The 57,226-nt window shown below is 72.7% G+C and carries 47 protein-coding genes, 1 tRNA gene, 1 pseudogene and 1 riboswitch (2 of these 50 cut by a window edge); of the genes and pseudogenes, 31 read left to right on the top strand and 18 right to left on the bottom strand.

The genetic code is table 11. From position 1 onward, the window contains the following. A protein-coding gene (locus ACZ42A_RS05865) for a thiamine pyrophosphate-binding protein (RefSeq protein WP_468525876.1) crosses the window boundary here: on the bottom strand, positions 1-1,660 show its 5' portion. The gene continues 38 nt to the left of window position 1, outside the view; only the first 1,660 of its 1,698 coding nucleotides appear in the window; it begins with the start codon at positions 1,658-1,660; its stop codon lies beyond the left edge, outside the window. Between the two features lie 189 nt (positions 1,661-1,849). Between ACZ42A_RS05865 and sucC the strand changes: the two genes are divergently transcribed. The 5 genes from sucC (at position 1,850) to ACZ42A_RS05840 (ending at position 7,157) form a co-directional block, all read left to right on the top strand. Continuing rightward, positions 1,850-2,980 (top strand): ADP-forming succinate--CoA ligase subunit beta, encoded by a 1,131-nt coding sequence (gene sucC / locus ACZ42A_RS05860; RefSeq protein ID WP_468525875.1) that lies wholly within the window; start codon positions 1,850-1,852, stop codon positions 2,978-2,980. Between the two features lie 14 nt (positions 2,981-2,994). After that, complete coding sequence (gene sucD / locus ACZ42A_RS05855) at positions 2,995-3,972, top strand: succinate--CoA ligase subunit alpha (RefSeq protein ID WP_468525874.1); 978 nt, start codon at positions 2,995-2,997, stop codon at positions 3,970-3,972. A gap of 206 nt (positions 3,973-4,178) precedes the next feature. Then, positions 4,179-5,729, top strand: a complete 1,551-nt coding sequence (locus ACZ42A_RS05850; RefSeq protein WP_468525873.1) for an aldehyde dehydrogenase family protein — start codon at positions 4,179-4,181, stop codon at positions 5,727-5,729. A 291-nt stretch (positions 5,730-6,020) separates the two neighbouring features. Further along, a tRNA-Leu gene (locus tag ACZ42A_RS05845) sits at positions 6,021-6,105 on the top strand. Between the two features lie 179 nt (positions 6,106-6,284). Continuing rightward, positions 6,285-7,157 (top strand): trypsin-like serine protease, encoded by an 873-nt coding sequence (locus ACZ42A_RS05840; RefSeq protein ID WP_468525872.1) that lies wholly within the window; start codon positions 6,285-6,287, stop codon positions 7,155-7,157. A gap of 230 nt (positions 7,158-7,387) precedes the next feature. Here the strand turns inward: ACZ42A_RS05840 and ACZ42A_RS05835 are convergent, their stop codons facing one another. The 4 genes from ACZ42A_RS05835 to ACZ42A_RS05820 all read right to left on the bottom strand — a co-directional run bounded on the left by ACZ42A_RS05835 (position 7,388) and on the right by ACZ42A_RS05820 (position 11,633). Then, a complete protein-coding gene (locus tag ACZ42A_RS05835) occupies positions 7,388-8,104 on the bottom strand; it encodes a potassium channel family protein (protein WP_468525871.1) in 717 nt (238 codons plus the stop codon). Next, positions 8,097-9,476 carry a TrkH family potassium uptake protein gene (locus tag ACZ42A_RS05830; protein WP_468525870.1) on the bottom strand — a complete coding sequence of 460 codons (1,380 nt, stop codon included), beginning with the start codon at positions 9,474-9,476 and terminating at the stop codon, positions 8,097-8,099. The genes ACZ42A_RS05835 and ACZ42A_RS05830 overlap by 8 nt, the downstream gene beginning before the upstream one ends. A gap of 306 nt (positions 9,477-9,782) precedes the next feature. Continuing rightward, positions 9,783-11,081, bottom strand: coding sequence for an ArsB/NhaD family transporter (locus ACZ42A_RS05825; protein ID WP_468525869.1), 1,299 nt, complete (start codon positions 11,079-11,081; stop codon positions 9,783-9,785). Between the two features lie 63 nt (positions 11,082-11,144). Then, complete coding sequence (locus ACZ42A_RS05820; RefSeq protein ID WP_468525868.1) at positions 11,145-11,633, bottom strand: CBS domain-containing protein; 489 nt, start codon at positions 11,631-11,633, stop codon at positions 11,145-11,147. A gap of 152 nt (positions 11,634-11,785) precedes the next feature. Between ACZ42A_RS05820 and ACZ42A_RS05815 the strand changes: the two genes are divergently transcribed. Beyond that, positions 11,786-13,657, top strand: a complete 1,872-nt coding sequence (locus tag ACZ42A_RS05815; protein ID WP_468525867.1) for an SIR2 family protein — start codon at positions 11,786-11,788, stop codon at positions 13,655-13,657. On the opposite strand, the gene ACZ42A_RS05810 is transcribed toward ACZ42A_RS05815, so the two are convergent. The 5 genes from ACZ42A_RS05810 to ACZ42A_RS05790 are packed head-to-tail and all read right to left on the bottom strand — an operon-like array spanning position 13,621 to position 22,152. Next, positions 13,621-16,383, bottom strand: a complete 2,763-nt coding sequence (locus tag ACZ42A_RS05810) for a hypothetical protein (RefSeq protein ID WP_468525866.1) — start codon at positions 16,381-16,383, stop codon at positions 13,621-13,623. The genes ACZ42A_RS05815 and ACZ42A_RS05810 overlap by 37 nt on opposite strands. Beyond that, positions 16,380-17,639, bottom strand: coding sequence for an FG-GAP repeat domain-containing protein (locus ACZ42A_RS05805; RefSeq protein ID WP_468525865.1), 1,260 nt, complete (start codon positions 17,637-17,639; stop codon positions 16,380-16,382). The genes ACZ42A_RS05810 and ACZ42A_RS05805 overlap by 4 nt, the downstream gene beginning before the upstream one ends. Positions 17,640-17,672: 33 nt before the next feature. Next, on the bottom strand, positions 17,673-18,614 hold the full coding sequence (iolE, locus tag ACZ42A_RS05800) for a myo-inosose-2 dehydratase (RefSeq protein ID WP_468525864.1): 942 nt from the start codon (positions 18,612-18,614) through the stop codon (positions 17,673-17,675). Positions 18,615-18,646: 32 nt separating this feature from the next. Continuing rightward, entirely contained in the window at positions 18,647-20,359 is a 1,713-nt protein-coding gene (locus ACZ42A_RS05795; RefSeq protein WP_468525863.1) for a pyranose oxidase, read from the bottom strand. Beyond that, positions 20,356-22,152 (bottom strand): glycoside hydrolase family 15 protein, encoded by a 1,797-nt coding sequence (locus tag ACZ42A_RS05790; protein WP_468525862.1) that lies wholly within the window; start codon positions 22,150-22,152, stop codon positions 20,356-20,358. Before ACZ42A_RS05790 ends, ACZ42A_RS05795 begins: the two co-directional genes overlap by 4 nt. 312 nt (positions 22,153-22,464) lie before the next feature. Here ACZ42A_RS05790 and ACZ42A_RS05785 point away from each other — a divergent pair, with 312 nt between their 5' ends. The 6 genes from ACZ42A_RS05785 to ACZ42A_RS05760 all read left to right on the top strand — a co-directional run bounded on the left by ACZ42A_RS05785 (position 22,465) and on the right by ACZ42A_RS05760 (position 27,647). Then, the gene (locus ACZ42A_RS05785; RefSeq protein ID WP_468525861.1) at positions 22,465-23,589 is read left to right on the top strand and encodes an amidinotransferase; all 1,125 of its coding nucleotides are present in this window, start codon (positions 22,465-22,467) and stop codon (positions 23,587-23,589) included. A 179-nt stretch (positions 23,590-23,768) separates the two neighbouring features. Then, positions 23,769-23,948 (top strand): hypothetical protein, encoded by a 180-nt coding sequence (locus tag ACZ42A_RS05780; RefSeq protein ID WP_468526145.1) that lies wholly within the window; start codon positions 23,769-23,771, stop codon positions 23,946-23,948. A gap of 21 nt (positions 23,949-23,969) precedes the next feature. Next, positions 23,970-24,680 (top strand): hypothetical protein, encoded by a 711-nt coding sequence (locus ACZ42A_RS05775; RefSeq protein WP_468525860.1) that lies wholly within the window; start codon positions 23,970-23,972, stop codon positions 24,678-24,680. After that, positions 24,677-25,657 carry a DUF6895 family protein gene (locus ACZ42A_RS05770; RefSeq protein WP_468525859.1) on the top strand — a complete coding sequence of 327 codons (981 nt, stop codon included), beginning with the start codon at positions 24,677-24,679 and terminating at the stop codon, positions 25,655-25,657. Before ACZ42A_RS05775 ends, ACZ42A_RS05770 begins: the two co-directional genes overlap by 4 nt. Beyond that, on the top strand, positions 25,654-26,574 hold the full coding sequence (locus tag ACZ42A_RS05765) for a DUF6895 family protein (RefSeq protein ID WP_468525858.1): 921 nt from the start codon (positions 25,654-25,656) through the stop codon (positions 26,572-26,574). Before ACZ42A_RS05770 ends, ACZ42A_RS05765 begins: the two co-directional genes overlap by 4 nt. Further along, positions 26,571-27,647, top strand: coding sequence for a serine hydrolase domain-containing protein (locus tag ACZ42A_RS05760; RefSeq protein ID WP_468525857.1), 1,077 nt, complete (start codon positions 26,571-26,573; stop codon positions 27,645-27,647). Before ACZ42A_RS05765 ends, ACZ42A_RS05760 begins: the two co-directional genes overlap by 4 nt. Before the next feature lie 23 nt (positions 27,648-27,670). Here the strand turns inward: ACZ42A_RS05760 and ACZ42A_RS05755 are convergent, their stop codons facing one another. Together ACZ42A_RS05755 and ACZ42A_RS05750 are read right to left on the bottom strand one after the other, a co-directional pair. Next, entirely contained in the window at positions 27,671-29,047 is a 1,377-nt protein-coding gene (locus ACZ42A_RS05755; RefSeq protein WP_468525856.1) for a trypsin-like serine protease, read from the bottom strand. A gap of 187 nt (positions 29,048-29,234) precedes the next feature. Next, the gene (locus ACZ42A_RS05750; protein ID WP_468525855.1) at positions 29,235-30,899 is read right to left on the bottom strand and encodes an alkaline phosphatase D family protein; all 1,665 of its coding nucleotides are present in this window, start codon (positions 30,897-30,899) and stop codon (positions 29,235-29,237) included. A gap of 198 nt (positions 30,900-31,097) precedes the next feature. Between ACZ42A_RS05750 and ACZ42A_RS05745 the strand changes: the two genes are divergently transcribed. The 7 genes from ACZ42A_RS05745 (at position 31,098) to ACZ42A_RS05715 (ending at position 39,837) form a co-directional block, all read left to right on the top strand. Further along, on the top strand, positions 31,098-32,684 hold the full coding sequence (locus tag ACZ42A_RS05745; RefSeq protein ID WP_468525854.1) for an ABC transporter substrate-binding protein: 1,587 nt from the start codon (positions 31,098-31,100) through the stop codon (positions 32,682-32,684). A gap of 20 nt (positions 32,685-32,704) precedes the next feature. After that, complete coding sequence (locus ACZ42A_RS05740) at positions 32,705-33,673, top strand: ABC transporter permease (protein WP_468525853.1); 969 nt, start codon at positions 32,705-32,707, stop codon at positions 33,671-33,673. Then, the gene (locus ACZ42A_RS05735) at positions 33,663-34,550 is read left to right on the top strand and encodes an ABC transporter permease (protein WP_468525852.1); all 888 of its coding nucleotides are present in this window, start codon (positions 33,663-33,665) and stop codon (positions 34,548-34,550) included. Before ACZ42A_RS05740 ends, ACZ42A_RS05735 begins: the two co-directional genes overlap by 11 nt. Next, on the top strand, positions 34,547-35,563 hold the full coding sequence (locus ACZ42A_RS05730; RefSeq protein ID WP_468525851.1) for an ABC transporter ATP-binding protein: 1,017 nt from the start codon (positions 34,547-34,549) through the stop codon (positions 35,561-35,563). Before ACZ42A_RS05735 ends, ACZ42A_RS05730 begins: the two co-directional genes overlap by 4 nt. A 110-nt stretch (positions 35,564-35,673) precedes the next feature. Then, entirely contained in the window at positions 35,674-36,375 is a 702-nt protein-coding gene (locus ACZ42A_RS05725; RefSeq protein ID WP_468525850.1) for an ABC transporter ATP-binding protein, read from the top strand. Positions 36,376-36,657: 282 nt separating this feature from the next. Then, positions 36,658-37,362, top strand: coding sequence for an outer membrane protein assembly factor BamB family protein (locus ACZ42A_RS05720; protein WP_468525849.1), 705 nt, complete (start codon positions 36,658-36,660; stop codon positions 37,360-37,362). Positions 37,363-37,398: 36 nt separating this feature from the next. Then, positions 37,399-39,837, top strand: a complete 2,439-nt coding sequence (locus ACZ42A_RS05715) for a WD40/YVTN/BNR-like repeat-containing protein (protein WP_468525848.1) — start codon at positions 37,399-37,401, stop codon at positions 39,835-39,837. A gap of 99 nt (positions 39,838-39,936) precedes the next feature. On the opposite strand, the gene ACZ42A_RS05710 is transcribed toward ACZ42A_RS05715, so the two are convergent. The 5 genes from ACZ42A_RS05710 to ACZ42A_RS05690 form a co-directional block, all read right to left on the bottom strand. Next, a complete protein-coding gene (locus ACZ42A_RS05710) occupies positions 39,937-40,791 on the bottom strand; it encodes an energy-coupling factor ABC transporter ATP-binding protein (RefSeq protein WP_468525847.1) in 855 nt (284 codons plus the stop codon). Next, positions 40,788-41,549 carry a cobalt ECF transporter T component CbiQ gene (cbiQ, locus tag ACZ42A_RS05705; protein WP_468525846.1) on the bottom strand — a complete coding sequence of 254 codons (762 nt, stop codon included), beginning with the start codon at positions 41,547-41,549 and terminating at the stop codon, positions 40,788-40,790. The genes ACZ42A_RS05710 and cbiQ overlap by 4 nt, the downstream gene beginning before the upstream one ends. 6 nt (positions 41,550-41,555) lie before the next feature. Further along, positions 41,556-41,927, bottom strand: a complete 372-nt coding sequence (locus ACZ42A_RS05700) for an energy-coupling factor ABC transporter substrate-binding protein (protein ID WP_468525845.1) — start codon at positions 41,925-41,927, stop codon at positions 41,556-41,558. Further along, complete coding sequence (locus ACZ42A_RS05695) at positions 41,927-42,634, bottom strand: energy-coupling factor ABC transporter permease (RefSeq protein WP_468525844.1); 708 nt, start codon at positions 42,632-42,634, stop codon at positions 41,927-41,929. Before ACZ42A_RS05695 ends, ACZ42A_RS05700 begins: the two co-directional genes overlap by 1 nt. A gap of 31 nt (positions 42,635-42,665) precedes the next feature. Next, a riboswitch (cobalamin riboswitch) is annotated at positions 42,666-42,850 on the bottom strand. A gap of 124 nt (positions 42,851-42,974) precedes the next feature. Continuing rightward, on the bottom strand, positions 42,975-44,090 hold the full coding sequence (locus ACZ42A_RS05690; protein ID WP_468525843.1) for a LacI family DNA-binding transcriptional regulator: 1,116 nt from the start codon (positions 44,088-44,090) through the stop codon (positions 42,975-42,977). A 134-nt stretch (positions 44,091-44,224) separates the two neighbouring features. Between ACZ42A_RS05690 and ACZ42A_RS05685 the strand changes: the two are divergent. Together ACZ42A_RS05685 and ACZ42A_RS05680 are read left to right on the top strand one after the other, a co-directional pair. Beyond that, positions 44,225-44,764, top strand: a pseudogene (locus tag ACZ42A_RS05685) (alpha/beta fold hydrolase); the annotation flags it as partial. Then, positions 44,757-44,996, top strand: a complete 240-nt coding sequence (locus ACZ42A_RS05680; protein ID WP_468525842.1) for an alpha/beta fold hydrolase — start codon at positions 44,757-44,759, stop codon at positions 44,994-44,996. The pseudogene ACZ42A_RS05685 and the gene ACZ42A_RS05680, both read left to right, overlap by 8 nt. Here the strand turns inward: ACZ42A_RS05680 and ACZ42A_RS05675 are convergent. Then, on the bottom strand, positions 44,981-46,078 hold the full coding sequence (locus ACZ42A_RS05675; protein WP_468525841.1) for a glycerophosphodiester phosphodiesterase family protein: 1,098 nt from the start codon (positions 46,076-46,078) through the stop codon (positions 44,981-44,983). The two genes, ACZ42A_RS05680 and ACZ42A_RS05675, sit on opposite strands and share 16 nt — an antisense overlap. A gap of 172 nt (positions 46,079-46,250) precedes the next feature. On the opposite strand from ACZ42A_RS05675, the gene ACZ42A_RS05670 reads away from it, so the two are divergent. From ACZ42A_RS05670 to ACZ42A_RS05625, 10 genes are all read left to right on the top strand, one after another. After that, the gene (locus tag ACZ42A_RS05670; RefSeq protein WP_468525840.1) at positions 46,251-46,952 is read left to right on the top strand and encodes a nucleotidyltransferase domain-containing protein; all 702 of its coding nucleotides are present in this window, start codon (positions 46,251-46,253) and stop codon (positions 46,950-46,952) included. Between the two features lie 434 nt (positions 46,953-47,386). Further along, a complete protein-coding gene (gene fusA / locus ACZ42A_RS05665; RefSeq protein WP_468525839.1) occupies positions 47,387-49,447 on the top strand; it encodes an elongation factor G in 2,061 nt (686 codons plus the stop codon). A 699-nt stretch (positions 49,448-50,146) separates the two neighbouring features. Beyond that, positions 50,147-51,103 (top strand): RNase A-like domain-containing protein, encoded by a 957-nt coding sequence (locus tag ACZ42A_RS05660; RefSeq protein WP_468525838.1) that lies wholly within the window; start codon positions 50,147-50,149, stop codon positions 51,101-51,103. Positions 51,104-51,130: 27 nt separating this feature from the next. Further along, positions 51,131-51,697, top strand: a complete 567-nt coding sequence (locus ACZ42A_RS05655) for a hypothetical protein (protein ID WP_468525837.1) — start codon at positions 51,131-51,133, stop codon at positions 51,695-51,697. Between the two features lie 59 nt (positions 51,698-51,756). Beyond that, complete coding sequence (locus ACZ42A_RS05650) at positions 51,757-52,056, top strand: RNase A-like domain-containing protein (protein WP_468525836.1); 300 nt, start codon at positions 51,757-51,759, stop codon at positions 52,054-52,056. 13 nt (positions 52,057-52,069) lie between these two features. Continuing rightward, positions 52,070-52,726, top strand: a complete 657-nt coding sequence (locus ACZ42A_RS05645; protein WP_468525835.1) for a contact-dependent growth inhibition system immunity protein — start codon at positions 52,070-52,072, stop codon at positions 52,724-52,726. Between the two features lie 181 nt (positions 52,727-52,907). Continuing rightward, the gene (locus tag ACZ42A_RS05640) at positions 52,908-53,384 is read left to right on the top strand and encodes a GNAT family N-acetyltransferase (protein WP_468526144.1); all 477 of its coding nucleotides are present in this window, start codon (positions 52,908-52,910) and stop codon (positions 53,382-53,384) included. Between the two features lie 4 nt (positions 53,385-53,388). Then, positions 53,389-54,897 (top strand): ABC transporter substrate-binding protein, encoded by a 1,509-nt coding sequence (locus tag ACZ42A_RS05635; protein ID WP_468525834.1) that lies wholly within the window; start codon positions 53,389-53,391, stop codon positions 54,895-54,897. A 3-nt stretch (positions 54,898-54,900) separates the two neighbouring features. Further along, positions 54,901-56,739, top strand: coding sequence for an ABC transporter permease subunit (locus ACZ42A_RS05630; RefSeq protein ID WP_468525833.1), 1,839 nt, complete (start codon positions 54,901-54,903; stop codon positions 56,737-56,739). Next, positions 56,736-57,226, top strand: partial view of an MDR family MFS transporter gene (locus tag ACZ42A_RS05625; protein ID WP_468525832.1) — the beginning only. Its footprint extends 745 nt past the window's final position; only the first 491 of its 1,236 coding nucleotides appear in the window; its start codon is at positions 56,736-56,738; the stop codon falls past the right edge of the window. Before ACZ42A_RS05630 ends, ACZ42A_RS05625 begins: the two co-directional genes overlap by 4 nt.

Raw genomic sequence — 57,226 nt, 5'->3', positions numbered from 1 at the left:
ACGCGTCCGGGTCGACCCAGACGTTGATCAGCGACGGCTTGCCCGACTCGCGGGCCCGCCGCAGCGCGGGGCCGATCTCGGCGGGGTCGCGGACCTCCTCGCCGTAACCGCCCAGCATCTGCGCGAACTTGTCGTAGTGGACGTCGCCGAGGGTGTTGCCGATCCGCTCGCGCTCCTTGCCGTACTTGGCGGCCTGGCCGTAGCGGATCTGGTTCATCGAGGAGTTGTTGCCGACGATGCCGACGAAGGGGAGGTCGTAGCGGACCAGCGTCTCGAAGTCCCAGCCGGTGAGGGAGAAGGCACCGTCGCCGAAGAGGGCGACGACCTCCTTGTCGGGCCGGGCCTGCTTGGCGGCGAGCACGAACGGGATGCCGACGCCGAGCGTGCCCAGCGGACCCGGGTCCATCCAGTGGCCGGGCGACTTGGGCTGCACCACCTGCCCGGAGAAGGTGACGATGTCGCCGCCGTCGCCGATGTAGATCGAGTCCTCGGTGAGGAAGTCGTTGATCTCGCTGACCAGCCGGTACGGGTGGATCGGCGAGGCGTCCGACCTCAGCTGCGGCAGCCGCTTGTCCAGCGCCGTCTGCTCGGCGGCCCGCAGCTCGTCCAGCCACTCCTTGCGCTTCGACGCGCCCCCGTTGCCGTATCCATGAAGAGCGTGCCCGGACGCCGCCTCGGTCACCGCCTTCAGCACCAGTCCCGCGTCGCCGACGATGCCGAGGTCGATGTCGCGGTTCTTGCCGACGGTGCGGTAGTCGAGGTCGATCTGGACGACGGTGGCGTCCGCCGACAGCCGCTTGCCGTAGCCCATGCGGAAGTCGAAGGGCGTGCCGACGATGACGATGACGTCGGCGTTGGAGAACGCGTACCGGCGCGACAGCTGGAAGTGGTGCGGGTCGCCGGGCGGGAGGGTGCCGCGCCCGGCGCCGTTCATGTAGGCCGGGATGTTCAGCGTGCGGACCAGCTCGATCGCCGCCTCGGTGCCGCGTGTCGTCCACACCTGACTGCCCAGCAGGATCGCCGGCTTCTCGGCGTGCACGAGCAGACCGGCCAGCCGCTCGATCGCCTCGGGGTCGCCGGCCGAGCGGGTGGAGGCCCGGTAGGCACCGGCCTGGGGCACCCGCGCCCTGCCCACCGGGACCTTGGCGTCGAGCACATCGCGCGGGATCTCCAGGAAGGACGGTCCAGGCGCGCCGTGGTAGCACTCGCGGAACGCCATGGACACCATGTCCGCCGCGCGCGCCGTGTCCGGCACGGTCGCCGCGAACTTGGTGATCGGCGTCATCATGTCCACGTGCGGCAGGTCCTGCAGGGACCCCATCTTGTGCTGGGTGAGAGCTCCCTGACCGCCGATCAGCAGCATCGGGGACTCGGCGCGGAAGGCGTTGGCCACACCGGTGACCGCGTCGGTCGTCCCGGGACCCGCGGTGACGACCGCGCAGCCGGGCCTGCCGGTGAGGCGGGCGTAACCGTCGGCGGCGTGCGCCGCGACCTGCTCGTGACGGACGTCGACGACCTCGATGCCCTCGTCGACGCAGCCGTCGTAGATGTCGATGATGTGGCCGCCGCACAGCGTGTAGATGCGGTCGACCCCCTCGGCCTTGAGGGCCTTGGCGACGAGATGACCGCCGGAGATCACGTCCTGGGTGTCGTCGGGCATGGCGAAGTCCTGTCCCTTCGGGAGGGGTTGGGGAAGCTCTCGCGGTACTCGCTCGTACATTGCATACAGTCGACGAATACTGTATGAAGCTTGTTATCCCGCATCCGGTGGGTGGTGTCCAGGGGGCGTGCGGCACATTTCGGGGGTCTGGGTCTCGGTCCCCGGATGACACGGCAGACAGGAGCCGAGATGGACCTGTACGAACACCAGGCAAGGGAACTCTTCGCGGAACACGGCATCTTGGTGCCGCGTGCCGAGGTCACCGACTCGCCCAAGGAGGCGCGCGAGATCGCCCGCCGGCTCGGCGGCCGGGTCGTCGTCAAGGCCCAGGTGAAGACCGGAGGCCGGGGCAAGGCGGGCGGCGTCAAGCTCGCGGCCGACCCCGCCGCTGCCGAACTGACGGCCCGCCAGATCCTCGGCATGAACATCAAGGGGCACACCGTCGGCACCGTCATGCTGGCCCAACCCGTCGACATCGAGCGCGAGTTCTACGTCTCCTACGTTCTCGACCGCGCCGCCGGGCGCTTCCTCGCCATCGCGTCCGCCGAGGGCGGTATGGACATCGAGGAGATCGCCGCCAGTCGACCGGAGGCAGTCGCCCGTATACACATCGACCCGGCCGAGGGGGTCACCTCGGCCAAGGCCGCTCAGATCGCCGACGCCGCCGGCCTGCCGCCGCAGACCGTCGACGTGCTCGTCCGGCTCTGGCAGGTGCTGGTCCGCGAGGACGCCCTCCTCGTCGAGGTCAACCCGCTCGTCCGCACCGCGCAGGGCGCGATCGTCGCCCTCGACGGCAAGGTCACCCTGGACGACAACGCGGCTTTCCGGCAGGCTCGTTGGGGCGCCGAAAGCGCCGCTCACGAGGATCCGCTGGAGGCCGCGGCCGCCGCCAAGGGCCTCAACTACGTCAAGCTCGACGGCTCGGTCGGTGTCATCGGCAACGGCGCCGGCCTCGTCATGTCGACCCTCGACGTGGTCGCCGGCTGCGGCGCCCGCCCCGCCAACTTCCTCGACATCGGCGGGGGCGCCTCCGCCCAGGTCATGGCCGACGGACTGTCCGTCGTCCTCTCCGACCCCGACGTCAGGTCCGTCTTCGTCAACGTCTTCGGCGGCATCACCGCCTGCGACGCGGTCGCCGACGGCATCGTGCGCGCCCTGGACACCGTACGGGTCACCAAGCCGCTGGTCGTCCGCCTCGACGGCAACAACGCCGCACGCGGCCGGGCCCTCCTCGACGAGCGCGCCCACCCCCTGGTCCAGCAGGTCCCCACCATGGACGGCGCCGCCCGCCGCGCCGCCGAACTCGCCACCACTGCCTGAGGAGACGGGACGACATGGCGATCTACCTCACCAAGGAGAGCAAGGTCCTCGTCCAGGGCATGACCGGCGGCGAGGGCATGAAGCACACCCGCCGCATGCTCGCCGCCGGCACGAACGTCGTCGGCGGAGTCAATCCGCGCAAGGCGGGCCGTACCGTCGACTTCGACGTCCCCCAGTGCCTGAACGGCCTGGGAGGTTCCCCCATCGCGGTGCCCGTCTTCGGGTCGGTCGCCGACGGTATGCAGTCGACCAGCGCCGATGTCACCGTCGTCTTCGTCCCGCCGGCCTTCGCCAAGGCGGCCGTCACCGAAGCCGCCGACGCCGGCATCGGCCTCGCCGTCGTCATCACCGAAGGCATCCCGGTCCACGACACCGTCGCCTTCACCGCGTACGCGCGGCAGCGCGGCACCCGCGTCCTCGGCCCCAACTGCCCCGGCCTGATCACGCCCGGCCAGTCCAACGCGGGCATCATCCCCGCCGACATCACCCCACCGGGCCGCATCGGGTTGGTCTCCAAGTCGGGCACGCTGACGTACCAACTCATGTACGAGCTGCGCGACCTCGGTTTCTCCACCTGCGTCGGCATCGGCGGCGACCCCGTCGTCGGCACCACCCACATCGACTGCCTGGCCGCCTTCCAGGACGACCCCGACACCGACCTCGTCGTCCTCATCGGGGAGATCGGCGGCGACGCCGAGGAACGCGCCGCGGCGTACATCCGCGATCACGTCACCAAGCCCGTCGTCGGCTACATCGCCGGATTCACCGCACCCGAGGGCAGGACCATGGGGCACGCCGGTGCGATCGTCTCCGGCTCCTCCGGCACGGCCCAAGCGAAGAAGGCAGCACTGGAGGCCGTGGGCGTCCGGGTGGGCGGCACCCCGACGGAGACCGCGCGCCTCGTCCAGGCCGCCCTGGACGCCTCCGAGGTCACCCCGACCGAGACCGCCCGGCGCGTCCAGGTCGCCCTCGACGCCCCCGAGGCGGAGTGACGCTGCTCATACCCGCCGCGGGGTGACGGCCGCACGCGGCCGCACTACCGTCCGCTGTACGGCGACCGCGCGCCGGCAGCCGCCTCCGGCTCCCCGCGCGCGGCGCCGTGCCATGCACCCTGCGCCCGTCTCGCACCCCCTTCCACGGAAGGCCATGGCCACGCCCCGGCCTTCCCTCTCGACCGTGCACCGAGAGCGGAGCTCCCATGGCACCCACCCTCCCCACCCTCACCCTCAAATCCGGCACCTCCTGGTCCGACGCCTGGCAGCGCTGCCTCGCGGTCGCCCCCGAGGCCTTCCGGGACGACCGCGTCCTCAACCTCTGGAACGCCGCCTGGCAGGCGGACGGCCGGGCGCTGCCCGCCACCACCCCCGTCGACGGCAGCCCGATCGCGGGCCCGCCCCGCCTGGACGGGGCCACCGCGCACCAGGCGGTACGGGCCTCGCTCGACCAGCACCGGGCCTGGCGGCATCTGCCGCTCGCCGAACGCCGGGCCCGCGTCGCCGCCACCCTCGACGCCCTCGCCGCGCACCGCGAACTGCTCGCCCTGCTGCTCGTCTGGGAGATCGGCAAGCCGTGGCGGCTCGCGCAGGCGGACGTCGACCGGGCCATCGACGGGGTGCGCTGGTACGTCGACGGCATCGAGCCGATGGTCGCCGGGCGGGCGCCGCTGGACGGTCCCGTGTCCAACATCGCCAGCTGGAACTATCCGATGAGCGTGCTCGTTCACGCGATGCTGGTCCAGACACTGGCGGGCAACGCGGTCATCGCCAAGACCCCGACCGACGGCGGCGTCGCCTGTCTCACCCTGGCCTCGGCACTCGCCGCGCGCGAGGGGCTGCCCGTCACCCTCGTCAGCGGCAGCGGAGGAGAGCTGTCCCCGGCGCTGGTGCGGGCGCCGGAGATCGGCTGCGTCTCCTTCGTCGGCGGTCGCGACACCGGCGCCACGGTGGCCACGGCCGTCGCCGACCTCGGCAAACGGCACATCCTCGAACAGGAGGGACTCAACACCTGGGGCATCTGGAACTTCACGGACTGGGACGCGCTCACCGCGGTCGTCCCCAAGCTCTTCGACTACGGCAAACAGCGCTGCACGGCCTACCCGCGCTTCGTCGTCCAGCGTGAGCTGTTCGACGCGTTCCTGGCGGCGTACCTCCCGGCGGTCCGCACGCTCAGGGTCGGCCATCCGCTCGCCGTGGAGCACCCCGACGACCCGTACCCCGCGCTGGACTTCGGTCCGGTGATCAACGCGGCCAAGGCCAAGGAGCTCCACGACCAGGTGGCCGAGGCGATCGACCGCGGCGCCGTCCCGCTGTACCGCGGCCGGCCGGCCGACGCCCGCTTCCTGCCCGGCCAGGACACCTCGGCGTACGTCCCGCCCGTCACCCTCCTCAACCCGCCCCCGTCCTCCCCGCTGCACCACGCGGAACCCTTCGGCCCGGTCGACACCATCGTCCTGGTCGACACGGAGGCGGAACTGCTGGCCGCCATGAACGCCTCCAACGGCGCCCTGGTCGCCACCCTGTCCACGGACGACCGGGCGACGTACGACCGGCTGGCGCCCCAGATCCGCGCGTTCAAGGTCGGCCACGGCACACCGCGCTCCCGCGGCGACCGCGACGAGCTGTTCGGCGGCTTCGGCGGGTCCTGGCGCGGCGCGTTCGTCGGCGGTGAACTGCTGGTCCGCGCCGTGACCCAGGGCCCGGCGGGGGAGCGGCTGCCCGGGAACTTCCCCGACTACCACCTGATGCCCTGAGGCGGCCGGGCGGCGGGGCCACCCAGCGCCAGGGTCCCGTCACAGTCGCCGCATGATCACCGACGGACATCTCCTGCCCAGGGCCGGGACTGCCTCCACCGTGCCACCGAGGCACACGACACCGCCGAGTGACCCTCTCGTCACCTGCCGTCACGCACTCCAAGCGGCTGCCTGTCCGACAGCCCCTGGCCCGTCGGGCCTGCGGATACGCAGGTGAAAGGCACTCCGAAACCTTGGTATTGTTGTCCATGTCGCCGCGGGGAACACCCCCGGCAAGGCGGCAGACACCTAGTCCGGGTGGCGGAATGGCAGACGCGCTAGCTTGAGGTGCTAGTGCCCTTTATCGGGCGTGGGGGTTCAAGTCCCCCCTCGGACACAGATCGCGCATGGTGATCGGGAGTGATCCCGGTCACCATTTCGCGTTTTCCGGGGTTCGGCCTTGGTGGCCAGTCCGTAGCCGGGCTCGTGGTCTTGCCGCAGACGATCACAGGCGCTTCAATGCACCCACCCCCCACAGGAGGAACACCCGATCCCTACCCAGCGAAGGGTTTCTTCTTGACCGCCATACGCGCCACCGCCGTCACCGCGGCCGCCTGCGCCACCCTGCTCGCCCTGGCGTCGCCCTCGTCCGCGATCAACTCCTACAACGCGACCCCCGCACCCGAACGCACCGAGGTCGGCGCGGTCGTGGCGACCTGGGACAACGACGGCGATCCGGCCACTCCGGATCGCGTCGACTGGGTCTGCTCCGGCACGATGATCGACGCGGACACCTTCCTGACGGCCGCTCACTGCACGACGGACTGGCCCGACAACGTACGGTTCTACGTCTCTCTCGACCAGGACGTCCAGGCCGGACTGGACGCCGCCGCGAAGAAGTACCCCGGTGACCCCGCCGCCCAGGCGAGAGCCGTCGCCGTCCAGGGCACGGCCCACAGCCACCCCGACTACCCGGGCCCGGCCGCCGACACGCACGACATCTCGGTCATCGAACTCCCCGCAGCGAAGATGAGCTCACGCTGGTCCTTCACCCCGGCCACGCTGCCGACCGCCAACCAGCTCGGGGCGCTCGGACCGCAGAAGCTCAACTCCACCGACTGGGTCGTCGCCGGATACGGCACCCAGGAGGCAGCGAACGGACCGGGCGGCCACACCCACCCGGGCGGCGGGGTCCGGATGAAGGCACCGGTCAGTTTCGACGCGCTCAACGACGCCTGGGTGCGCCTCGCCATGACCGCGCCGCAGGGCAACGGCGGTGCTTGCTACGGCGATTCGGGCGGACCCAACTTCGCCGTCATCGGCGGTCGGCGCATCCTCGCGGCGACGACCATCACCGGCGACAGCCCGTGCTACGCCACCAATGTCACGTACCGGCTGGACACTCCGGGAGCGCGCGCCTTCCTGTCGCCGTTCGTGCGACTGCCGTGATCCTCGGAGCCCGCCGGACTGCCTGATCGTGACGGGGATGCCGGGGGCGGGGAAGTCGACGGTGACCAGGCTGGTCGCCGAGCGCCTGCCACGCTCCGCCCGGCTCGACGGCGACTTCGTCGGCAGGCTGGTCGTCAGCGGGCGTGTCGGGCCCTGGGCGAGCCTGCTGACGAGGCGGCGCGGCAAGGGGAGCTGTGCCACCGCAATCTGTGCATTCCGGCGAAGAACTTTCAGCCCATCTCGGCGAACGTCTCCACCGCATGCGTCTTCCCGGTGACGACGATGACGTCGCCCCGCTGGACGACGGTCTCCGCGGTCGCGTAGGTGAAGTCCTCGCCGGAGCGCTTGATGCCGACCACGGTGACCCCGAACTTGCTGCGGACCTGGCTCTGGCCGAGGGTGATGCCCGTCACGATGTCGGGAGCCACCGTCTTGACGAGGGCGTAGTCGTCGTCGAACTCGATGAAGTCGAGCATGCGCCCGGTGACCAGGTGGGCGACGCGTTCCCCCATCTCGTGCTCGGGGAGGACGACATGGTGGACGCCGAGGCGTTCGAGGATCTGGCCGTGCTGGCGGCTGACACCCTTGGCCCAGATGTTGGGCACCTCGGCGTCCAGCAGATTGGAGCTGACCAGGATGCTGGCTTCCATGTCATGACCGATGGCGACCACGGCACTGCTGAACTCGTGGACGCCGAGCTGGCGCAGCGCCTCGTCGTCGGTGCAGTCGGCGACGGCCGTGTGGGTGAGGGCGTCGCTGTACTTCTGCACCCGGCGCTGGTCGGTGTCGATGCCGAGGACGTCCCAGCCGCGGCGCATCAGCTCACCGGCGAGGGACGAACCGAAACGGCCCAGACCGATCACGGCGACGCGCTGGTCGGCGCCGTGCGTTTCGGTCTCGGCCGGGCGCTTGCGGTGGCGGCGGCGCAGGCTGTGCAGCTTAACCAATGACGGGTCGCTCCTCTGGAAGTGCGTAACGGCGGGTGCGTACCCGCAGGGCGAGAGCCGAGACGAGGGTGATGGGGCCGAGTCGGCCGACGAACATCAGGCCGACCAGGAGCAGTTGCCCGGCCGTCGGCAGGTCGGGGGTGAGGCCGGTGGACAGACCGACCGTGGCGAAGGCGGACACCACCTCGAACAGCACCGCGTCCGTCCGCTCTTCGACCAGCGTGAGCATCACCAGCGTGGAACCCATGACCAGGCCGACGCCCAGCAGAGCGACGGCCAGCGCCTGACGCAGTGTGTGCGGGGAAAGACGTCTGCCGAACACCGTGGAATGGGGCTCGCCGCGGACCTCGGCGATGATCGCGACGAGCAGCACGGAGAAGGTGGTCACCTTGATGCCGCCGGCGGTTCCGGCGCTGCCGCCGCCGATGAACATCAGCACGCAGGTCGTCAACAGGGTCGAGGCGTGCAGCGCGCCGATGTCGACGGAGTTGAAGCCGGCCGTGCGTGCCACGGCGGAGTGGAAGAAGCCGTTGAGGACCTTGTCCGCCGGGGTGTGCGGGCCGAGGGTGCCGGGATTGGTCCACTCCAGCAGACAGGTCAGGACGGTGCCGATCACCAGCAGCACGGCGGACGTGATCAGGGTCAGCTTGGTGTGCAGGGTCCAGTTGCGGCGCCCGGTGGTCCGCTTGCGGTGGCGGTGACGCAGCAGCTCCAGCAGCACCGGGAAGCCGATGCCGCCCAGGATCACCGCGGCGGCGATCGGGAGCATGACCCAGGCGTCACCGGCGTAGCGGGTGATGTTGTCGGCGTGCAGGCCGAACCCGGCGTTGTTGAACGCGGACACGGCGTGGAAGTAGCCGAGGTAGAGGGCGCTGCCGGAGCTCTCGCCGTATCCGAACCGGATGCGCACGGCCAGCAGGGCGGTGACCGCGAGTTCCACGAGGAGCGTGGAGCCGGCGACGCCGAGCAGCACCCGTCGTACGTCGCCGATGCCGAGGCTCTTCGTCTCGGCCTGCGCGGTCAGCTGCAGCCGCAGCCGCAGCCGGCCCGAGATCAGCAGGGCCAGCAGCGACGCCATCGTCATGATGCCGAAGCCGCCGACCTGGATCAGCGCGAGGATGACGCCCTCGCCGAAGCCGCTCCAGTAGGTGCCGGTGTCCACGACGGCGAGTCCGGTCACGCACACCGCCGACGTGGAGGTGAACAGCGCGGTCATGAAGCCGGGCGCGGTGCTCTCCTCGGTGGCGAACGGCAGCGACAGCAGCACCGCACCCGCCAGCACCGTGAGGGCGAAGGCCGCGACGAGCGCGCGAGCGGGATGGGTGGTGAGCAGCGACGACCGCGACCGCACCCGCGCCGTCAGCCGTGCCACCTGCTGCCCCTTCCTCCCGATGCCGCAGGGCGCCGTCCTCGCCCGCCGATGTCAAGGGCTCCTCAAGATCCCGGGCGCCGCACACGCTACCCGCGACGGCGGCCGGTGAACGGGAGCCGTGCGGTCTCGACACGCGGGACCACCCGCCCCGCCCCACACCGCCGGCCGGTGCCGGACGCGCGTGGGCGATCTGCGTCGGAGAAAGGCTCCGCTTTCAGCCGACCGGCGGGCGGCGATCGGACCAGGGGTGTGCCGGCTACGGCGGCAAGGGCCCTGACGCCCCGGCCACCCACCGCGCCGGTCCGGTCAGGCGAGGGCGAAGTAGCGCAGCCACACGTAGACCAGGGCCAGTGAGACCGTGACGGCGGTGACCACCAGGCCGTAACGGGTGAACTCCCAGAAGGAGATGGGCCGGCGGCTGCGTTCGGCGATGCCGAGGACGACGACGTTGGCGGAGGCGCCGATGGCGGTGGCGTTGCCGCCGAGGTCGGCGCCGAGGGCGAGGGACCACCACAGGACGTGGTCCCTCCCGCCGCCCATGGTGTCGACGAGGTCGCTGGTGATGGGCGCCATGGTGGCGACGTAGGGGATGTTGTCGATGACGCCGGACAGGACGGCGGAGGCGCTCAGCAGGATCATGGCCCCGCCGAGTTCGTTGTCGCCGATCGCGTCGGCGAGGGACCGGGAGACCTCGCTGATGACACCGGTGCCGATCAGGCCGCCGATCATGACGAAGAGACCGGCGAAGAAGGTGAGCGTGGGCCACTCGACCTCGGCCAGCACCTCACCGGTCTCGGCGGAGGAGACGGCGATGAGCGCGCCGGCGCCCAGCAGGGCGACGACGCTGGGCTCGTAGTGCAGCACCGGGTGCAGCACGAAGCCGGCGATCACCAGCGCCAGGACGACCAGGCCCTGGATCAGCAGCCGCGGGTCGCGGATCGCCTCGTGCTCCTCCAGCTCCATGATCTCGGCGGCGCGGTCCTCGTCGTAGACGAAGGTCTTGCGGAACAGCACGCGGCACAGGCCGACGAGGACGACCACCAGCACCGCGATCAGCGGGGCGAGATGGACGAGGAAGTCGTTGAAGGTGAGGCCGGCCCGGCTGGCGATGATGATGTTGGGCGGATCGCCCACCAGGGTCGCGGTGCCGCCGATGTTCGAGGCCAGGACCTCGGCGATGAGGAACGGCGCGGCGGGCAGCCCGAGGCGCTCGCAGACCAGCAGGGTCACGGGGGCGATGAGCAGCACCGTGGTGACGTTGTCCAGGAGTGCGGAGGCGACGGCGGTGATGACGACGAGCATCACCATCACCCGGAAGGGCCTGGCCCGGGCCCGCTTCACCGCCCAGATGGCCAGGTACTCGAACATGCCGGTCTTCTTCAGCACGCCGACGATCATCATCATCCCCAGGAGCAGGAAGATGACGTTCCAGTCGATGCCGCTGTGCTCCGAGTAGAAGGCCGACCTGTCGTCGGTCGCCCCGATCGCGAGCATCAGGCCCGCGCCACCGAGGGCCGCGGCGACGCGGTGGATCTTCTCGCTGATGATCAGGATGTACGCGCCGACGAAGACGACGACGGCCGCCCAGCTGTGCCAGTCGTTCACGATCCTCCGATTGCGGTGGTCCGGCGGCTCGTCCGCGCGGCGCTCCCCGGTTCCGGCGGCGCCTCAGGACGCGGCGGCCAGCAACCGCTCCAGAAGGTGCGCGGCGGTGATGACGCCCAGCAGGCGCGGGCCGTCCTGGCCGTCCTTGCCGTGCTTTCCGTCCTTGTCGTCCGCCACGACCGCCACCAGCGGACTGCGGACCCGCGCCATGAGCGCCGCGACCTCCAGCGCCGTGTCGTCCGGCGCCGCGACCGGCGGGGCCGGGGTGTTCGGCGGCAGGCAGTCGCGCACCTTGCGGCCCTTGAGCACCTCGCAGAGCCGGTCGGCGTGGCGTTCGTCGACGACGGCGGCCAGGGTCGGGTCCTCGATGACGTACTCCGGCACCAGGACCTTGATCATCTGGGAGCCGGGGAGGATCGCCGCGGGCAGACCGGATCCGTCCAGGACCAGCAGGGCGGGCAGCCGGTGCTGTGCCATCAGCCGCGCCGCCTCTATGGCGTCGCTGTCGACGCCGACCCTCTCGTACTCCACCGCCAGATCTCGTGCGCGCACGATCGGCTCCCGTCTCGCTGTACGCCCCGTGCCTCTCATTGTGATCCCGCACCGGGGAGCGATACGGCGACCGCGCCGGTGCGGCGTGGGTGGAGTCACACGCATCGGCGGGCCAGGAGGCGAGTGCCCGGCCGGTGACGCAGAGTGAGGTCATGACCGACGACGACAGACCGACGGCGGCGGCCGCGGTGCGCGGACTCGACCCGCTCATCTCGCTCGCGATGGGCGTGCAGGCCGGGCCCGGCGTGTACGCGCTGCTGCTCGGCGCGGGCATGTCGCGGGACGCCGGGCTGCCCACCGGGTGGGAGATCGTCACGGACCTGGTGCGCCGGGCCGCCGTCGCGCGCGGCGCGGACGAGGAACTGGCCGTCGCCGATCCGGAAGCCTGGTGGGCCCGCCACGGGGACGGCGGACCGCTCGGCTACTCCGCCCTGCTGGAGGCGCTCGGCGACACCCCGGCCGCCCGGCACAAGCTGCTGCGCGGCTACTTCGAGCCGTCCCTCGAGCCGGGCGCCGACCGGCAGGACGGGCTCAAGCGGCCCGGGGCGGCGCACCACGCGGTGGCCCGGCTGGTGGAGCGGGGCTGGGTGCGCGTGGTGCTGACCACCAACTTCGACCGGCTCACCGAGCAGGCGCTGGAGGCGGCGGGGGTGCAGCCGCAGGTCGTCCACAGCCCCGACAGCCTCCGCGGGATGACGCCGCTGGCGCACGCCCGGGCCACGGTCGTCAAACTGCACGGCGACCTGACCGACCTGGAGGCCCGCAACACCGAGCAGGAGCTGGGGGAGTACCCGGCCGCCTGGGCCGGTCTGGTGGACCAGGTGCTGGACGAGTACGGGCTGATCGTCTGCGGCTGGTCCGCCCAGTGGGACCACGCGCTCGCCGCCTGTTTCGAGCGCCGCGCCACCCGCCGCTACCCCGTGTTCTGGTCCGCGCCGCACGACCCCCGGGGCAAGGCCGCCGAACTCGTCGCCCGGCACGGCGCCGTGGTGGTGAAGGGCCTGACGGCGAAGGAGTTCTTCCCCGGCCTGCTGGCCCGCGTCGAGGCCCTGGACCACCTCACCGAGCCCGCCCCGACCCGCGAACTGGCCGTCGCCCGCCTCAAACGCGCGCTGCCCGACCCGGTGCGCCGCATCGATCTGCACGAGCTGGTGGACGCCGAGGCCATGCGGGTGGTGGAACGCCTCTCGGACGGCGACCGGTATCCGCCCGGCGAGCGGCCCTCGGACCCGCAGGAGTACCGGAAGCTGCTGGAGCGCTACCGGAGCGACTGCGACACGCTGCTGCATCTGATGGCCGTCGGCGCGTTCCACGACGAGGCCGGGGCGCACGCGCGGGTGTGGGTGCGCGCCCTGCAACGGCTGCTGAACGTACGCGGGAACGGAGGCGGCGAACAGGAACCCCGGCCGCACCTCTACCCGGCCCTGCTCGCCCTGTCCGCCGCCGGCAGCGCCGCCGTCCTCGCCGGGCGCGACGACCTGCTCGGCCGGCTGCTGCTCGAACCCGTCCTGGCCCGGCCCTCCGCGGCCCCGCCCGGCTCCGGCCGCGCCGCCGGGGAGCCCGGACCCGCCGTGCTCGCCCTGCGCACGGGGGACGTCCTCGGCACCGGCGAGCTCCTCAACGCCCTCGTGACCGAGCCGCACCCACCGGCACTCGTCCAGACGGCGCACAGCACCTGGCTCCGGGAACGGCTGCGGGACGTGCTGGCCGAACCGGCCGCCGGCAGCGACCGCACGCTCTCCGACGCGTTCGACTGCTACGAGTACCTCACCGCGCTCCTTCAGGCCGACCTCGCGGAAACCCCGGAAACCCAGGGCGAGTTCACCCTTCCCGACCGCTGGGACGGCGACGGACGGCTCCGGGTCGCGGCGCGCGTGCAGGCCCGGTTCTCCGACACCTGGCCGATGCTGCGCAGCGGCGCGTTCGACGGCGAGATCCAGCGGGCCCACACGGCCGCGGCCGTGGTGGACGTGCTGTGCGCGCAGCGCTACATGGAGGCCGAGGGCCGGGAGCCGTTCCGGTGAGCGGCACCGGCCGCGGCCCGGGCCGGGTCACCCGTCGCGGTGACCCCGCCGACGAGGCGGACCCTGAACTCCGCGTGGCAGAACTGGTACACCGGCCCGACCCGGCGCAGAACGCTGAGCAGCCGGGCGTCCTCCATGAACGACAGCGGATGACGCGGCAGCCGTCCGGCCGCGGCGAGCCGTAGGCCGGTCTCCCGGTAGGCGAAGTAGGCGGTGCCCGACACGGCCAGCAGCCCGGCGGCGAGTCCGACCGACAGGCCCGCTTCCGGGGTCAGCAGCGCGGAACCGAAGAGTCCGAGGAGCGGGTTGTCACTCTCCGACAGGTCCGCCTGGATCGTGATGATCCATTTGATCAGGGGCGGCAGCATCGCGAAGACGACGAGCGCGGCGGCGACGGTGCGGTCGCCCTGGACCGTGGACCGTGGAGTCTCCTGTTCGAGATCGGCGGGAACCCGGGCCCAGCGCAGCACCGCCAGCCCGGCACCGAACAGGAGGCCGAAGTAGACCCCGACGACGCCGGTGGCCGCGCATCTCATCCACCAGGACAGATCGGTGTCCGGCGTCACGAAGGCGAGCGAGGCGCCGAGGGGGATGCCCAGCAGCAGCCCCCGGCCCAGACACGCGGGGAGCATCGCCGGCAACAGGTGCTTGCGCGCGCGGAAGTCCAGGCGGGTCGGGCGGGTGGCGCCGTCGGCGGGAGCGAGTCCCGCCATGATGCCGGCGATCATCAGGAAGACGCAGGCGTGGTACGTCGCGTTCTGGCTGACGACGGCCAGGTCCCCGTACGGGTCGATCAACGAGACGTCCCAGAAAGTCCCTCCGGTCATCTGGCGGACGGACATGTACAGCAGCGAGGCGGCGATCTCGCCGCCCAGCCAGAACAGGAGGGCGAAGGCGAGGAGTCTGCGCACCCGGGCCGTGCGACGTCCCGCGTCGCGCGGCCGCCACCCGGCCCGGCGGTGGAGCAGCGAGACGCCCAGCACGCCGAGGGCCAGCAGTGCCATGAACAGCAGCCAGACGACACCCGCTCGCACCCAGGTGTACGCGGCCACGCCCACCGCGATGTCCGCCGGGGCCACGGTCCGGGCGGCCCTCGCCCAGTGTTCGGTCACCGCCCCCACCCCCGCGGAGAGCGGAAGGGCGACGGCGCAGCCGATCGCCAGGCGGCGTGCGGCCTCCCCGACGGGGTGCCGTCGTCCTCGGCCGCGCGACGAGGACCGGGGCGGTGGCCCGGCCGGTCCCGTCCCGCCGGCCACCCAGGCGAGCCGGATCACCACCGTCGCCGCCACGGCGGTGGCCAGGGTGAGGGCCAGGTAACACGCGAGCCGCATCGGCGGCGAGAACGCCCAGTGGAAGTACTCCCCCGCCATGCACCCCGCTCCCAGCCCCACCACCGCTCCCGCCACCGGCCCGGACAGCGGCCCGGCGGGATCCGGTGGCAGGGCGTGGTGCAGCCGCCACCAGGCGATGTCGTCGCTGCGCTGGCAGTTGAGGTGCGAGGCGAGGAAGGCGAGCGCGGTGCGGGCGTCGTCGGGATGCCAGCGGGCGGCGGCGGTGCGGCGGGCGTCGGGCACGGACGGGTCCGCGGCGGCCGGCTGGGCCGTGAAGACCGCCGGGACCAGCGCGTCGAGCAGATGGTGCTGGAGGCTCGTCGCGTCGGGGCAGCGGGTCAGATCGGCGGGGTCGCTGCCGGGCGCGGCGTACACGGTGCGGGCGAGCCAGACGTTCAGCGGCACCGACAGGGCCTGGGCGACGGGGCTCGCGGGGTGGACGGTGAGGTCGTCGAGCACGGGCCGCCAGGCGGCGATGCGCCGGGGCGGCACCACGCTGCGCAGGTAGTCGGCCACGTCCGCCGCCTCCACCGGCTCCGCGACGACCACGGCCGCGGCGGTGATCACGTCCGTCTCCGCCACCGCCGCGTGGTACTCGGCCTGACGGGAGGTGAGGACGAGCGGGCCGTGCACGGCGATGGCGTGGTTGACCGCCACCAGCGCATCGGGCCGCAGTTCGGCGGGCAGCTCGTCCAGCCCGTCCAGCACCGGCAGGACCCGCCCCTCGGCCACCAGCTTGCGCGCCGCGTCGCGGCCGTACGTCTCGTGGTTGCGCAGCGCCGGATAGTCCTCGTGGATACGGCGCGCCAGCCAGTCCAGCAGCGGCTCCCTGCGCGGGTTCCACGCCGCCAGGTCGAGCAGAACGGGGACGGGTTCGCCGGGTTCGCCGGGCTCCGGGGTGCGCAGGAGTTCGCGTACGAGGAGGATCGCCAGGGCCGTCTTGCCGGCGCCGGGGTCGCCGAGGACCACGAGCCGCCGCCGCGGCAGGGCGCGGAACCCCGCCGCGAAGGCGCGGATGTCGTCGCTGCGCCCGGACAGGGTGCGGCCCACCATCCGCACATGGTCGCCCGCCTCCGCCTGCGCGCTGCGCCAGCGCACGGCCAGCGGATGCGGGTCCAGCAGGCCCTGGGCGGCGGCCTCCTCGGTCCACTGGCGGCGCACCATGGCGGCGAGCGCGTCCGCGGCCTGTTCGAGTTCGGTGCGGGTGGCGGGTGTGGCGGGGCGGGTGCGGTGCCAGGACCAGCTGACCAGACCGGCGCCGGCCGAGATCAGCAGGCTCAGGGAGGTCGCGGCGGCCTGGGCGTCCGCGCCGACCACGATGGCCACCACCGCGAGGAGCGCCGCGACACCGGTCGCCCCGATCACCCAGGGCCACCGCGCTCTGTGACGTGTCATGGCCGGACGGCGGCTTCCTCGATGTCGTTGCGGAACAGGCAGAGTTTCGCGTCCTCGGCGAGGAAGTACTTGTCGACCTTGTAGGCGATGGTGGCGAAGTCGAGGCGGCCGTCGCCGTTGAAGTCGCCGATGGCGATCCGCGCCGCGCTGTCCGAGGACACCCGCCACTTGGCGAACACGCCGGCGGCGATGTCCAGCGCCTTGTAGTAGAAGACGCCCTGCCAGGGGTAGGGCCCGCGCAGCGCGACGAGGAACTCGTCGTCGCCGTCGTTGTCGAAGTCCGCGCAGACGATCTGGTGGCTCGGGCCCTCGCCGAGCTCGTTGGGGTCGCCGAAGACGTCCAGCACGACCCGGCGCCAGGTCGCCTCGGCCACCGGGGTGCCGGGCCGTTCCTTGACGTACGCCGCCACGGTGTTGCCGTGGAAGGGCTCGGTGGCCACGACGTAGGCGTGCGGGTCGTCGCCGATCCGGCCGGCGCCGACGTCGCCGCTGCCCTTGAACCCGGTCCGGTCGAACCGCTCGTGTTCGCCGTCGCCGATGTGCGTGGTGGTGAACCGGTGCTCGCGCTCGTCGTAGTGCAGCCAGGTCACGCCCTCCTCGGAGGCGAGCAGGATCGAGTCGAGGTGCTCGCTGCCGGGCAGCGGGTTCTTCTGGATCTCCACGCCGTGGATCATCCGGAAGTGGGCGTCGTCCAGGACGCGCTTGTCCCAGGGCTGGCGTACGTCGTTGTTCGGGGAGAACAGCACGACGGGCACGAGGGCGTGGACGTGGTGGGCGCTCACGGTCGGCAGGGCCATCAGCTCCAGGTGCCGGGTCTGGGTGAAGTGGCCGAGGCGCAGCCGGTGCATGGAGGTCTCCCGGCCGATGTAGTGCCGCTTCCAGCGTGTCTCGGAGTCGAACTTGCCGGTGTTCTCGATCCAGTCGATCTTCCCGCCCTGCGGGTCGGGGTCGTCGATGCGGCCGCGCGCGCCGTACAGCTCGTAGCAGACCACGAGGTCGGGGAAGCCGTTGCCGGAGATGTCCCCGAAGTGGGCGCCGGTCGGCATGTGGAAGCCGTCGGCGACCAGGCGCTTTTGCCAGTCGGGGTTCTGGTACCAGTACAGCTCGCCGAGGTGCATGCCGTGGCCGACCAGGTCGGGCCGGGTGTCGCCGTCGATGTCCGGGGCCTCCAGCCAGTAGCCCTCGTTGAGGTCGTCCTCCAGGACCTCGCGGGTGAACCGGGGGACGCGGATGTTCAGGGGGGTGCTTGCGCCCATGGGGGTGCCTTCCAGTGAGGGGGTGCGGTCGGGTCAGCCGAGGGCCCGGGCCAGGTAGGCGTGGGCGGTCTGGGCGTAGTGGAGCGGCGGGTGTCCGCCGAGCGGGTCCTGCTCGGCCTCCACCACCAGCCAGCCCCGGTAGGACTCGCCCGGGCGGAGGACCTTGAGGACGGTGTCGAAGTCGACGTCGCCGTCGCTGTCGCCGGGCACGGTGAAGATGCCCGCCTCGACGTACTCGCGGAAGCTGCCGTCGGCCAGGGTGCGGTCCGCGCGGACGGCGCCGCGGACGTTCTTCAGGTGCACGTGCGCGATGCGGTCGCGGTGACGTTCCATGAGTTCCGTCACGTCGGCGCCCGCCCAGGTGAGATGGCCGGTGTCCAGCAGCAGGCCGACGTGGCGCGGGTCGGTGTCCCGCATGAGCCGGTCGACGTCCTGCTCGGTCTGGACGCCGGTGCCCATGTGGGGGTGGTAGGCGAGGGTGAAGCCCTGGCTCGCGACGATCTCGCCGAGCTTGTTCAGTCCGTCGGTGAGGTCGGCCCACTGCTCGTCGGTGAACTCCGGCTTGTTGCTGCGCAGGCTGAGGGCCTGGAGGTGGACCGACCGGCCGAACTCGGCGACGCCGATGACGCGCGTCCGCACCGGCGGGTCACCGGCGTTGAACTGCTTCAGGAACTCCAGCACCCTCAGCAGCTCGCGGGCGGTGCGCGCGGAACCGTCGGGCACGGTGAAGTACGTGCTCACCCACGGTTCGCTCACGCTGAGCCCGCGCAGGTGCATCGCGGCGGTCAGCGCGTCGACGTCGGTGGTGAAGGTGTGGCCGATGCTGCACCCCTCGAACCCGGCGAGCGCGATCTCGCTGAGGCACTGCTCCATGGGGATGTGATTGCCGATCAGCGGGAAGTCGTCGTTGGTCCAGCAGGTGGGGGTGATGCCCAGGTGGATGCCGTCCGGGCGCGGGGTGGTGTGTGCCGGCATGGTGGGGTCCAGGGGTCGGGGGCTTCGGGACGTCAGTGTCCGGGGTGGCCCTTGACGATGGTGTCGGCCGCGTGCAGCGCCATGGCGACGCTGGTGAGCGTGGGGTTGGAGGCGTTGCCGAAGGGGTGCAGGCCGTTGCCGCCGAGGTAGAGGTTGTCGATGTGCCACACCTTGGAGTACTCGTCGACGACGCTGTCCAGGGGGCTTCTGCCCATCCGGGTGGTGCCCGCGATGTGCAGCGGCAGGCCCGGGGTGAGGAAGACGGGCTCGGAGCCGGGCATGAAGCCGCCCAGTGCGGCGGCGGTGCGCAGCATGTGCTCGTTCATACGGTCCGTCGCCTTCCGTTCGGCCTCGTCGAGGCGGAAGTGGAAGGTGGGCTGCGGCATGTCGAAGGTGTCGCGGAGCCGACGGGAGAAGGTGACCTTGTTCTCCGGGCGGGGCCGGGAGATGCCGAACCAGCGCAGGTCGACGATGAGCCGGGGGTCGACGTTGGGCGGTACGGCTCCGTAGGTGAAGGCGTCCCGGTGGATCTGGCAGTGCCAGGGGCGCTCTCCGGTCACCGGCAGGGCCAGGTTCGGGTCGCGTTCGGTGGGCGGGAAGGGCACCGGATCGGCGCACTTGTCGCCGGAGTGCAGACGTTTGAGCTGGGCGGCACGGTAGCGGGCGACCCGGTCGGCGGCCGCCTCGGCCGGATCGCCGGCGCCGCCCGAGGCGGAGCGCAGGATGTCCTCGATGTGGTCCATGTGTTCCTGCTGGAGCACCACCTGGCAGAAGGACATGGGTTGTTCGGTCAGATAGCGGCCGAGCGCGGGCAGGGTGACACCGGAGGTGAACAGCAGCTGCGGTGTCGGGACGGCGCCGCACGCCACCACGTACGTCCCGGCCCGCAGCCGGATCTCCTCGCGTACGTCGCGCAGATTGCGCACCACCGCGTACCGCACCCTCTGGTGCTTGCCCGAACCGGCGATCTCCAGCCGGACGCACTGGTGCTCGGGCAGCAGCGTGAACGAGCCCCGCGGCGGGGTGTGGGCGGGGTCGGCGAGATCGCCGAGGACGGTGTCGGCGGCCGACCAGGTCACCGCCGAGGTCAGGTCCGAGTCGGCGCGGTCGCTGACCGCGAGGGGGAGTTCGGTGACGTCGGCGAACTCCTCCCCGGCCCGCTGCAGCACCCGCTTGACCAGCAGATGCCGGGCGGAGGCCGCGAAGACGGAGGTGCTGCGGGCGAGCAGGGACTCCGCCTCGTCGTAGAGCCGGTCCATTTCCTTCTCGTCGATGGGGTACCGCTGCCCGGCGTACTGCCGTTCCACCTCGGGGTGGAAGCGCGGGACCGCGCAGGTCCAGTGGGTGGCCATGCCGCCCACCGCGTACGTGGCGGCCGCGGCGGGCAGGTTGAGGTGCCCCCGCTGCTCCGGGTTCTGGTTGCGCATCGAGAAACCGGCGTACTTCTCCGGGTCGTAGGAGAACGCCGACGGGTCGAGGGTGAGCACCGGCTCCCGGTTGGTGGCGGTCGACAGGGGCAGCAGATGGCCCTTGATGACGGAGACGAACAGGTCGATGTTCCTCTGGAACAGATAGCTGTTCTTGAGGTGTTCGCCGTAGCGGCGGGACAGCTGGGCGCCGGCGTCGATCATCAGGACGCGCTTGCCCGCGTCGACCAGCTTGCGGGCGAAGGTGCAGCCGACGGGGCCGCTGCCGACGATCAGCACGTCGGCGTCGGTGGGGACGGGCACGTCGATGTCGTTCATGGACGTCCTTTCGAGGTGATGTCCGCCGTACCGCTGAGCCACAGCGCGCTGTTGACGAGGCCGACCATGCTGAACGCCTGCGGGGTGTTGCCGAGGTGGCGGCCGGTGGCCGGGTCGTACTCCTCGGCGAGGATCCCGACGTCGTTGCGCAGGTCCAGCAGCCGCTCGAACAGCTCCAGGGCCTCGTCGCGGCGGCCGGTGCCGTGCAGGGCGTCGACCAGCCAGAAGCTGCACACGAGGAAGGTGGCCTCGGAGCCCGGCAGGCCGTCCACTCCGCCGTCCGCCTCCGGCTGGTAGCGGCGCAGGAAACCGTCCTCGCCGAGTTCCCGGCGCACGGTGTCGACGGTGCCGCGGACCCGTGGGTCGTGCCAGGGCAGGAAGCCGACCCGCGGCAGCAGCAGGAGGGCGGCGTCCACGCCCTTCGACCCGTAGAACTGGGTGAAGGTGTTCCGCTCGGCGTCGAAGCCGTGCTTGCAGACCTCCTCGTGGATCCGGTCGCGCAGCTTCTCCCAGCGGTCCACCGGGCCCCAGCGGCCGTGGTGGAGCACCGAGCGCACCGCCCGGTCCACGCCGGCCCACGCCATCACCTTCGAGTGCACGAAGTGGCGTGGTTCGCCGCGGACCTCCCACAGACTGAGGTCGGGCTCCTGCCAGTTGCTCTCCAGGAAGTCCAGGAGGTGGCGCTGCATGTTCCACGCCGTGTCACTGGCGGACATCCCCGCCTCGCGGCCCACGTAGAGGCATTCGAGGACCTCGCCCCACACGTCCAGCTGGAACTGACGGGTCGCCGCGTTGCCGGTCCGGACGGGGGACGACTTCTCGTACCCGGAGAGCCAGTCCAGCTCGTGCTCGGGCAGCCGCCAGGTGCCGTCGACGCCGTACATGATCTGCAGGTCGGCGGGGTTGCCGGCGACCGCGCGCAGCAGCCAGTCCCGCCACTGGGTCGCCTCCTCCAGGTAGCCGGTGCCGATGAGCGCCTGGAGGGTGAACGTGGCGTCGCGCAGCCAGCAGTAGCGGTAGTCCCAGTTGCGCGGGCCGCCGAGCTGCTCGGGCAGCGAGGTGGTGGCCGCGGCGACGATTCCGCCCGTGGGTCGGTACGTCAGGGCCTTGAGGGTGATCAGGGAGCGCCGTACGGCGTCGTCCCACCGCCCGCGGTAGCCGCACCGGCTCATCCAGGTCCGCCAGAACCGCTCGGTGGCCTCGACGGCCGTCGGCGCTTCGACCGGTCTGGGGCGGCTGACCAGGTGGGACGGCTTGTACGTCAGGACGAAGGGCACCTGCTGCCCCGCCTCGACGGTGAACTCGGCCCGGGTGGTCAGGTTCTCGCCGTACACCTCCACCGGGGTGTGCAGCCAGAACGCGTCCGGACCGGCCACGGCCCGCAGGCCGCCGCCCGCGCGGTACACCCACGGGACGATCCGGCCGTAGTCGGGGCGCAGCCGCAGGTCCATCCGCATCGTCACCCGCCCGCTCAGGCCCTCGACCAGGCGCACCACGTCGGCGGCCTCGCCGCGCAGCGGCATGCAGTCCACGACGCGCACGCTGCCCTCGGCGGTGTGCCACTCGCTCTCCAGCACCAAGGTGTCGTCCCGGTACCGGCGTCGCGTCGCGGGGCCGCCGCCGGCCGGGGCCAGCAGCCACCGGCCCGCGCCGTCGTCGTGCAGCAGCGCGGCGAAGCACGCCGGGGAGTCGAACCGGGGCAGGCACAGCCAGTCGATCGACCCGTCACGGCCGACCAGCGCACCCGAGTGCAGGTCGCCGATGAAGGCGTAGTCCTCTATGGCACTGACCATGGAGACTCCCTCGCACCGGCCGGCGACGACGTGGCCGGGCCCGGGGCGCGGGCGGGCACACGTGGGGCGAAGCGGCCGGTGTGGATGGCGGATTGAGGTGTCGCCCGGGGCTGCGGTGCCGGGCCTGCGCCGGGCACGTGGGGACGGAGGGAACCGCCTGAGCGGATCCGCGGGCGCCTCATTCACGGTGGCACAGGGCGGACGCAACTGCCAATTGTCATATGCCAAAGGCATGGGGGACCGGCGGACGGGCCGCACGTTGAGTAACGTGGTGGATACCCGAATTCTCTCTGCGACGAGAGGCGGTTGAGCATGACGCTGGTGCGGAACGTCGCGACCGGCCCTGCCGCGGAACCCCTCGTTTCACCGGTTTCCTCACACAACGAATGGGATCCGCTGGAGGAGATCATCGTCGGGCGCCTCGACGGGGCGCGGATCCCTCCGGGTCACCCGGTGGTGACCTGCAACGTTCCGCCGTGGGCCGCCCGGTTGCAGGGGGTCGCCGCCGGTTTCCGGTACCCCCGGCTGCTGGTCGAGCGGGCGCAGGAGGAGCTGGACGGGTTCGTCGCGCTCCTGGAGTCCCTCGGTGTCACGGTCCGCCGCCCCGACCCGGTCGAGCACGGGCGCCGCTTCGGCACCCCCGACTGGTCCTCGCGCGGCTTCTGCAACAGCTGCCCGCGGGACAGCATGCTGGTGATCGGCGACGAGATCATCGAGACCCCCATGGCCTGGCCGTGCCGGTACTTCGAGACGCACTCCTACCGCGCGATCCTCAAGGACTACTTCCGGCGCGGCGCCCGCTGGACGTCCGCGCCCAAGCCGCAGCTCTCCGACGAGCTCTTCGTGCCGGACTTCCGCGTCCCCGGGCCGGACGAGCCCATGCGCTACATCCTCACCGAGTTCGAGCCCGTGTTCGACGCGGCGGACTTCGTGCGCGCGGGACGGGACCTGTTCGTCACGCGGAGCAACGTCACCAACCGGATGGGCATCGAGTGGCTGCGCCGCCATCTCGGCCCCGCCTACCGCGTCCACGAGGTCGAGAGCCGCTGCCGGACGCCCATGCACATCGACACGACGTTCGTGCCGCTGGCGCCCGGCAAGCTCCTCGTCAATCCCGACTACGTGGATGTCGACCGCCTGCCCGAGGTGCTCGGCTCGTGGGACGTCCTGATCGCGCCCGAGCCCGACCCCATCCGGGACCCCGTGCTGAAGGTCACCTCGATGTGCGGCAGGTGGCTCAGCATGAACGTGCTCATGATCGACGAGCGACGGGTGGTCGCCGAGCGGCACCACACCAGGATGCTGCGGGCGCTGGAGCGCTGGGGCTTCGAACCGATCCCGTGCGACCTGCTGCACTACGCGCCGTTCGGCGGTTCCTTCCACTGTGCGACGCTCGACGTCCGGCGCCGCGGCACGCTCGAGTCGTACGTCGACTGACGGACCGTCCACCACGGCCTCGGCGGGCGGAGAACCGCCGGAAGCCCTGTGCGCCGGGCGAGTTGTTGAATCCCTGAACCATGTTTTTATGGGTGATTTCGCATGATTTGGGTCGATCCGGCCTACTGGGGTGGGGAAGGTAATCGAAAGCCTCAAGGGAGATGATGCTGGTGCCTTCCATCGACGAGACCATCGAAGAAGTCATCGGGATCCAGGCCGCCGACATAGAGGCAGCCCTCGACCCGGCCGAGCCCGACGGTGTCTACCGCGACAGTCGGGAGTGCGCCGCCCTGGCGCTGGAAGGCGGCGCGATCAAGCTGCTTCTGTCCCCGCCCACCCCTCGCCCCAAGAAGGGCTGAGCGACGCAGGGGAGCAGCTGAATGGAGCAATCTGGCACTTCCGCTCTCTTGCAGAGCGCAGTGCAGGATCTCGCATCGAGTGTGGTCTCCGCCCTCCGTGGCGGAGACCACGTCACCGTGGCCGGCACCGGGGCCGAGGACATCCCCACCGGAAGCCTCACCCTCCCGGCCGTACGCGTGCTGGGAGCGGACCTGCTGCTGCCGCAGGTGCTCTTCCGTACGCCGCCCGACCTGGCGGAACTCGCCGTGTTCCGCAAAGCCGTGGAAGCCTTCCCGGCCCGCGCCGACGCGGCCCCCTCCGTGCGCTGGAGCCACTGGGCCATGCGGCGCACCCTCCGGCGCTTCGAGGCCGACCCGGACGGCCCGCCCGGGGACGGCCGGGCGGCGGAACCCGACGCCGACTGGCTCGACGGAGCCACCTGGCAGTACCTCACTCACCAGCTCGCCGTCCTCGCCGCGCTCGCGGTGCCGGGCGAGGAGTGCGCGGTGTCCGAGGCGGCCCGGCGCCGCCCGGTCGACGTGGCCCGGGGATTCGTCCGCGCGGTGCGCCGCCGGGACTGGCAGCAGGCCGCCGGAGCGGGCCGCTGGCTGACCCTGCTGGACGGGGTGCCGCCGGAGCTGGGACTGGAGACCGGCCTGGACTTCGTGGAGCTGATGGGCGGCAGCGATCCCCGTGTCGCCCTCCAGGTCCAGGCCGCCCGGGTGATCCGGGTGGCCGGAGCGGTCGTATGACGGCCGTGGACGTGGGGGAGATCCGGGACCTGGAGTCGGCCGCGCTCGCGTGGCTGTCCGCGCACCGCGGCGACTTCGCCCTGGGCGAGGACGCGCTCACCGCCGACGGCCAGGTCAACTTCACCTGGAAACCGCTTGGCGAACTGGCCCAGGTCTGCGCGACCGTACGGCTGCGCACCCCGCCGTCCGACCCGCTGCACATCCGCGCCTCGGACCTGCTGCGGTTCGCCTGGCGGCAGACGGACCACGGCGAGATGTTCCTGAGCCTGCAACGGCTGGAGCCCTTCGCCACCTATCCGCTGGAGGTGTACTCCGTCTTCGCCGCCGCCGGGCTGCGCCACCCCGGGTACGAGGCCGCCGCCGCGACGGTGGCCCGCAGCCGGGGCTGGCGGCTCACCGAGCAGGAGCCGACCCGCCGCCTCGGTGTGCTGCGGGCCGAGCGGCGCAGCGGCATCCGGCGGCCGGAGGACCCCGAGCAGATCCTGCGCGGCACCTGGCTGGGCGGGCCGGCCGAACCCTGGGCGTTCGAGCGCGCCGCCGGCTACTCGCTCACCCACGTGGTCTTCCACCTCACCGACTGGGGCCGCACCCCGCAGGACGTCCCCGCGGACCTGGCCGCCTACCTGGCCGACTGGCTGCCGCCCTGGCTCGACACCTGTCTGGACGCCGGGATGTGGGACCTCAGCTGCGAGCTGCTGGTCGTCGCCGCGAGCCTCCCGGGCCCGCCCGACCGGGCGCTGCTGCGGGACTCCTGGGCCCGGCTCGCGAGGGCGCAGTACGGCTCGGGCGCGCTGCCCGAGGAAGAGCCGGACGGCGGCGAGGACGGTGCGCGGGGCCCGGAGCCGGACTTCCTCCACTGCTATCACTCCACCCTGATGGCCGTCTTCGCGGCGGCACTGACCCTCGCGCGCCTCACCGGAGACGGGGCGGGAAGTGCCGCGACGCACCGGTACGGCGGACAAGGAGTGCCCCGATGACCGCCACCCGTCTGATCCACACCGTCGGCGTCCGGGCCCTGGAATGGCTCTGGGACCACCGCGAGGGATTCCGCCTGGAACCCGACGTCGACCCGGACGTGGGCTTCCTGGAGCGCTTCAAGCCCATCGGCGAACTGGCCCTGATCTGCAAGGTGCTGCTCCGCGAGGGCGTCGCCGGATCACGGCAGGCGGAACTGGCGCGCCGGCTGCTCGACCACACCTGGCGCGACACCCTCGACGGCGGACGCATGCTGGTGCGCGGCCAGCGCGTCGAGCCGATCTCGCCCATCCCCTTCGAGGTGTACCTCGCCTACAAGGAACTCGGCTACAGCCAGCCGGAGGTGGAGCGCGCCACCGTCCTCAACCACCGCCTGGAGAGCTGGATCTCCTACGAGGTGACGCCGACGCGTCGCCTCGGCCTGTCCGCCTTCCAGCGCCGCTTCGGCCTCACGCCCCGCCCGCCCGAGGCCGCCCTGGTGGACACCACCTGGCTGGCCCGGACCCCCGAGCCGTGGACGGTCACCGCGCGCATCGCCTACGACTTCACCCACACGGTGTTCCACCTCACCGACTGGGGCGAGCGGCCCGAGGGCCTGCCGCCCCGGCTCGCCGACTACCTGGCCACCTGGCTCCCGGTGTGGCTCGACGACTGGCTGGACCTGAAACGGTGGGACCTGCTCGGCGAACTCCTCGTGGTCGACGCCTGCCTGCCCCGCCCCAGCTTCGACGAACGGGCCTGGGAGAGCTTCGCCGCCGCCCAGCAGCCCGACGGCGCCATGCCCGCCGTACGGGGCATGCCCGAGGGCGACCCCGACGAGGTGTTCGACATCGTCTACCACCCCACGCTCGTCGCCGCCTTCGCCTCCGTCATGGCCACCTCCCGTGCCCTGACCGAACTGGCGCGGACCGCCACATGAGCGCCCGGACCACGCCCTGGCCGGGCGACCCCCACGACCCCGAGGACGCGGCCGACTTCATGCCGCCCTCGGCCACCGATGTGTCCGACGCGGAGCTGACGGAGCGGCTGGCGGCGGCCGTCGACGCCGTCGACGCGCCCGACGCGGTCTTCGCCGTCTCCCGCGCGGGGCGCCGTGTCGTCCACCACGGCGGCACCGCGCCACCCCCGCCGGTGGCCCGGGAGGATCTGCGCTACGAGATCGGGTCGGCCTCCAAGACATTCGCCGGACTGCTGCTCGTCCAGTTGATCCGCCGCGGCCTGCTCACCGGCGGCGAACCGGCCGCCGCCTGCCTGGACTCCGGCCGGCGTCCCGGACCCGACCCGGTGACGCTCGCCCACCTCGTCACGCACACCTCCGGACTGCCCACCCTGCCACGCGACTTCCACGTCCGCGGCCTGCCCGCCTGGCGCACCAACCCCTACGCCCGCTACCCGGCCGACCGGGTCGCCGACGCCTTCCTCCGGTACCGGCCGCGACACCGGCCCGGCACCCGATGGCGCTACTCCAACTTCGGTGTCGCCGTGCTCGGGCACGCCGTCGCGGCGGCGACCGGCACCGCCTGGGAGGACCTGCTCACCGCGCACGTGCTCCGCCCGCTCGGCCTGCACGGCACCGCCCTGCGGGCAGCGGACCCGAAGACCGACGCCACCGGGCACACCACCGACGGCCGCACGCCCCTTCCCCCGTTCGACGCCGGCGGCTTCGAGGCGGCGGGCGCGATCCGCGCCACCCCGCACGACCTGCTGACCTTCCTCGAGGCGCACCTCCACCCGGAGGGCGCCCTGCGGGCGGTGCGCACACCGGTGCTGCGGCGCGGCCTGGGGCACCGGCATGTGCACACCGTGGCCTGGTTCCGTCATCCGACGCCGGGCGGGCCGATGTACTTCCACAGCGGGGCGACCCTCGGCCAGCAGGCGTTCCTCGGCTTCCGGCCCGACACGGGCACGGCCCTGGCCGCGGTGTGCACCCGCCGCTTCCGGCACCGCGACCCGTTCGTCACCACGGCGTACGGGCTGCTCGCGGCGGAGTAGCGGACCCGTACGCCGTACGCCTGTCAGATCCGCTGCCAGAGAGCCGGCGTCGTCGCGGGCGACCACGTGCCCTGCGCCTGGTGCGGCTGCAGACACACGTACCGCACGCCGGCGTGGGTCACGGTCGCCCCGATGTCGTAGACCCGGCCCGTGATCCACGCGTCCGTCGTCGTGTTGTCCTGCGGAGCGGGCGCCGCTTGCGCGGACGCCGTCTTCAGGGTGAGGCCGAAGTCGCTGAGGATCGGGTTGACCGGCTGGTAGAAGGTGGTCCCGCCGTTGGTGCAGTCGCCACTGCCGCCGGAGGTGACGCCCTGCGCCTGGGACCCCGCGACATACGGGCCGCCGGAGTCGCCCGGTTCGGCGCACACCGTCGTCTGGGTCAGGCCGTCCACGGTGCCCTCGGCGTAGCTGACGCTGATCTCGTGCTGCTCGACGGTTCCGCAGTGCCATCCGCTGGTCGAGCCCGAGCGGCACACCGACGCCCCGACGAGCGCCTCGACCGATCCGGTGACCTGCACCTTCTTTTCGCCCTCGGCCTTGACGTCGGGCGTGGCGGTCCAGTCGCCGTTGACGCCCACCCAGGCCATGTCCTTGCCGGGGAACGTGGAGGCCTGGAAGGCGCCCTGGTCGGCCTTGTTGAAGCCGGTGGTCTTGGCGCCCTGCTTGCCGCAGTGGCCGGCCGCGACGAATCCCTGCTGCTGTCCCTTGGTGACGGAGAATCCGACGGAGCAGCGGGCGAGGCCGTCGACGTAGAAGGCGTCGCCGCCGGTGAGGTTCTCGTACAGCCGGGGCCGGTTCGCCGCCACCCGGACGCCGACCTGCTCCGGCTTGAGCCCGGCGGCCTTGACGAAGGCGTCCGCGGATGAGCGGTCCGTGGCCTGCACCACGACCCGGTTGGCCGGCACGTCGACGTACCACAGCGGGGTGTTCCGGGTGTCGTGCAGGATGGCCGCGTTGTCCAGCTGCGCCTTCACGGCCCGCAGCGAGGCCAGCGTGTTCTTCACGACCAGGGCCTTGGCGCCCTCGGCCTCGATGGCGGGCGCGTCCGCGGCGTCGGTGGTGGCGACGGTCAGCTCGTCGGCGAGGACGCCGCGCAGCCAGGCGCCGGCGAACCGCTCGCCCAGCGCGTTGCGGAGCCGGCCCGCCCGGGTCCCCGCCTCCGCCTCGTTGACCAGCCGTGTCCGTGCCTGGGTGGGGGTCAGTCCGAGGTCGCGCTCCAGCGCGAGGAGCACTTCCTGGGACGGCTTGTCGGCGCCGAGCGTCTGCGCCGCCGAGGAGGCGGACCCGGCGGACGGCTCCGGGTCGGCGGCCGCCACGGCCGACGGGATGCCGGCGAGGACCAGTGCGCCGAGCGCGATGAGGGCGGCACCGTGCCGGGTGACGGGATGTCTGTGGGGCATGCGACGGGTCTCCTTCGCTGTGCGGACGGCTGTGGAAAGCTGCCGTGAGGCCATAGGCCTTGCCTCCCTGACCCGCTGCGATGTCGTCGGCGGCGCGCTTTCGCGCTTTTGGTGACGCCCCGGGGCGCCATGTGCAGTACGCGCGGCCAGGGGACGCCGGGACGCCGCGTGCGACCCGGGCGCAGCCTCACGCGGGTTTCAGGCCGGGGTCGCCCGCCTCGGTGACGAAGGACGCGGCCGTCGTGACGGGGGCACCGGGTGTCGTCACGGCGGAGACGGTCCGGAAGTCCGCCTGGCACCGGAGCCGGTTCAGCGCCATCCGGAGGTAGCCGCGTCTGCCGTTGTAGAACCGCATGTGCGGGTTGGCCCGCAGGTGGGACTCCCAGTTGACGGGTTTGTCGGCGCCGTCCTTGCCGCTGGCGATGGAGGTGCAGGCGAGTTCCGTGCCGAGGGTGCGGGACTGCGGGTCGTCGAAGTTGTCCTTGATGTCGAGGGCGTAGCTCACGTGGACGTCACCCGTGAGCACGAGCCAGTTGGCGAGGCCGGCCGCCTTCGCCCCGGCGACGACCCGGTTGCGTGAGGCGCGGTAGCCGTCCCAGGCGTCCATGGAGACCTTCGGCGGATTGGTCACGTCGAAGTTGCGCTGCGAGAACAGCACCTGCTGGGGCATCACGTTCCACAGCGCGCCCGAGGCGCGCCAGCCGTCGATCAGCCAGCGTTCCTGCGCGTTCCCGGTGAGGGTGCGCGCCGGGTCGTCCGACTCCGGGCCCGGGACGTGCGGGCGGTCGCCGTAGGCCTGGTCGGAGCGGTACTGCCGGGTGTCGAGCACGTCGAACTGGGCGAGGGCGCCCCAGTGGAGCCGGCGGTACAGCCGGGCGTCCGGGCCCTGCGGCAGCTGTGCGGCGCGCAGCGGCTGGTTCTCCCAGTACGCGCGGTAGGCGGCGGCCCGGCGCAGCAGGAACTGCTCCGGCGGGACGTCGTTCTCGGGGATGGCGCCCGCGTAGTTGTTCTCGGTCTCGTGGTCGTCCCAGGCGACCACGAACGGGTGCGCGGCGTGCGCGGCCTGGAGGTCGGCGTCGCTCTTGTACAGCGCGTACCGCATCCGGTAGTCCGCCAGGGTCATCGTCTCCCGGTTGAAGGCGTCCGGGAGGCTGACGCCGGTGTACCCGCGCTCGCCGCCGGCGGAGTCCACCGGGTACTCGTACAGATAGTCGCCGAGGTGGAAGACCAGGTCGACGTCCTCCCGGGCCAGGTGCCGGTAGGCGGTGTAGTAGCCGTCGTGGTACGCCTGGCAGGCCACCGCCGCCATCCGGAGCGAGGAGACGGCGGCGCCCGCGGCGGGCGCGGTGCGGGTGCGGCCGGCCGGGCTGATCCAGGTGCCGGTGCGGAACCGGTAGTAGTACGGGGTGTCCGGGTCGAGGCCCTTGACGTCGACGTGCACGCTGTGGGCGTACTCCGGGTAGGCCGTGGCCGTGCCCTCGCGCACCACGATGGCGAACCACTCGTCGATGGCCACCTCCCAGCTCACGGTGACCCGTTGCTGCCCCAGCCCGCCGTCCGGCTCGTACGGCTCGGGCGCGAGCCGGGTCCACAGCACGACCGAGTCGGGCAGCGGGTCCCCGGAGGCGACCCCGAGAGTGAACGGGTCCTCGGTGATCCGGGCCGCGTCGAGCCGCGGCGCGGCCATCGCGCCCCGGGCCGGCAGGCCGGTACCGAAGGCGAGGGCGGCGGCCGCGGCGGTGACGGTGAAGAAGCGGCGGCGGGCGAGGTGCGGGGCCGCGGCACGCCATAGGGCGTCGGTGGGGGCCGAAGGATGCTCGGGCAGGCCTGTGTGACGGCCTGTGGGCGCCATCTGATGTCCTCTCATCACGCGGAGTACGCATGCTAAGCAGACAAAATGCGCGATTCGGATGTGCCTTGCGGTGTGGTCACACGGGGGGAGGCAAGCCGGAGCGGCCACGGGACGGGAACTGGTGCTCGACCGCCTTGGTGGCCTTTAATTGCCAGTGATATGCAAGAACCAGAATTTGGCAACAAGAGTGTGAGCGTCATGACGGGCCGTCGGATACGAGGTGCCGCCGTCACGGCGGCGTTGACGGTCGGGGTCGCCGCCTGTTCGGCACCCGGCGACGCGGCCGACGACGGCAAGGCCGCCGAGTCCGTCGTCCTGGGTGTCGCCACCGAGCCGGACACCCTCAGCCCGCTGCTCGGCTACGGCAAGGACGGCAACTCCAAGATCTTCGACGGGCTGCTCGCCCGCGACGCGGGCCTGAAGCTGAAGCCGGCCCTCGCCACCGCGCTGCCGAAGGTCACCGACGGCGGCCGGACGTACACCTACACCCTGCGCGACGGGGTGAGGTTCAGCGACGGAGAGCCGCTGACCGCCGCCGACGTCGTCTACACCTACCGGACCGTCCTCGACGCGAAGACCAACAACACCGCCAAGAGCGAGCTGGACGCCGTCGACAGCGTCCGCGCGAAGGGAGACGACACGGTCGTCTTCCGCCTCAAGTACCCGTACGCCCCCTTCGCCGCCCGCACGGTGCTGCCCATCGTCCCCGAGCACATCGCGGGCGAACAGGACCCCAACACCGGCGACTTCAACACCAAGCCGGTCGGCACCGGACCGTACGTCCTCACCGACTGGCGCAAGGGCGAGAAGCTCACCTTCAAGGCCAACCCGCACTACTGGGGCCCCGCGCCGAAGGTGAGGACGTTCACCATGGCGGTCATCGCCGACGACGACGTCCGCGCCACCCGGCTGCGCTCCGGCGACCTCGACGGCGCGGTCCTGCCGCCCAACCTGGCCGCCACCTTCGCCCAGGACGGCGACAAGCGGACGTACGAGGCGAAGTCCTACGACGTCCGGGCCGTCACCCTCCCCACCGGCAACCAGGTCACCGGCGACCGCGCGATCCGGCGGGCCCTCGACGCCGCCGTGGACCGCGAGGCCATGGTCGACCAGATCCTCGACGGCGCGGGCCGCCCGGCCTACGGGCCGCTGCCCGCCGACGACCCCGCGTTCGCCCGCGGCATCGAACGCACCCGGGACCTCGGCAAGGCCAGGAGGATCCTCGACGAGGCCGGCTGGAAGCCCGGCGACGACGGCATCCGCGCCAAGGACGGCCGCCGCGCCTCCTTCACCCTGCTCTACCCCTCCGGCGACAAGGTCCGCCAGGACCACGCCCTCGCCTACGCCTCCGACGCCAAGAAGGCCGGCATCGAGGTGACGGTGGAGAGCGCCACCTGGGAGGTCATCGAGCCGCGCATGGGCGAGGACGCGGTCCTCGCGGGCTACGGCAGCGTCGGCGACCCCGACTTCGGCCTGTACACCCTGCTGCACTCCTCCCTCGCCGGCGACGGCTTCAACAACATGGCCCGCTACCGCAATCCGGCCGTGGACGAGGCCCTCGACACCGGCCGCCGCACCCGGGCCGCGGACGAGCGGAAGGCCGCCTACGGCACGGTCCAGCGCGCCCTCGTCGACGACCCCGGCTACACCTTCCTCACCCACATCGACCACCTCTACGTGCTCGCCGACCGCTGGGACGGCCTGACCACCCAGCTGGAACCGCACGAGCACGGCTTCGCCAGCGGCCCCTGGTGGAACATCGAGGACTGGCAGCCGAAGAAATGACCGCACTCCCCTGGGGAGCGATGGCACGCCTGGCGGGACGACGGGCCCTGTTCGCGGGGCCCGTCCTCCTCGTCGTCACCTTCGGCGTGTTCGCCGTCGCCGCAGCCTCCCCGTTCGACCCCGTCAAGGCCTACGCCGGCACCGCCGCGCTCGGCGCGGACCAGGAGACCCTGGACCGGCTGCGCGCCAACCTCGGCGTGGACCGGCCGTTCCCGGCCCGCTGGTGGGACTGGCTGACCTCCGCGCTCACCGGCGACCTCGGCCACTCCAGCGTGCTGCGGCAGCCGGTCACCCAGGTCATCGGCGAACGCCTGGTGTGGTCCGCGTTGCTGTGCGCGGTCGCGTTCGCCGTCGCCGTGCTGCTCGGCACGGTGCTCGGCGTGCTCGCCGCCCGCCGCCCCGGCTCCCTCCTGGACCGGGCCGTCACCTCGCTCGCGTACGTCCTGGAGGCCGCCCCGGTCTTCTGGATCGCGCTGCTCGCCGTCTGGCTGTTCGCCCTCCAGTGGGATCTGCTCCCGGCGGGCGGCCTCACCGACACCGCCAGCGAACAGGTCACGTTCGGGCAGGTCGCGAGCCACCTGGTGCTGCCCGCCGGAGTACTGGCCGTCTCCCAACTGCCCTGGTTCACGCTCTACGTCCGGCAGGGCGTCGGCGACGCCCTCGCCGAGGACCCGGTGCGCGGCGCCCGCGCCCGCGGCCTCGGCGAACGCACCGTGCTGCTCGGCCACGCGCTGCGCTCCGGACTGCTGCCGGTCCTCACCCTGATCGGCTCCCGCGTGCCCGAACTCATCACCGGCGCCCTGCTGGTGGAGAGCGTCTTCAGCTGGCCCGGCATCGCCGCGGCCACCGTCGAGGCGGCCACCGCCGTCGACTTCCCGCTGCTGGCCGCTCTCACCACGCTCGCCACCGCCGCCGTCCTCGTCGGCAACCTGCTCGCCGACCTGCTCTACGGACTGTTCGACCCGAGGGTGAAGCTCAGTGACATGTGAGACACCGGCGCCCGCCGGGACCGTCTGGCGTTCCCCTGCCAGGGACCGCCGCTCCACCCGGGCCGTGCGGGTCCGCGTCTCGGCCGCCCTGCTGGCCGCGACCGTCCTCGCCGTGCTGCTCGTCCCGCCCCTGGTCCAGCTCGACCAGCAGGCCGTCGACCTGGCCGCCAAACTCCAGCCGCCCTCCTGGGAGCACCCGTTCGGCACCGACGACGTCGGCCGCGACCTGCTGCTGCGCTGCGTCTACGGGCTGCGCGTCTCCCTGCTCGTCGGCGTGGCGGCGGCGCTGACCGCGACCGTCATCGGCACCGCCGTCGGCGCCGCGGCCGGAGCGCTCGGCGGCTGGGCCGACCGCGGCATCATGCGGGTCGTCGACACCGTCTCCTCCGTCCCGCATCTGCTGCTCGGCATCTTCATCGTCGCCATGTTCCGGCCCGGCGTCTGGCCGGTGGTGGTCTCGGTCGCGCTCACCCACTGGCTGTCGACCGCGCGGATCGTGCGCGCCGAGGTGCTCTCCCTGCGCTCCCGCCCCTACATCGACGCCGCGATCAGCGGGGGAGCGTCCCGGTGGCGGGTGACCGTACGGCATCTGCTGCCCGGCGTGCTGCCGCAGGCCGCGCTCGCCGCCGTGCTGATGGTGCCGCACGCCATGTGGCACGAGTCCGCGCTGTCCTTCCTCGGCCTCGGACTGCCCACCCACACCGCGAGCCTCGGCACGCTGGTCCAGGGCGCCCGCGGCTCCCTGCTCGCCGGACAGTGGTGGCCGACGCTCTTCCCCGGCCTGTTCATCATCCTGCCCACCCTCGCCATCGCCGGACTCGCCGGTGCGTGGCGGGAGCGGATCAATCCCCGTCGCCGATCGGAGCTGATGCTGTGACCGGGCACGCCCCCGTTCTGTCGGTACGCGGCCTCTCCGTGCGTTTCCTGATGCCCGGCGGACGCCGGATCGCCGCCGTCACCGACGCCCACTTCGACGTGGCGCCCGGCGAGTGCCTGGCCCTGATCGGCGAGAGCGGCTGCGGCAAGTCCGTGCTGGCCTCCGCCCTCCTCGGCCTGCTGCCCGGCAACGCCCAGACCGCCGGGCAGGCGCTGCTCGGCGACCTGGACCTGCTCGCCGCCGACGAGCGGACCCTGGCCCGCACGGTCCGGGGCCGCCTCATCGGCCTCGTCCCGCAGAGCCCGGCCGCGCACCTCACCCCCGTGCGCACCATCCGCTCCCAGCTGGAGGAGACCGTCGCCGCGCTCACGCCGGTGCGCGGCCGGGCCGCCCTGCGCGCCGCCGCGGAACAGGCCGCCGAGCGCGCCGCGTTCCCCGTCGGCCACCTCGACCGCCATCCGCACCAGCTCTCCGGCGGACTCGCCCAGCGCGCCGCCACCGCCCTCGCCCTCGTCGGCGACGCCCCGCTGCTGCTCGCCGACGAGCCGACCACCGGCCTCGACCGCGACCTGGTCGACCGCACCGTCGACGAACTGCGGCGCCACGTGGCCGAGGGGGCCGAGGGGGCCGAGGGGGCCGAGGCGGCCACGGGGGCCGCCGACGGCACCGGCCGCGCCCTGCTGATGATCACTCACGACCTGGCCGCCGCCGAACGCATCGCCGACCGGGTGGCGGTGATGTACGCGGGCCGCATCGTCGAACTCGCCGACGCCACCGCCTTCTTCGGCACGCCCGGCCCCCGCCACCCCTACAGCCGCGGCCTCCTCGACGCCCTCCCCGACCGCGCCTTCACCCCCATCCCCGGCCTGCCCCCGGAACTCGGCGCCCTCCCCGCCGGCTGCGCCTTCGCGGCCCGGTGCGACAGGGCGACGGAGGTGTGCGCGACGCCACCGCCGCCGACGGGCCCGGTGGCCTGCCATCATCCGCATGGTGTGGCGGGTGCCCGTGTCTGACCTGTGTGCCTTGGCCGCCGCCGGCGCCCGGGCGACGGACGTCCGCACCACGGTGCCACCGCCGGCCGGCCCGGTCCCCTGCCCTCACCCGTACGTTCCCGAGGACCTCCGTGCTTGAACTGCGCGCCATCACCGCCGGATACGACCGCCGGGCCCCCGTCGTCCGGGACGTCTCCCTGACCGTCGCTCCCGGCGAGGCCGTCGGCCTGCTCGGCCCCAGCGGCTGCGGCAAGTCCACCCTCGCCCGGGTCGCTGCCCTGCTGCACCGCCCCGACGCGGGCACCGTCGTCCTCGACGGCACCCCCGTGCGGCGGTGGCGGCACCGCGCGCCCCGCGAACAGCGCACCGCCTTCGGCGTCGTCTTCCAGCAGCCGCGGCTCTCCGCCGACCCCCGGCTGACCCTCGCCGACCTGATCGCCGAGCCGCTGCGCGCCACCGGCCGGCGCGCGGAGGCATCCGAACGGGTCGCCGAACTCGCCGCCACCGTCGGCCTGACCGCGGACCTGCCGGCCCGGCGCCCCCACGAGGTCAGCGACGGCCAGCTGCAACGCGCCTGCCTCGCCCGCGCCCTGGTGCTGCGGCCGCGCCTGCTGGTGTGCGACGAGATGACGGCGATGCTCGACGCCTCCACCACCGCCGCCCTGGTCGCGGTCGTCGAGGACTACCGCGCCGCCACCGGCGCGGGCCTGCTGGCCGTCGGCCACGACCACACCCTGCTGCGCCGCTGGTGCGACCGCACGGTCCACTGGGACGATCTGCGCGCGCACGACGCCCCGGCGGAGCCGGTGGGAGCGGGGCACGCGCCCGCCTGAAAACCGTCGGGGCGTCCTCTGCCGGACATCGGCGCATCCTCCCGCCGGATATCGGGGCATCCTCCCGCCGGACAAGGACGTCCTCGCCACGGACCGGTGAGAGGCGGCCCGGCCGCGAGATGCGGGGACCTCCCCGGGGGCGCACCCTGGAAAGGGAGGAGACCCGCGCGGCCCGGCGACGGCGGGCGGTGGAGGTCTCACGTCTCATGTCTCCCGTGGGGACACCATGTTCCAGAACTTCACGCCTCCGGCGGCGCGGCCAGAAGGCCGGGGCGGCCGGCGGTGACCAGGGTCTTCCCGCGCGGCGTGGTCGACGCACCGGGGCAGCGAGCCGTGGTGCACGACCACGAGGGCACGCTGACCGCGCTGGACCCGAGGACCGGGCGGGTGGCCTGGCGCGCCGGGCACCGGCTGCGGCCCTGCGCCCTCGTCGGCGGCACGGTCGTGGCGGTCCGGATCGACCCGCCGGGCGAGCCGGGCGTACCGCTCGTCGTCGTCCTGCTCGACGCGGACGACGGCGCCGAGCGGTGGACCTCGGCGCCCGTTCCGCTGCCGCCGTGGGCACGTCCGGCCCTGGACGACACCCACGAGTTCGCGCTCACCGCCGACAACGGCGACGACCACGTCCTGCTGCGCTGGACCGCGCATGCGGCCTACCGGGGCGGGGCCGCGCCCGGCCCCGAGCAACTCGCGGCGGCACGGCAGGAGGCGAACGGCGCGATCCGCGTCGACCTGACCGGCCGCCCCGCCGCGACACCGCTGCCCGAGCCGCCCCCCGTCCTCACGTTCGCCGAGACGTTCGCCGAGCGGGCCGCCCCGACCGTCCGGGTCGGCGACCTCACCATCGAGCTCGCCGTGCGCCCCGGCCCGGCCTCCGGCACCGACGTCGTGGCGCTGCGCGGCGTGGACCCCCACACGGACGTCCCCGTGTGGGAGGTGGTCCTGGACGAGACACTCCCGCGCCGCGCCCCGCGGCTCCCTCCCTGACCGTACGTACGCCCCACCAGCCCCGAGGACGACACCATGCCCATCTCCGACGAAGACCTGGCCCAGGCCAAGCACATCAGCGTCGAACAGGTCGCTCTCCTCCGGGAGTCCCGGGGCTGCACCAACGAGACGCTGGAACAGCTGCCCGAGTCGTCGGTGCGCCAGGCGCTGCTCCGCCTGGAGTACCCGGACCTGCCCACCGCCCGCGGCATGTTCCGGCTGGCCCAGGAACGCGGCGACGACGGTCAGGTGCCCGCCAACGCCCTCGGCGGCGCGCTGGAGCAGATGTGGGCCTCGTTCCAGCTCGGTCACCCGGCCCCGGTCACCGCCGGTGTGCCGACGGGCCCGGCCGAGGCGGAGGGCAGAGGACCCTCGCCCACGGCCGGCATGTCGCTGACCGCCTGGCAGTGGCTCGGCCCCGGCAACATCGGCGGACGCACCCGAGGCCTGGTGATCGACCCGGACCGGCCGGAGCGCATCTGGGCCGCGAGCGCCGGCGGCGGCGTCTGGCACACCGAGGACGGCGGCGGGGAATGGCAGCCCGTCGACGACTTCCTCGGCAACCTGGCCTGCGCCTGCATCGCGCAGGATCCCGCCCACCCGTCCACCCTCTACGTCGGCACCGGCGAGGGCTTCTCCAACGGCGACGCGCTGCGCGGCAACGGCCTGTTCGCCACCACCGACACCGTCACCTGGACGCCCGTCCTCGCCACCCAGACCCCCGACTTCCGCTTCGTCAGCAGGATCGCCGTGTCCGCCACCGGCGAGGTGCTGCTGGTCGCCACGAACAGCGGCGTGTTCCGCTGCGCCGACCCGGGACGCCTCACCTGGACCCCGGTGCTCACAGGCGTCGCCGTCGCGGACGTCAAGTTCGACCCGACCGACGACAGCCGGGCCGTCGCCGGCTCCATGCGGGACGGCGAGGCGTGGTTCAGCCGCGACGCAGGCCTCACCTGGGTGGCGGCGGACCGCGGCCCGTGGTCGGGCCGGGTGGAACTGGCCTACGCGGCCGCCGACCCGGACGTCGTCTACGCGTCCGTCCAGATGACCAGCGGCCAGATCTGGCGGTCGACGGACGGCGGCGAGACCTACGAGCCCCGCAAGACCCGGAACCCGGTGGGCAGCGTCGCCACCTACCTCTGCAAACAAGGCTGGTACGACAACACGATCTGGGCCGGCGACCCCACCGACGCGGACCTGGTACTCGTCGGCGGCATCAACCTGTGGCGCAGCACCGACGGCGGCGACAGCCTCGCCGAGATCAGCACCTGGTGGGCGAACGGCTCGGCCCACGCCGACCAGCACGCCATCGTCTCCCACCCCGGCTACGACGGGGAGACCAACCGCACCGTCTTCTTCGGCAACGACGGCGGGGTCTTCAAGGCCGACGACCTGTCCGCCGTGGGCACCGAAGCCGGACCGCCGTTCGTGAACGGCTGGACGGAACTGGTCAACAACTACGGCACCACCCAGTTCTACGGCGCCGCCGGCGATCCCCGCAGCGGGAAGATCATCGGCGGCACGCAGGACAACGGCACCCTGGTCTTCGACCCCGCGCGGGGCACCGAGGACTGGCGGGAGTTCTCTGGCGGCGACGGCGGCTGGTGCGCCGTCGACCGGGACGACGGACAGGTCTTCTACGGCGAGTACGTGTTCCTGAACATCCACCGCAACACCGACGGCGGCGCCACCAACGACACCAACGGCGACCGCTACATCAGCGGGCTGTTCTTCAACCCGGCGCTGCAGGACTGGGACTGGAAGCCCGTGCCCTTCCGCATCCCGGACGCCAAGAACGAGCAGGCCGAGTTCATCGCCCCCTTCGTGATGGACCCGAACAACTCGCAGCGGCTGCTGGCGGGCGGCCTGTCCCTGTGGGTCACGGACGACGCCAAGACGCCCAACACGCGCAGCACCGGCCCGAAGTGGCGGGCGATCAAGGGCAACGCGGGCTCGTTGATCACCGCCCTCGCGGTGTCCCCGCGCGACTCCGACGTCATCTGGGTGGGCCACGAGGACGGCATGGTCTTCCGCACCACCGAGGGCACGAACACCACCCCCGCCTGGGACCGGGTCGGTGTGACCGGCGCCCTGCCACTGGCACCGCGCCGCTACTGCACCTCCCTCACCGCGCATCCCGACGACACGGACACCGTGTACGCGGCGTTCGGCGGATTCGAACCGGACAACCTGTGGGTGACCACGGACGGCGGCATCGAGTGGACCGACCTGGCGACCGCCCTGCCCGCGGTACCCATACGGGCCCTCACCCTGCATCCACGGCGCCCGCAGTTCCTCTACTGCGGCACCGAGATCGGCCTGTTCGCCAGCGAGGACGAGGGCGTCACCTGGTCGCCGACGAACGAGGGACCGACCAACTGCTCCGTCGACGACCTGTTCTGGATGGACGAGCAGCTGGTCTGCGTCACCCACGGCCGGGGCATGTTCCGCATCGATCTCTCCGGCGCGGTGTGACCGCTTCTGTCCGGCATGGTGTGACCGCCTTGGCGCGGCGCCCGTTTCAGCGGCGGCGGGCTGGCCGGCTGCCGCCGCCGTCCGTCACCGTCCGTCCCCTCAGCCGTCGGCCGGTGTGCGCGCCGCGGCCAGCGCCGCCAGCGCCTCCGCGGTGCGCGGCCCGTCGGCCGGGTCGGGCAGCAGGCCCTGCGCGTGCAGCAGCCGGGCCGCCGCCACGCCCCACGGCAGGCGCAGCCCCGCCTGCTCCAGCAGGTCCGTACGGGCGAGCAGTTCGGGGGCCGGGCCGGTGCGCACGCCGACCGGGGTGAGCAGGGCCGCGTCGTCGGCCCAGCGCAGGGCGAGGTCCACGTCGTGGGTGGCCATCACCACCGTCGTGCCGCTCGCGCGCAGCCCGTCGAGGGTGGCCAGGAGCCGTTCCTGGCCGTCCGGGTCGAGCCCGGCGGTCGGCTCGTCGAGGATCAGCACCCGGGGCTGCATCGCCACCGCGCCCGCGATCGCGGTCCGCTTGCGCTGCCCGTACGACAGCAGATGGGTGGGCCGGTCGGCCAGCGCGGTGATGTCCAGGGCGGCCAGCGCCTCGGCGACCCGAGCCCGTACCTCCGGCTCCGGCAGCCCCAGGTTCAGCGGCCCGAACGACACGTCCTGCGCGACGGACGCGGCGAACAGCTGGTCGTCCGGGTCCTGCACCACCAGCTGCACGGTCGTCCGCAGCCGGGTCAGCCCCTTGCGGTCGTAGCGCACCGCGGTGCCCTCGACCGCCAACTCGCCCTCGCGCGGCCGCAGTCCACCGCTGAGCAGCCGCATCAGCGTGGTCTTGCCGCTGCCGTTGCGGCCGAGCAGCGCCAGCGCCCGGCCCGCGCGGACCTCGAAGTCGAGCCCGCTGAGCACGGCCGGGCCGTCCTCGTACGCGAAGGACGCGCCCCGCAGGGCGACCAGGACAGCGGCCTCGCTCATGTCAGGGTGCCTTTCCCGTACGAATCCAGTGCGAAGGTGAGCGCGGCCAGCGCCGCCAGCAGGGCGCAGCTCGCGGCCGTGAAGCGGACGGAGACGCGGGCCTCGGGGACCAGGACGCGCAGGGTGCCGTCGTAGCCGCGCCCGGCGAGCCCGGCCTGCAGCCGCGTCGCCCGGTCGAAGGCCCGGACGAACGCGGTGGCGCCGAGCCCGGCCAGCGAACGCCAGGTCGCGGCCCGCGTGGTGTGGCCGAGCCGGGCGGCCTGCGCGTCCCGGATCAGCCGCACCGAGTCCAGCAGCAGAAAGCTCATCCGATACGTCACCAGCGCGACGTCCACGACCGGCGCGGGCACCCCGGCCCGCACCAGCCGGGGCAGCAGGTCGGACATGGGCGTGGTGAAGGCGAACAGCAGCACCCCGAGCGAGGCGGCCGAGGTACGCAGCAGCAGCTCCCCGGCCCGCACCGGGCCGCCGGGGGCGAGTGCGAGGAATCCCCCGGGTCCGCCCACCTGGACCAGCAGCGTGGCCGCGCCGGTCACGCAGAACCCGAGCGGCACCCGGTACGCCCGCCACAGCCGGCGCCCGGGCACACCCGCCGGGCCGAGCAGCACGACCAGCGCGGCGGACAGCACCAGGGCCGCGCCCGGCCAGGGCGGCAGGGAGATCGCGAGCACCGTCAGGCCGAGTCCGAGCACGGCCTTGTCCACCGGGTGACGGCGGCGCCAGCGGCTGCCGTGCGCCGCCGCGTCGATCGGCAGCACGCGCGCTCAGACCCCGGACTCGCGCTCGGCGCCCGCGGCGGCGTCCTGCGGCGCCAGGGTCTCCCGCCGGGCCAGGGCGCGCTGTTCGCCCTGCCGCCGGCCGCGCCGCAGACCGAAGTAGTAGGCCAGGACACCCGCGCCGATCGCCGCCTGGACGGCGAACAGCGCCGACTCGATCTCCCCGGACGGCGGCTCGTACAGCGGCGAGAACCACGGCTCGTAGTCCGGGTCGATCTCGGTGATCGCCGTCTCCGCCTGGGCGTCGGCGCCCGTGAACGGCTCCTTCTCGTCGTCGCCGAGGCCGAGTGCCAGCGGCAGTACGGCGAGCGCGACCACGACGAGCAGCAGCAGAACGTTGATCTTCGTGTTCCGGCTCATCACGCCACCGCCTCGGTCCCGGCCGGCTTCGTCTCGGCCCGCTTGCCGGCCACCAGCACGCCCAGCCGGGTCAGTTCGCCCTTGCTCGACTGCACCAGCAGCCGCATGACCAGTACCGTCAGCAGGCCCTCGCTCACCGCGAGCGGGATCTGGGTGATGGCGAAGATGGAGCCGAACTTGCCGAGCGCGCCCAGGAATCCGCTGCCCGGGTCGGGGAAGGCGAGCGCCAGCTGGACGCTGGTGACGCAGTAGGTGGACAGGTCGGCGACGAACGCGCCGAAGAACACCGCGACCATGAGCGGCACCTCGTACCGCCGCAGCAGCTTGTACACGGCGTATCCGGCCCACGGCCCGACGATCGCCATCGAGAAGACGTTGGCGCCGAGCGTGGTCAGCCCGCCGTGGGCGAGCAGCAGCGCCTGGAAGAGCAGCGTGATGGTGCCGAGCACCGCCATGGCGGGCGGCCGGAACAGGATCGCGCCCAGACCGGTGCCGGTGGGGTGCGAGCAGCTGCCGGTGACCGAGGGCAGTTTGAGCGCGGACAGGACGAAGGTGAAGGCTCCGGAGGCGCCGAGCAGCAGCGTGCTCTCGGGATGCTCACGGACCTCACGGGTCAGGGATCGGACGCCGTGGACGACGAAGGGCGCGGACGCGACGCCCCAGGCGACCGCGTGCGCCGGAGGCAGAAAACCCTCGGCAATGTGCATGGCTCGAACAGACCCTCTCCAGCACCTCGTGGATGGTTGACGCGCCTTGGCCGGTCTCCTGGCTGACGGGTACCACCGCCCGAACTCCGCCTTCCCGGGTCCCGAAGGACCCAGTGGCTGCCCGTGAGGGCCGGAGCCGGACTTCCCGATCACAGTGGCGAGGGCCGCACCGGCATCACACCGGATTTCCCGTTCACCAAGGCGTGGTGACAGTAATGCCCGGCTCGGGGTGGTGACAAGCGCACCCAGGGGGCGCCCGGCGGCACCGCCCGGTCACCGGCGCACGCCCCTCGTGGGACCCGACGGCCAATCGCCCCGAAGGGACTGGGGCGTCCACCCGTCACCGCGGCGGCGCCACCGACCGCCGGACCACGAACTGCGTGCTCAACACCACATGGTCGTCCCCCGGAAGCCGCTCCTCCCGGTCCAGGGCCAACCGGACCGCGGTACGGCCCAGCTCCTCGTACGGCACCCGCACGGTGGTCAGCGCCGGGGTCAGATCGGCGGCGAAGGGCACGTCGTCGAAGCCCACCACCGACACGTCCCCCGGCACGTCCAGACCGGCCTCGCGCAGCGCGGCCAGCGCGCCCAGCGCCACCATGTCGGTGCCGGCGAGGACGGCGGTGAAGTCCCGCCCGGCGCGCAACGCGTCCCGGGTGCGCAGATATCCGGACGTGCGGGTGTACGTGCCGGGGACGTCGGACTCCTCCTCGTACGGCACACCGTGCGCGCGCAGCGCGTCCCGGAAACCGGCCGCCCGCTGCCGGGCCGTGCTGTGCCCGCGCTCCCCGCCGAGGAAGAGGATCCGCCGGTGCCCGGCGGCCAGCAGATGCGAGGCGGCCTGGAAGGCCCCGCCCCGGTTGTCGTACTCCACGACCGTGGCCGGCACCCCGGCGGGCAGCGGCGGGCGTCCGACCAGCACCAGCCGGGACCCGGCGGCGTCCAGCGCGGTGGCGTACCCGGCCATCCGCCGGTGGTAGGCGTCGTCCGTCACGGCACCGCCGACCAGCACGACCGCCGCCGCGTGCTGCTCGCGCATCAGCTGCACGAGATCGTCCTCGCGGGACACGTCACCGTGCGTCGCGCACACCAGGCTGAGCCGGCCGCGCGCGGTCGCCTCCTGCTCCACGCCCGCCGCGACATGGGCGAGCGAGGGACCGGTGATGTCCTGGATGACCAGCGCGATCGGCCCGGCGACGCCGCCGGACAGCGCCTTGGCGTGCACGTTCACCACGTAGCGCAGGGACTCCACCGCGGCCATCACCCGGGCGCGCGTCGCCTCGGACACCGGATAGTTCCCGGCCAGCGTGCGGGAAACGGTTGCCACCGACACGCCCGCCTCGCGCGCGACGTCGCGGATCGTGCTGGGGCCGCCCCCGCGGGACCCGGCCCGTTTCCGCCCGCCCCGCGGGCCTGCCGGGCTGGTCCGCCGGGTGTCCTGTCCGTTCTCCGTCACGGCTCGACGGTACTGCACGGGGTTGTCGCGAGTGCCAGGCGTAGGCCACGGCTTTGCGGGAAACGGTTACTCCGCCAGCCGCCAGCCGCCAGCCGCCAGCCGCCAGCCGCCAGTCACCTACCGAGGGACCGTCCGTGCCCCGTGCCCGTCTCTTCCACACGACCCTCGGCCCGGCCGACGCCCCGCCGGTGCTCCTGGTACACGGCTGGGGCGGCGACGGCCGCGAGTGGTCGGCGCACGCCGAGGCGCTGGCCGGCCGGGACCTGCGGGTGGTCGTTCCCGACCTGCGCGGCCACGGGCGCTCCGAGGTGCCGGAGCACGGGAACACCCCGGCGGAGATGGCCGAGGACCTGGCCGCGCTGCTCCGCCGCCTCGGAACCGGGCCCGTGGTCGCGGTCGGGCACTCGATGGGCGGGCAGGTGGTCAACCTGCTCGCCGTACGCCACCCCGACGCCGTACGGTCCGTCGTCGCGCTGGACCCGGCGCACGGGGCGCACGGTGCCGAGGTGGAGGCGATCCCGGCCCGGCTCGCCGCGTACCGGGAACGCGGAGCGCGCGCCGCCGCCGAGTTCGTCGCCGGGGCCTTCTCGGCCACCGCCCCGCCCGGCCTGCGCACGGCCCACCTGCGCACCATGCTCGGCACGCCCGACCACGTCGTCGCACGGCATGTACACCGACCCCGGCGCGGTCGGCGTACGCCCGCACAGCGAGGCGTGTCTACGGCGCCGGCCTCAGCCCGCGCTCACCGTGTGGACGTCGGCCGAGGCCGCCGCGTGGGAGCGCGGCACCCTGCGGGTGCCCGGCTCACGGGTCGAACACTGGCCGGACAGCGGCCACTATCTGCACGAGGAGCACCCGGTGCGCACCGTCCGGCTCGTCGAGGAGTGGTGTCAGTCCCGCGGATAGTACGGCTTCGGCAGCCGCATGCCCCGCTCGGCCATCAACGCCCGTACCCGGTCAGGGTAGTTGGTGATGACGCCGTCCACGCCCAGGTCCATCAGCGCGGCCACCGTCGCCGGGTCGTCGCAGGTCCAGGGGATCACCTTCAGCCCGCGCGCATGGGCCTCGGAGATCATCGTGCGGTCGGGATAGAAGCGGAAGCCCGGGTCGCCGATCTTCCCGTTCTGCGGGAAGCCGTAGTTGGGGGAGAGGGCCCGGACGCCGGGGACGGTGGCGGCGGCCTTCACGAAGTCGCCGCCGTAGTCGTCGGCGTCGATCCCGCCCAGCCACGGGGAGGCGCCGGGCTTGCCGATCTGGAGGAAGTCGTGGTTGGTGAGGGCGACCAGCGGCCAGTCGGGGGCGAGCCGGTGCATCGCCTTCAGCGCGCCCCAGTCGAAGGACTGGATCGTGACCTGCTCCTCGATGCCCGAGGCGTGGATCTCCTCGTACACCCGCCGCACGAACAGCTCACGCGGCGCGGTCTGCTCGGGCGCGCCCGCCTCGACCTTCGTCTCGACGTTGAGGGTGACCTGCCGGGCCTTGTACCGCTTGACGAGGTCCAGCACGTCCCGCAGCTCCACCATCCGGGCGCCCGCGATCCGCTCCTGCTCGGGGTGGCCGGGCAGCTGCTGATAGCCGCAGTCCATCGTCCTGATCTGGGACAGCGTCAGGTCCTTGATGTACTTGCCGACGTACGGATACTGCGGATCGTCCGGCGTCACCGGTGCCGTGTCCCGGCACTTCTGGGCGCTGACCCGCCGGTCGTGGGTGACGATGACCTTGCGGTCCCTGGTGACCTGGGTGTCCAGCTCCAGCGTCGAGACCCCGAGGCGCAGCGCCTTGGCGAACCCCTCCAGGGTGCTCTCGGTCGTCATGCCGAGGCCGCCGCGGTGGGCCTGGAGGTCGAAGTGGGTCTTCTGCGGGAGCACGTCGGGGCCGGGACGCGTGGTCGCCTGGGCGGTCGCGGGGAGGGCGAGGGCGGGTACCAGGGCGAGGGCGGGTACCAAGGCCAGGGCGGCGAGGAAGTTTCCGGCGGTTCTGGCGGACATCGGGACCTCACTCGTTCGTCGAAGGGTCGCCCTGGGACGCTAGTGCGGTTCTGGACGTGCCAGAAGGGCGGGGACGTGAGACGGCCGTGAACGCTCGGCGAACCCACGGGAGAAGATGGAGGGGGTGGAAAAGCGAATGAGGGATTCGGGGGAGCGCTGCATCATGACGCGGATGACCGTGAACAACATCCTGCTGTCCGGCATCGTCGGCTCGACCGCGTACGGACTCGCCCACGAGGACTCCGACGTTGACCGGCTCGGCGTGTTCGCGGCACCCACAGAGTCCCTGCACGGACTGCACGCGCCGAAGGAGTCCCATGTCTCCACGGCGCCGGACCGCACCCTGCACGAGGCCGCGAAGTGGTGCCGGCTCGCCCTGGGCGGCAACCCGACCGTGACGGAACTCGTCTGGCTGCCCGACGAGTTGTACGAGGTGCGCACCTCGCTCGGCGACGAACTGATCGACATCCGCACCACCCTGCTGAGCGCCCGCCGGGTACGGGACGCCTACCTCGGCTACGCCACCCAGCAGTTCAGGAAGCTGCAGAACCGTATCGTCGCCGATGAGGCCGGGGGAACGCCCAGCCGCAGGCGGTCCGCCAAGCACGCCCGCCATCTCAAGCGGCTGTGCCGTCAGGGCTACGAGCTGTACACCACCGGCCGGCTCACCATCCAGGTCGAAGACCCCGAGAGCTACCACCGCTTCGGCGAGGAGGTCGCCGCCGACCCGTCCGCCGCGCTGCCGCTGCTGCGTCACTACGAGTCCGCCTTCGACCGGACGCGCAGTGTCCTGCCGGAACAGCCGGACGAGAGCGCGGCGGAGGCGTGGCTGCGCCGTGTGCGGGCGCACTTCTACGCGCCTGAGGCGGCGTAGGCGCAACGAGAAAACCCGGTGCTGCGGGCCGGCCCGCTTTCCTACACTCGCCGAGTGATCGCGCACCGCCCACAAGACGGCGGTGCGCCGCCGTGTGCGGCGTCGTCAGGCGTCGTCAGGCGTCGTCAGTCGAGTGAGGGGAGCCGGGCCGTGCGTGACCGCACCGCTGTCGTCGTTCCCCGCTCCCGCTACGAGGTGATCCTGGTGTCCACGGCCGTCCGGTGCCCGCTGCGCGGCCGGCACCGGATGCCGTGACGAGGCGACGTATGTCGTATGCGGTGCTGGCGTATGCAGTAGTGCCGTAGGCGGTCTGCCGTCTGCGGTCTGCCATATGCCGTATGGCGTGGACGGACCGTCCGTCCCCACCCCCACCCTGGCCTTCGTCCGGTCAATCGCGCTGCCCTGCTCCCAGCACACACGAAAGGCCACGGGCCGTGCGCACGAACGTCACCACCCTCACCACCATCCGCAATCTGGGCATCCTCGCCCACGTCGACGCGGGCAAGACCACCGTCACCGAGCGGATCCTGTATGCCACCGGCACCACGCACAAGCGCGGTGAGGTGCACGACGGCACCACCGTCACCGACTTCGACCCGCAGGAGCGCGACCGCGGCATCACCATCTTCGCGGCGGCGGTCAGCTGCGACTGGGACGGTCACCGCATCAACCTGATCGACACCCCGGGCCATGTCGACTTCGCCGACGAGGTGGAGCGGTCGCTGCGCGTACTCGACGGCGCGGTCGCGGTGTTCGACGCCGTCGCGGGCGTCGAGCCGCAGAGCGAGTCGGTGTGGCGGCAGGCGGACCGGCACGGCGTGCCCAGGATCGCCTTCGTCAACAAGCTGGACCGCGCGGGCGCCGATCTCGACACGGCCGTCGCGTCGATCCGGGACCGGCTGCACCCGGCACCGCTGGTCGTCCAGCTGCCGATCGGGGCGGAGGACGGCTTCCGGGGCGTGGTGGACCTGGTGCGCATGCGGGCGCTGACCTGGGAGGACGCCGGCGAATCGATGGTGGAGGGGACGGTGCCGGAGGAGCTGCGGGAGGAGGCGCGGCGGCGTCGGCGGATGCTGGAGGAGGCGGTGGCCGAACTGCATACGGGAGCCCTGGAGGAATTCTGTATGCGGTCGGCCGTATCCTCTGCGACCCTCGTCGACGCACTGCGCGAACTCACGCACAGCGGTGAGGGTGTGGTCGTGCTGTGCGGCTCGGCCTACCGGGACCGCGGCATCGAGCCGCTGCTGGACGCCGTGGTGGCGTATCTGCCGTCGCCGGTGGACGTGCCGCCGGTACGCGGGGCAGGCGCAGGGGGCGACGAGGACCAGGAGGCCACCGAACGCCCCGCCGACCCCCAAGCCCCCTTCGCCGCCCTCGCCTTCAAGGTGAACGCCACCCCCACCGGCCGCCTCACCTACCTCCGCGTCTACTCCGGCACGATCGAGAAGGGAGACACCGTATGGGACGCGAACGCCCGCCGTGCCGAGCGCGTCGGCCGGATCCTGCGCGTGCAGGCGGACCGGCACGCCCAGCTGGAGCGCGCGGCCGCCGGCGACATCGTGGCCGTCGTCGGGCTGAAGTCCGCGCGCGCCGGTACGACACTGTGCGACCAGGACGCCCCGATCGTCCTCGAACCGCCCAGCGTCGCCGACCCCGTGGTCTCCGTCGCGGTCGAGGCGCGCCGTTCCGGTGACACCGACCGGCTGGCGACCGCGCTGGCCCGGCTCGCCGAGGAGGATCCGTCCCTGGTGGTGCGGACCGATCCGGAGACCGGGCAGACGGTGCTGTCCGGCATGGGCGAACTGCACCTGGAGGTCGCGGTGGAGAAGATCCGCCGCGCCCACGGCCTGGACGTCGGCGTCGGCCGGCCCCGGGTCGCCCACCGGGAGACGGTGGCACGCGGCGTCTCCGGCCACGTCCACCGGCACGTCAAACAGGACGGCGGGGCGGGCCAGTTCGCCCACGTCGTCCTGGACGTCGAGCCCCTGCACCCGGAACCGGGCGGCACCGGGTTCGCCTTCGGTTCGACGGTGGTCGGCGGACGGGTGCCGCAGGAGTACGTCCGGGCGGTCGAGGCGGGCTGCCGGGACGCGCTGGCCGAGGGCCCGCTCGGCGGTCACCCGGTGACCGGACTGCGGGTGACGCTGACCGACGGGTCGACCCATGTGAAGGACTCCTCGGAGATGGCCTTCCGCACCGCGGGCCGCGCGGCCCTGCTCGGCGCCCTGCGCGCCTCGGCGATGGTGCTGCTGGAACCGGTCGCCGAGGTCACGGTGACTGTGCCCGAGGACGCCGTGGGCGGAGTCCTCGGCGATCTCGCCGCGCGGCGCGGCCGGGTGACCGGCTCGGCCGTACGTGCGGGCGCGGCGGTCGTCACCGCCACCGTGCCGCTGGCCGAACTCTTCGGCTACGCGACCCGGTTGCGCGGCCGCACCCAGGGCCGGGGCACGTTCACGGCCCGTCCCACCGGGTACGCGCCGGCGCCGGCACGATAGCGACGCCCCGCGAAGCGCCGGGCCCCTCCGTGGGGAGGGGCCCGGCGCTTCGGGCAGGCGACCCGTCGGCAGGTCACGGATACGTCACCACCAACGACGGCAGGCTCGACGTGCTCCACGTCGGGGCCCCAACGTCGTTGACGACATGCGCGTACTGCCCAAAAGACCAGGACGTCGGGCGGAAGGCCGCCCCCCGCCGGGGAGGGCTTGGAGCGGGGACCGGCCGTCACCTGGACCAGCTCCGGCTGCGCCAGGTTGTCGCCGATACGGCTGGCCTGAACGGTGGCGAGCGCGTTCATCGGGTACAGCAGCACGGCCTTCACCCCGAGCCGGCCCAGCGCATTCTGGCGTCGACAGCGGTCGAGCACGGAGATCAGGAACGACTCGGTCGTGCCCGACCCGGTACCGGCCCTCACGAGAGTCGGCCCGGGCGGCCCCTTGTACGTGCTCAGCGCTTCCAGGCCCTCGCCGAAGGCGCCCGCCCGCCGACTGCCCTCTGGGCCCGCCGCCGGGCGCCGGCCTCCGGAAAACGCGAGGTTAGGATGACTGCGCATACGCGATTAGAGCCACAGCGAGTGGTACGACGCGATGCGCCAGTTCTGTAGTTCGCTGTGGGGGACGACGGCATGGGGCAAGAGCCGCGAGAACTACGAGTGGAAGCACGACAGCTCCTCCTCGCAGACCTCCACCCACCCCGTGATGACCGTGCTGTTCGACACGGCTCAGAAGGTCAGCGATCTCCTCTACGAATTCGCTGAGGCGGCCGTCTACGTCAACGGCGAGGTATGGGACGTCTACGTCGAGGCCATACGCGACGCGGTTCCCAAGATCGAGGTCGACCTCAAGGACGGCGTCGGCATGGACGACGTCAAAGGTCTCCTCAAAGGCGTGGTCAAGGGTGTTGCCAAGGGCGCCGGCCAGTTGGGCCAGGGCATCGTCCTGAACCTGGACACCGCCAAGTTGAACTCAATCGTCACCACATACAACCGACGGGTCGACGCACTCGTTCCGCAACTTGACGCGCTCATGGGACCTTTGGACGAGGCCTATCGGAGCGCTCCGAAGTTCGAAGCGCAGGAGGCGCGCGCCCAAGGCTTCGGCATGCGGGCCCTGGAGGAGTTCAAGGACTCGCAGGTCTGGCTGAAGGTCGACTCGACCGGCAAATACGACCTCAACCTCGCCGCGAACGAGTACATGGAGAACGGCCACACCCTGGACAAGCACGTCGGCAAGACGGACGAGCAGCTCGCGCAGCGTCTGCGCGATCAGCAGGTGAACGGGCCGACGCAGACCTGGCCGTACGGCAAGCCGAAGCCCGGTGCCTCTTCGGCCTTCCCGAACTACCAGCGGGCGGAGGAACTGACCGAGTACAACCTCAACCAGAACAAGGCCGCCATCGAGGCGTGGACCAAGGGGCCGCCACCGCCGGGGGAGGGACAGGTCAAGGACTTTCACTCGACCGCGCCGAACGGCGAGACCAGCGGCCGCAGTGTGTTCAAGCAGCCGGTGGACGTGAACGACCCGCTCTCCGGGTACAGGCAGGGCGGCATGAACGCCAAGGCGTACGACGTAACCGGCATCGACACGCGGATCCGATACGACAGCAGCCGCACCCCGCCGTTCACCGTCATGACGTCGATGCCGTCCAAGTCCTAGCGACCCGTAGAGAAAGGCCAGCAGCACATGTCCGTCGACCAGACCTCCTGGGAAGCCGCAGTACGTCACCTGTTCGAAGACGCGTATCCGTTCGACGCCACGGGTCCGCGGCGCCACGAGGACTGGGTCCTCGACGTGCTCGCGCTGATGGCCCGGGCCGTCCCCGATCCCCGGGGCTGGACTGGTCTCGACGACCCGGCTCAGGCCCCGGAGCGCGAGGGGCGCCCCACGTACCCGTTCGCTGTCCACCCTCCGGAGTACATCGCGCAGCGTCTCACCGAGATCGACCGGGCCAGCGCCGAGAACCTGCTGCTGGCCCTCACGGACGACTGCTGCACCCTGTCCAACCTGAAGCGCTTCATGGAGAGCGAGGAGGAATTGCGGGCGATGGCACGCACGATCCTCGCGCGGTACGGGGACGAGGCCACCTATCACACCAACGTCAGCAGGCCCGGCCCTGTGCCCGGCACACTCGACTTCACGACGTCGCACTGGGGGTACAACCCGCTGAGCGACGTCTACTCCGAGGACTGCGGCCTGATCGTCGTCTCCGACACCGAGGTGGGCATGTTCTGGAACTTCTCCGACTACTGATCCGGCTTCCGGTCTGCGCAAGCGCAGCTCCTGACCAGGTGATTTGAGAGGATGCCCCCGTGCTGACCCGTTCCGCCTCCTACCCCGACCGGGAGACCGCCCACTGGGCCACCCAGCAGGTGGTGACCGCCAACGAGCAGGTCATCCACCGCTGGCTCGCCCAGGGCACCCGGGCCCGTCTCACCGTCGAGGCCGCCTGGCCGTCCCGCGAGGAGCCTGTGGGCCGGGTGCAACTGCAGGGCGACCTGCTGGCCGGGCGGGGGCCCGTCGACGTCCGCGCGGCGCGCGTGGTGCTGCGCCGCGAGCCGTCGAGCCCGCACGGCTTCGTCGTCCACACGACCGTCCCGTTCTACCTGTAGGGGCTGCCCGCACATGTCCATGAAGCCTCTCGAACACGACCGCCGGTACGGCGAGCTGGACCAGGTGATGCGCGCGTACCTGGGCCAGCCGGCCGACGACACCCCGGAGCGGCGCAGCCGTGCGCTGGAGGCTTACCTCCGTCACACCTGGCACACCCGCCCCTGGGCCATCGCGGAGGCGGAGCGCCAGCTGCGCGAGTACAGCCGTAACCCGCCGGGCCGCATCCGGCAGAGGCTGGGCGAGTTCTACGCGATCCCGGACACCGGGATGGTCGAATCGGAGATCGGCGACTGGCTGAGGGTGCTGGCCGACCACCTGCGGAAGAGCATCGAGGAAGGCGACGTCCCGGTACCGTCGCCCCCGCAGACGCACTGGGAATGGCACGCGCGCTTCCCGGAGACCGCTCAACTGCTCGGCGGCTGGTTCTCGCAGGACATCGTCGACGAGTTCCCAGATCACGACGCCGCGATCGCCGACTACGCCGCGACGACCGACCCTCACTTGGTCGCGCGCCTCGTGGGCGAACTCCACGAGCTGCTCGCCCTCCCCCTGGACGAGGGGGACTACGCCTTGGCAGCCGCCGAACTCGGTATGGAGGTCGGCCCGCCCGAGCCGTTCGCCCACGGCGCCTGGTTCCTGTCGCTGGCCACGACGCTGTCCAGCACCTGATCCGGCCCTGAGGCCGCCCTCGACGACAGCCGTCGGCGACTCTCGTCACCGCTGCCGGAGGTGCTGAGCCGGGGGTAGTTGATCAAGTGAACTTCTTAATGCATATGATGTGCAAGTGCAACGCAGTGACTACAGCATCAGGACGGCACGGCCGGAGGACCTCGACGGCGCCCGGGCGGTGATGCTCGACACCGTCTACCGCGACTTCGGCACCGGATACGTGCCCCGCTGGCACGGAGACATCATCGATCCGGCCGCCGCCTACCTGACCCCCGACCGCCACACCCTGCTGGTGGCGGTCGACCCGGAGGACGGGAGCGTGGTCGCCACCGCCGCCCTGGACGCCCGTGGTCCCGCGCATCCGCCGAACCCGCGCGAGGTCGCCGAGCGCTTCCCGTCGGGGACGACCGCGCAGCTGCGCCGGGTGTACGTGCGCCCCGAGCACCGCAGGCGCGGGCTCGCCCGGCGGCTCGTCGCGGAGCTGCTCGCGTTCGCCGAGGCCGACGGCGGCTACCGCTCCGTCTATCTGCACACGGATCCGTCGGTACCGGGCGCGGAGGGCTTCTGGCGCTCGCTCGGCAAGGTCGTGCGCGACGAGCGCGAGGACGCCGGTGGCGGGCAGGGGATCATCCACTTCGAGATACCGATGGGGCGGTAGTCCGATGCGCTTGTCCACCTCCTCCCGCGGGGGCCGACTGTTCGCCGGGCTCCTGACCGCCCCGCTGCTCACCGGCTGCTTCGCCTCCGCCGATGGCGGGGGCGGCGACGCCGGCGGCAGGGACGGGTCCCGGCTGCGCGTCGCGCTCGCCTTCCCGCCCGCCGAGAACCTCTCCCCGTACGGCGCCGACGCCACCCTCCTCAGCCGCCTCGGCGTCACCGAGGGCCTGACCGCGCTGGACGCCAACGGTGCCGCCGCCCCCGCGCTCGCCGCCTCCTGGCAGCGCGAGAACGACCGCACCTGGGTGTTCACCCTGCGCGAGGCCCGCTTCCAGGACGGCACAGACGTCACCCCGGCCGCCGTCGCCGCCTCCCTCACCCACGCGACCGAGGCCAGGCCCGCCCCCGCGGCGCTCTCCGGCGTCACCCTCACCGCCAAGGCCGACGGCAGCCGGGACGTACGGATCACCACCCGTGAGCCTGACCCCGTCCTGCCGCTGCGGCTCGCCAGTCCCAGTCTCGCCGTCCTGGCCACCAAGGCGTATGTCGCGAAGGACCGCGTCGATCCAGTCGGCACCGCCACCGGTCCCTTCGAGCTCACCCAGGTCAACGGCAGCAGCTCGGCCACCCTCGCCCGCTTCGACGACTACTGGGGCGGCCGGGCCCAGGCCTCCGGCATCGACGCCCGGTTCATCGCCGACGGCACCGCCCGCGCCGCCGCCCTGCGCACCGGGCAGGTCGACGTCGCCGAGGCGATCCCCGTCGCCCAGGCCGCCTCCCTCGACGACGACACCCGCCGTGAGACCGCGACCACCCGGACCACGAGCCTGCTGCTCAACACCGACTCCGGCCCGTTCAAGGACCCGAAGCTGCGGGCCGCCGCCCGCACCGCCGTCGACGCCGCCGCGCTCGCCGACGGGGTGTACGAAGGGCACGCCGACCCGGGCGTCGGCATCTACGGGCCCGCCGTCACCTGGGCGGAGGGCAAGCGCGAGCGGCCTGCCGGGCGCGCGAAGGCCGCCGACCCCAAGGGGGCCTCCCTCACCCTCGCCACCTACGACAACCGGCCCGAACTGCCCGAGGTCGCCCAGGTCCTGAAGCAGCAGCTGGAGAAGGCCGGGTTCGCGGTGAAGCTGGAGGTCCGCGAGTACTCGCGGCTGGAGAGCGACGCCCTGGCCGGGAAGTTCGACGCCTTCGTCGGCGCCCGCAACAGCCTCCTCGACACCGGCGACCCGGTCGCCGTCCTCGCCTCCGACTACACCTGCGACGGCGGCTACAACCTGGCCCTGCTGTGCGACAAGGCCGTCGACCGGGCCGTCGAGAAGGCGGCATCCATCGCCGACCCCGCCGAGCGGCAGGACGCCGTGATGGCCGCCGAAGCGCGGATCCTCGGCACCGACGCCGTCGTCCCACTGGTCCACCAGCGCGTCATCACCGGCGTCGGCAAGGGCCTCAGCGGTGTGCTCCTCGACCCGTACGAGCGCACCCTCGTCGGCACCGGGACGCGGCGCTGACCCATGCCGCACCACGCAAGGGCCCGGGCGGTCGCGCTGCTCTGGCGCGCCGCCCTCGCCGCCGCCCTGGTCTGCGCCATCGGCCTGCTGCCCTGGCTGGCCCGCACCGACCCCGCGCTCACCGTCCTCAAGGCCCGCTCCGCCGACCGCGACCCGACCCCCGAGGTGCTGGCCGGCATCCGAGCACAACTCGGTCTCGACGCCGGGCCGCCGCATCTGCTCGGGCAGTGGCTCGGCGGGCTGCCGCGCGGCGACGCCGGACGGTCCTGGATCTCGGGCGACCCGGTCACCCCGGCCGTGCTCCAGGCGCTCGGCGTGTCCCTGCTGCTGACGGCGGTGGCGCTGCTCGTCGCCGTCTGCACCGCCGCGCTGGTGTGCGCCCGCACCCTGTGGCTCGGCAGCCGGCGACGGCTCGGCGGGCGACGGCCCGGCGGCACCGCCTCGGCCATGCTCGCCGCCCTCCCCGAGTTCCTGACCGCGTCCGTGCTCGCCACCGTCGTCGGCGTCCAGCTCGGCTGGCTGCCCGCCCTCGGCTGGTACGGCCCGCAGTACACGCTGCTGCCCGCCCTCGCCCTCGGTCTGCCCGCCGGGGCCGTGCTCGGGCGGCTCCTCGACGATCTGCTGCCCGGCGCCTTCGCCGAACCCTGGGCACTGGCCGCCGCCGCCCGCGGCCTGCCCGGCCGGAGCGTCGCCCGGCAGGCCCTGCGCCGCTGCGTGCCCGCGCTGCTGCCGAACGCCGGGCTGTTCGTCGTCGGCCTGACCGGCGGCGCCGTCGCCGTCGAGCAGATCTTCGACATCCCCGGCCTCGGCCGTACGACCCTCCAGGCCGCCCTCGCCCAGGACCTGCCCGTCCTCCAGGCGGGCACCCTCGCCCTGCTGCTCCTCGCCGCGGTCGCGACCGGGCTCGCGCATATCGCCGTCCGTATGCTGGCGGGCCCCGCGCTGCGCGACGACGCGCTGCCGACACTCCACGGTCGACCGTCGACCGGTCCACGGCCGACCGTCCACCGGATCCTGCCTTTTGTATACGGCGGACTGCTCACCGTCGTCATCGCCGTCGGCCTGCCCCGCGACCCCCTCGCCCTGGATACCGCCGACCGTCTACAAGCCCCGTCCCGGACCCACCCCCTCGGCACCGACGCCCTCGGCCGCGATCTGCTCGCCCGGATCGCCCACGGCGCCCTCGACACCCTGCTGCTCGCCCTCGGCCTCAGCGCCGCCGCCCTGCTCGTCGGCGTGCTCCTCGGGCTGCTGCCCCGGCTGTCCGGACCGCTCGTCGACACCGTCAACGCCGTGCCGCCCGTCCTCGCCGCGCTCCTCGTCACCGCCGTCGCCGGCCGCGGGCCGGCCACCCCCGCGCTCGCCGTCGGCGCCGTCGCCTGGGCGCCCCTGGCCGCGCACACCTCCGCCCTGCTGCTCCAGGAACGCGCCGCCCTGCACATCACCGCCACCCGCGCCCTGGGCGCCGGCCGCTGGTACCTGCTGCGCCATGAACTGCTGCCCGCCGTGCTGCCGCCCGTCGTCCGGCACGCCCTGCTCCGGCTGCCCGCCCTCGCCCTGGCCCTCGCCTCCCTCGCCTTCCTCGGCCTCGGCGCCCAGCCACCGTCCCCCGAGTGGGGCCTGCTGCTCGCCGAGAACCAGCCCTACGCCGAACGCGCCCCCTGGGCCGTCCTCGCCCCCGCCGCCGTCCTCGCCCTGCTCGGCGCGCTCGCGGTGACCGCGGCGGGCGGCGAGCCGGGCGGCCGACGGCGAGCGGACCGCCGTACCCCTGAGCCTGAGAACGACGAACACCCCTCGCCCGTCAAGGAGTTGGCGACGGCCGGAGCGGAGCAACCCCGATGACGACCATGTCCCTCCGCGGTCCGCGGCGCGCCCCGGAAGGCCGCGCCCCGCTGTCCCCGCTCCTGCGGCTGCTGATCCTCACCCAGCTCGCCTTCAACATCGGCTTCTTCGCCGTCCTGCCCTTCCTCGCCGAGCACCTGGGACAGGCCATCGGCATGGCGGGCTGGCTGGTCGGACTGGTGCTCGGGCTGCGGACCTTCAGCCAGCAGGGGCTGTTCGTGGTGGGCGGGGCGCTCGCCGACCGGTACGGCGTCCGGCCGGTCGTCCTCGCGGGCTGCGTGCTGCGCATCGCCGGTTTCGCCTGGCTCGGACACGCCCAGGCCACCTGGGCGGTGATCGGCGCCGTCCTGCTGATCGGCTTCGCGGCCGCGCTGTTCTCGCCCGCCGTCGAGTCCGAGGTGGCCCGGCAGGCGGTGCTGTGGGAGGAGGCGGGCAACGGATCGCGCACCCGGGTGCTCGCGCTGTTCACCGTGGCCGGGCAGGCGGG

It is taken from the genome of Streptomyces sp. NPDC030838 (assembly GCF_055572035.1).
Note: the sequence above shows the minus strand (reverse complement) of the source record. Positions and strands in the feature narration are given on the sequence as shown.

What these genes read in the sequence shown, in the direction of transcription:
- ACZ42A_RS05700 (WP_468525845.1), bottom strand. Translation starts at nt 41,927, where the DNA reads ATGAGCCGGAACACGAAGATCAACGTTCTGCTGCTGCTCGTCGTGGTC.
- ACZ42A_RS05630 (WP_468525833.1), top strand. Translation starts at nt 54,901, where the DNA reads ATGCCGCACCACGCAAGGGCCCGGGCGGTCGCGCTGCTCTGGCGCGCC.
- ACZ42A_RS05755 (WP_468525856.1), bottom strand. Translation starts at nt 29,047, where the DNA reads ATGCCCCACAGACATCCCGTCACCCGGCACGGTGCCGCCCTCATCGCG.
- sucC (WP_468525875.1), top strand. Translation starts at nt 1,850, where the DNA reads ATGGACCTGTACGAACACCAGGCAAGGGAACTCTTCGCGGAACACGGC.
- ACZ42A_RS05655 (WP_468525837.1), top strand. Translation starts at nt 51,131, where the DNA reads ATGTCCGTCGACCAGACCTCCTGGGAAGCCGCAGTACGTCACCTGTTC.
- ACZ42A_RS05640 (WP_468526144.1), top strand. Translation starts at nt 52,908, where the DNA reads ATGCTCGACACCGTCTACCGCGACTTCGGCACCGGATACGTGCCCCGC.
- ACZ42A_RS05740 (WP_468525853.1), top strand. Translation starts at nt 32,705, where the DNA reads ATGGCACGCCTGGCGGGACGACGGGCCCTGTTCGCGGGGCCCGTCCTC.
- ACZ42A_RS05675 (WP_468525841.1), bottom strand. Translation starts at nt 46,078, where the DNA reads ATGTCCGCCAGAACCGCCGGAAACTTCCTCGCCGCCCTGGCCTTGGTA.
- ACZ42A_RS05670 (WP_468525840.1), top strand. Translation starts at nt 46,251, where the DNA reads ATGACCGTGAACAACATCCTGCTGTCCGGCATCGTCGGCTCGACCGCG.
- sucD (WP_468525874.1), top strand. Translation starts at nt 2,995, where the DNA reads ATGGCGATCTACCTCACCAAGGAGAGCAAGGTCCTCGTCCAGGGCATG.
- iolE (WP_468525864.1), bottom strand. Translation starts at nt 18,614, where the DNA reads ATGCCGGCACACACCACCCCGCGCCCGGACGGCATCCACCTGGGCATC.
- ACZ42A_RS05795 (WP_468525863.1), bottom strand. Translation starts at nt 20,359, where the DNA reads ATGAACGACATCGACGTGCCCGTCCCCACCGACGCCGACGTGCTGATC.
- ACZ42A_RS05765 (WP_468525858.1), top strand. Translation starts at nt 25,654, where the DNA reads ATGACCGCCACCCGTCTGATCCACACCGTCGGCGTCCGGGCCCTGGAA.
- ACZ42A_RS05790 (WP_468525862.1), bottom strand. Translation starts at nt 22,152, where the DNA reads ATGGTCAGTGCCATAGAGGACTACGCCTTCATCGGCGACCTGCACTCG.
- ACZ42A_RS05750 (WP_468525855.1), bottom strand. Translation starts at nt 30,899, where the DNA reads ATGGCGCCCACAGGCCGTCACACAGGCCTGCCCGAGCATCCTTCGGCC.
- ACZ42A_RS05770 (WP_468525859.1), top strand. Translation starts at nt 24,677, where the DNA reads ATGACGGCCGTGGACGTGGGGGAGATCCGGGACCTGGAGTCGGCCGCG.
- ACZ42A_RS05710 (WP_468525847.1), bottom strand. Translation starts at nt 40,791, where the DNA reads ATGAGCGAGGCCGCTGTCCTGGTCGCCCTGCGGGGCGCGTCCTTCGCG.
- ACZ42A_RS05815 (WP_468525867.1), top strand. Translation starts at nt 11,786, where the DNA reads ATGACCGACGACGACAGACCGACGGCGGCGGCCGCGGTGCGCGGACTC.
- ACZ42A_RS05695 (WP_468525844.1), bottom strand. Translation starts at nt 42,634, where the DNA reads ATGCACATTGCCGAGGGTTTTCTGCCTCCGGCGCACGCGGTCGCCTGG.
- ACZ42A_RS05645 (WP_468525835.1), top strand. Translation starts at nt 52,070, where the DNA reads ATGTCCATGAAGCCTCTCGAACACGACCGCCGGTACGGCGAGCTGGAC.
- ACZ42A_RS05775 (WP_468525860.1), top strand. Translation starts at nt 23,970, where the DNA reads ATGGAGCAATCTGGCACTTCCGCTCTCTTGCAGAGCGCAGTGCAGGAT.
- ACZ42A_RS05680 (WP_468525842.1), top strand. Translation starts at nt 44,757, where the DNA reads ATGTACACCGACCCCGGCGCGGTCGGCGTACGCCCGCACAGCGAGGCG.
- ACZ42A_RS05810 (WP_468525866.1), bottom strand. Translation starts at nt 16,383, where the DNA reads ATGACACGTCACAGAGCGCGGTGGCCCTGGGTGATCGGGGCGACCGGT.
- ACZ42A_RS05785 (WP_468525861.1), top strand. Translation starts at nt 22,465, where the DNA reads ATGACGCTGGTGCGGAACGTCGCGACCGGCCCTGCCGCGGAACCCCTC.
- ACZ42A_RS05635 (WP_468525834.1), top strand. Translation starts at nt 53,389, where the DNA reads ATGCGCTTGTCCACCTCCTCCCGCGGGGGCCGACTGTTCGCCGGGCTC.
- ACZ42A_RS05760 (WP_468525857.1), top strand. Translation starts at nt 26,571, where the DNA reads ATGAGCGCCCGGACCACGCCCTGGCCGGGCGACCCCCACGACCCCGAG.
- ACZ42A_RS05850 (WP_468525873.1), top strand. Translation starts at nt 4,179, where the DNA reads ATGGCACCCACCCTCCCCACCCTCACCCTCAAATCCGGCACCTCCTGG.
- ACZ42A_RS05660 (WP_468525838.1), top strand. Translation starts at nt 50,147, where the DNA reads ATGACCGTGCTGTTCGACACGGCTCAGAAGGTCAGCGATCTCCTCTAC.
- ACZ42A_RS05805 (WP_468525865.1), bottom strand. Translation starts at nt 17,639, where the DNA reads ATGGGCGCAAGCACCCCCCTGAACATCCGCGTCCCCCGGTTCACCCGC.
- ACZ42A_RS05715 (WP_468525848.1), top strand. Translation starts at nt 37,399, where the DNA reads ATGCCCATCTCCGACGAAGACCTGGCCCAGGCCAAGCACATCAGCGTC.
- ACZ42A_RS05745 (WP_468525854.1), top strand. Translation starts at nt 31,098, where the DNA reads ATGACGGGCCGTCGGATACGAGGTGCCGCCGTCACGGCGGCGTTGACG.